Raw genomic sequence first — 57671 nt, forward strand, 5'->3', positions numbered from 1 at the left:
TAAAATCGAGATGTTTAAAAACATCGTACCACAACAATATATAATTACACTTCCTGAAGTTGTAATTGGAAAACAAAACCCAATAGTTTTAGATGAAGTATTCATTGAGGGAACTAATCAAATCTCAAGCTTTTCATGGTCTTGGATGTATCTGTTCTATCTAGGTTCTGCAATTGCTTTTGTAATTTTTGTTTATAAGCTGAAAAATATCATCCAATTGATTTTTAGCAATCAAAAACATCAAGAACAAAATCTAAAAATTATCACTTTAGAAGACAGTCGTGATGCCTTTTCATTTTTCAACTTCATATTTATTGGTAAGCAATTGGAAAATGAAGAAAGAGAAACCATTTTAAAACATGAGCTAGTACATGTAAAGCAAAAGCACACGTTCGATATGTTGTTTTTCGAAATTCTACGTGTCTTGTTTTGGTTCAATCCACTTATTTATATGTATCAAAACCGGATTTCTGTAGTACACGAATTTATTGCAGATGCCGAAGCTGTAAAGCACAATAAAACACAATATTATCAAAACCTGTTATCGCAAGTGTTTCATGCCAAGCAGGTATCATTTATCAATCCATTTTTTAAAGAATCATTAATCAAAAAACGAATCGTTATGTTACAAAAATCAAAATCAAAACAAATTCAATTAGTAAGGTATGCACTCTTAATTCCCATGGTAATTGGCATGTTAATTTATTCATCGTGTTCAGATGAAAATCAAAAACGAGAAGATCTAATGGAAGAAAATTCAATAAAAGAACTTTCAATATTAGAACAAATTGAAGCAATTAAAAAGGAAATTGAAATACAAGGAGAAGTTACACAAGAAGGAGAAAAAGGCTTGTTTTTATTATTAGGAAGAACAACTTTTAATATAAACCAAGATTTCCTCGATAAAGTAGATGAATATAATGAAGCAGAAAATAAGAATGAAATTCATAAAAAAATAACATACTTGTTTAAGTCACTTCCAACAGAAGGAAGTATAACAGATGAAGAGATTTTCGCAATAAAAAAACTAATAACAATAACACAAGGATCTTCATTAAATTCATCAGAGTATGAAGGAAAATCCGAAGTACCGTTTTCAGTAATTAGTCAAGTCCCTGTTTTTCCAGGTTGCAACTCACAGGCAGATGAAGCTGGAAAAAAAGTTTGTTTTAATGAGGGAATAAGTAATTTTGTTGCTAAAAACTTCAATGCAGATTTAGCTAAAACCTTAGATTTAAAAGGGTCTATTAAAATATCTGTTTTCTTTAAAATAGATAACCAAGGTAATATTATTGAAGCCAAAGCAAGAGCTCCAAAACCAGAACTGGAAGTAGAAGCTGTTCGCGTTGTCAATATGCTACCAAAAATGACACCAGGAATGCATGGAGGAAAGGCAGTAAACGTACCTTATTACTTGCCTATTAAATTTGAAATTAAAGAATAAGTGTTATAAAACATAAAAAAACCGAAGACTTAACTTCGGTTTTTTTTATGTTTAAATTGTTTCATTTATGTAGGATTATCAAAAAAATTGTACTTTTCCATTTCAAATCTGTGTATGAAACATTTGTACCTTTTATTTGGTTTATTGTTGCTGGTTTCTTGCAATTATTTTGATGTCAAGAAAACAACATCAGACGCCATTTTAAATGAAGAATTAAAAACATTTAATTGGAGTGAAGTAGACGAATATCCTTCTTTTGCATCTTGTAATGACGAAGTCTCCAAAGAGGAAAAAAAACGTTGTTTTCAAAATTCCTTAACAGCCATTATTGCCAATAAAATTCAAAGAGACACCATAGTAGTTTCACAAGATGTTAAGGATACCATTTATATTAAATTTCAAATTTCCGAAACTGGAACCTTGTCCTTGTTGGAAGCCAAAGTAGATTCTGTAACTCAAAATGAAATTCCAAATATCGATCAACTTATTGCAAGTAGTTTAGATTCGTTGCCAGAAATTTATCCAGCCATTAAACGAGGACAACAAGTAAAAACAGCTTTTACTTTACCTGTAATTATTCAAGTAAATTAAAGTTGTTACACGAAGCTTGAAGAAGTGTCTTGTTCAGTGCAGAATAAAATGATTAAAACCTAATGGCCATTTTCTTCATCAACCTTAATATTTCAACATACAACCATATAAGAGTAACTAAAAGTCCCCAAGTTGCCAACCATTCTTTGTCTTTTGGTGCTTTGTTTTTATGTTCTTCAATAAAATCGAAATCCAAAAGTAAAGCCAAGGAAGCAAAAACAGCTGCCAGCATATTAAAGATAATAGCAACCCAAGATGTTCCCCAAATAAAGGTTTTTATGCCAAAAAAACTTAAAATCCATGAAATTAAATAAACTAAAAAGATACTAGCACATACTATAATAATTACACTTCTAAGTTTTTTTGTAACTACAATTATTCGAGTCTGATAAAGCATTAACATGACAAAAAAAGTAATGATTGTAACTCCAATAGCTTGAAAAGGAAGATTAGGAAATTTAGCATGTGCATAACTACTTATGCCACCAAGAAAAAACCCTTTAGCTATTGCATAGAGTGGTACTAGATATTTTGCCCATTCTTTTCTAACTGAAATGACAATACTAATTACAATAGCAGAAACCATACCTCCTGTTACAAACCACTTTATATTTGTTCCTTTAGAATATAATTGCCAGACATAAACTGTTATAGAGGCAATAATTAAAATTGAAAAAAGTGATTTTAAAATAATTCCACGAACACTCAACTTTTCTGAAGTACTTTTATCGCTCTCCCAAAAATAATTGTTAAATGCAGGATTAGATGTTTTGTCTAAACGCATCTATTATAAGTTAAATTTAAAACCAACAGCAAAATCTATTGGAAAATTTCCTTGGTTTTCAATAAAAATGGCAAATAGATTATTATATGCAATTGTAATAAAACCGTTCTTAGTTACTTTTATATCGCTTCCTAAACCAAAAATAAATGGTGCTTCAAGGTTTGAGCCAGATTCATCTTCTGTAATATAAGTACCAGGATTTAGTGGGTCTTCAAAACTAATAGTTTCATTGAAAAAAGTATAAGTAACAAAAGTTAAATTGCCATAAATACTAAAGTTGCTTTTATTGATAAAACGAAATCTGTAACCTAAACCTAATTCTGTAGAGGCATATTGAAAATCATTAGATTCTAAAGCAGTCTTTAAACTAAAATATCCAGCATGACGTTTAAAACGTGTGTCACCATAAACTTCAAATTCTGCTCCAAAAAACGGAACAGATGTATTTTCTGGGTTATTAACAAAAGGTTGATTTGTAATGCCTCCAAAAACACCTAATCGTGATTTAAGTTTAGCTCGTGGCTCATAACTATAGTTTAAATCTGTGGTTGAATTATATGTATTTATATAATCTTTTAAACTAGCAAGAGTTAAATTTACTTTTTCGGCATTTAGGTTATATTCTTTTGTTAAATTGTTTAATGTAGTTTTGTATTGTTCTTGATATTTTTTTGTGTCTGGATTTTTAGTATTTACTAATTCTTGAATAGATCCATCTTCTGTTTTTACAAAATATCTGAATTGTCCATCAAACGTATTCCATAATAAATCTAAATTGCCTTCAACTTCAGTTTTTAATTGAAGTGTTTCACCATTTATAGTGTAAGTTTCTTGAGCTTTAAGAGATGAAAAACTTAAAAACAAACATAATAGAATAACTAACTTTTTCATTAGATTGAGGTTTTACAATTCTTGTAAATCTAGCAAAAATAAATGATTCTTGCACTATTTTCGATATCTCCTATTTTTCCATTTGTAGTTTGGAAAAAGTGAAATAATAACAATATAGACACTAAAAAAAGGATAAAATATTGAACTAATAAGATAGCTTTTTAATAAGTATTTCTGATTAAAAAATGAAGTGGTTTTAAATAGAAGCATATAGTCTATGATTATTTTTATAGTAAAAGTAATCAACAGATATTTGAAGCTAAAAGCGTTAAATAATGTAAGAAGAATAGAAGAAACTAAAGCAGTATTCATTAACAAAACAACAAATCCAGTTAGTTTTCCGAAGCTATTTTTATAGTGAGTTGTTTTTGAAGCCCAACGAACACGTTGTGATATTAGACTTTTAAAATTTGGTTGAGATTTTGTTAAAACAATGGCTTTTTTTGCTTTTAAAAATAATACTGATTTAGGATGTTTTTTTATGGCTTTTTGTAATAAAAAAACATCGTCTCCACTAGCAATATCATTATTTCCTTCAAAACCATTTAGTATTTTAAAAACATCTTTTTTGTACGCTAAATTGGCTCCATTGCAAATAAAAGGCTTTTTTAATCCGAAGCCTCCAACAGTAGCTCCAATTAAACTTAAAAAATCCAGAGTTTGAAATATGTCTAAAAAAGAATTGATATTATAATAAGTTACAGGAGCAGCAATGAGATTACAATTTGTTTTATGTATAAAATTGCTATAACAAGTAAGCCAATATTTTGGTAATAAACAATCGGCATCTGTAGTAATAATCCACTCGTAAGATGCAAGTTCAATTGCTCTAGAAATAGCATCTTTCTTCGGAGAATTTGAAATTCTTTTATTTTGAATGATTTTAAAATTAATATTAGTGTTTTCGAGTTTTTTTTTAATAATTTCTTCTGAAGGATCTTCAGATGCATCGTTTATAAATAAAATTTCGAAGTTTGCGACTGGATATCTAAGTTTTAAAATCGAATTCAATAAAACTGGAAGGTTTTCAGCTTCATTTCGAAAAGGTATTACAACCGAAAATTTGATTTTTTCGGTTTCTACTTGACAAATAAAGTTAGGAATTTTATTAAAACCATAGATAAAGCTTCCTATTAATAACAGATAACAAAATGTGATGCAAAAAATTAAAATCATCATAGTTGCACAGGTTTTGGAAGTTTAAACTTTAACACAAACACACTGCCAATAATACTTGGAAACACAAAATTTAACAGCCACATAAAAGTTACAATGCTTAAAGTGGTTAATTCGTTTACTCCTACTATGGAGAATAAATATACAGCCACACTACCTTTTATAATCACATCGAAAATGAATATTGATGGAATTATAGAAGCTAATAAATACATGGAACTAATAACTATCATGGCGTTTTTATAAGATACCTCTACACCAAATAATTGTAATAAAAAATAAAACTGAAATGAAAAAATAAAGTAACGTAAAACAGAAAAGTTGAAACAAAATAGATACTTTTTGAATGAAATGTTTTTAAAAAAATTCAATACTTTTTCTATGGAAATACTTTTAATAGTAACTTCCTTTTTCTTTAATCCCCAAAAAGTGAATGTTGATATTAAAACTAGAATAATTAAAAATCTAGCCGACTTATGATAATTAATATCTACTTGATATTTAGTAATAAAATAGTATAAACCAAAAACACCAAAACATATAGTAACTAGCATTTGCATCATATTACCAAGAAAATTTAAAAGCACAATTTTTTTTTGAAACCCTGAAACATAAAACATTGCTTTAGCTCCATATTCTCCAATTCGGTTTGGAGTAAATAAAGACACAGTTAAAGATCCTAAACTTTGTTGAAGTGTTTCTTTAAATGTTATTTTTTTAATAATGGATACTAAATTTTGCCATTTTGCAATTTCAAAAAACAAATTAAAACTGCTTAATATGAATAAAAAAGTGATGTTTTTTAATGAAAAAATCTTGTTTTTGGATAAAAATTCACTAAAAACCTTAAAATCCAATTGATGGTTTGTAGTCAGTTTGTTGTAAATAAAATAAAAAGCACCAACAACGATGCTAAATTTAAGTAGCACAAAAAAGAATTGTTTAGTTTTGTAAGGTAAGGCTCTATACATTTATAGTATGACTATTTTATTTGCCGCAAATTAAACAATATCCTTTATATGAACGCATATTATATAAACTTCAAACAAGCTTCGGTTTCTATTATTTTTTTGCTCATCACATTTTTAGGTTTTGGTCAAGCTGAAACTAGCAAATGGAAAGTGCAATTTGCAGTAGGAATTAATAGTCCAAGTTCCAGTGGTTTTGTTACGGGATTTGAAGCCAATTCTATTAACTTCCCAACAATTAATTTAGGAGTTCAACACATGTTTAAAAGACAGTTTGGAGCTAAATTGGATTTTGGATACAATAGATTCTCGAATGTAGATTCTTCACCAAATTTTAAAGTAAATTACACAAGAATAAATGCTCAATTTATATACGATCCAACACCAGTTATAACATTTTTACCAGTTGGAATGGGAGTAGTTGCTCATGCAGGACCTGGCCTTAGTATCATTAAACCTTTAGATATTTATACAGATAATAATACTTCTTTTTTAAATATTATGGCTGGTATTGAATTTCATTACAGTATAACTCAATTGTTAACCATTTATTTAGACACTTCTTATATCTATGGATTTAGTAGTGATTTCGACCCTGTTTCTGAAGGATATGGATCTTTTAATGGAAATTTATTAACTGCAACTATTGGTGTGTCTTACTCTCTTAGTGGTTGCTATTATTGCGATTAATGAGTAAAGAAAAAATAATTTTAGGTATTGATCCAGGAACAACCATTATGGGATTTGGTCTCATAAAAGTAGTTGGAAAAACCATGTTGTTTATGCAATTAAACGAATTGGATTTAAAAAAATACGATGATCATTATTTAAAACTAAAACTCATATTTGAACGTACAATAGAACTTATTGAAACGCATCATCCAGACGAAATTGCTATTGAAGCACCTTTCTTTGGTAAGAATGTACAAAGTATGCTAAAATTAGGAAGAGCTCAAGGAGTTGCAATGGCAGCAGGTTTAAGTAGAGAAATTCCAATAACAGAATATTCGCCTAAAAAAATTAAAATGGCTATAACTGGAAACGGAAATGCTAGTAAAGAACAAGTGGCTAAAATGCTTCAAAGTTTGTTAGGTATTAAAACACTTCCAAAAAACTTAGATTCCATGGATGGTTTGGCAGCTGCAGTTTGTCATTTTTATAATGAAGGAAGAATTGAAGTTGGTAAAAGTTATTCTGGTTGGGCAAGTTTTGTAAAACAGAATGAAGGACGAGTTAAAAAGTAATTCAAAAAATTAAAATCATCGCAGGAATTTACATTCACATACCGTTTTGCAAGCAAGCCTGTTATTATTGCGATTTTCATTTTTCAACTTCTTTGAAGAAAAAAGATGAATTGATTCAAGCATTAGTAAAAGAACTGGCTTTAAGAAAAGACGAATTCCGTAACCTAACAGTTGAAACCATATATTTTGGAGGAGGAACACCTTCATTATTGTCGAATGATGAATTGAGTTTGTTAATTGATGCAGTTTATAAAAACTATCATGTAATTGATAATCCAGAAATTACTCTAGAAGCCAATCCAGATGATTTAAATGAAAACCGAATAATAGAATTATCTAAAAGACCAATAAATAGATTAAGTATTGGTATTCAATCTTTTTTTGAAGACGATTTAAAATCCATGAATCGTGCTCATTCTTCCGAAGAAGCGAAAAATTGTTTGACTATAGCAACTCAATATTTCGATAATATAACAATTGATTTAATTTACGGAATACCAAACATGAGTTTGGAAAAATGGCATGAAAATTTACAGATAGCTTTCAGTTATGGAGTGAATCATATTTCTAGTTATGCTTTAACGGTAGAGCCTAAAACTGCTTTGGACACTTTTATAAAAAAAGGACAATATCCTCCAATGGATGACGAGTTGGCGCAGCTTCATTTTAATCATTTAATATCTGAAACTGAAAAACAAGGCTTTGTTCATTATGAGATTTCAAATTTTGGAAAACCTCATTACTTCTCAAAACACAATACGAGCTATTGGCAAGGGAAACCTTATTTAGGAATTGGACCTTCAGCACATTCATTTCATGGAAATATTAGAAGTTGGAATGTCTCTAATAATACCAAATACATAAAAAGTATTGAGGGAAATAGTTTGCCACAAACTCAAGAAATTTTAACAGTACAAGAGCAGTATAACGAATACGTTATGACAGGTTTAAGAACTATTTGGGGAGTTTCTATTGATAAAGTAGCGCAAGACTTTGGTGATAATTTTAGAACCTATCTTTTAGAACAGTCTGAAGAATTTATTAATCAGCAATTATTGTATATTGATGAAGGTAAATTGTTAGTAACTAAAAAAGGAAAATTTTTAAGCGATGGAATTGCTTCAGAAATTTTTATGATTTAATTATATTTGAGCATGATTGCTACTATAGAAACCAATTCGAAAAAATATAAAATAGATTTATCAAAACCTTTAGATATTTCAATTCCTTTAAAAGCCTCTAAAACTAATGTCAATGCATGGTATTTAGATGAGCCTAAAATTGAACCAGTAAAAGATGGCGAGTGGATTGCAAGTGTTGCAGAAGGAGCTGATGTTAATTTTAATAATATTTGGTTTAATCCGCATGCACATGGCACTCATACCGAATGTGTAGGACATATTACCAAAAAAGTACATTCTATCAATCAGAATTTAAAGCAGTTCTTCTTTTTAGCTGAAGTGATAACGGTTGCTCCAGAAAAGAAAGGAAAAGACTTTGTAATATCTAAAAAACAACTTCAGTTTGCTTTGGGCAATAAAAAAAGAGATGCTGTTGTTATTAAAACCATTCCTAATACAAACGAAAAATTATCCCAACAATATTCAAATACCAACCCTCCTTATTTATTATCTGAAGCTGCAATATATTTACGAGAAAAAGGTGTAAAACATTTGCTTATAGATTTACCAAGTATCGATAAAGAAAAAGATGATGGAGAATTATTAGCTCATAACGAATTTTGGAATACAGCAGGAAGAACAAGAATGGATGCAACTATTACTGAGTTTATTTTTGTGCCAAATTCTGTTTTAGATGGTACTTATTTTTTAAATCTGCAAATAGCTCCTTTTGAAAACGATGCTTCACCAAGTAAACCTGTTTTGTATGAAATTATTGAGTAGTTTTAAAATATGAACATAGAACAATTTCGCACATATTGTTTAAATAAAAAAGGCACTACAGAACATTTTCCATTTGATAATGATGTTTTGGTTTTTAAAGTGTTAGATAAAATGTTTGCATTAGCTTCATTGAAACAATGGGAAAGTGGTGATGGTTATATTAACTTAAAATGTAATCCAGATTACGCCATAGAATTAAGGGAGTCTTATGAAAGTATACAACCAGGATACCATATGCATAAACAGCAATGGAATAGTGTTTATATTCATCGAGGAGAGTTGCCACCTCAATTAATCTTTGAACTAATAGACCATTCTTATGATATGGTTGTAAAAGGTATGACCAAAAAAATGCTAGATTCTCTTCAATAAAATAGTATGTTTGCAGTTTAGAAATATTAATTCTGAAAATCAACAATTAAAAATCCAAAATAACATGAGCGTATTGCAAACATTACAAGAAAGAAGTAATAATACTTGCGAATTATGTACTACTATCGAAGATTTATCACAATACACTTTGCCTCCTTCATTAAATGAAAATGTAGATAATAGTGTATTGGTTTGTAAAACTTGTTTAGATCAAATAGAAGGAAATGTAGATATGGATGCAAATCATTGGCGTTGTTTAAATGATTGTATGTGGAACGAACATGTTGCAGTGCAAATTTTATCTTGGAGAATGTTACAAAGACTAAGAAATGAAGGCTGGCCAAAAGACTTGCTAGATATGATGTATTTAGACGATGAAGCTCTAGCATTAGCAAGAGCCACTGGCGAACATGAAGATGAAGCAAGTAAAATAATTCATAGAGATTCTAATGGTGTTATTTTAGAACATGGAGATTCTGTTGTGTTGATTAAAGATTTAAAAGTGAAAGGTTCTAGTATGGTAGCTAAACAAGGAACTGCAGTAAGAAATATTCGTTTAGACCATGAAAATGCTGAATATATTGAAGGTAAAGTAGAAGGGCAGAATATTGTTATTATAACTAAATTTGTTAAGAAAACGTAGAATTTAATATTCTTAATTTGCAGGATTTTAATTAATAATAGTTTCAAAATAAGTAGATTGTCGAATAATAAAACTTTAATTTTTCATTCAACTAATTCTTGGGGTTTTTATCGATTTTATTATTTGAAAATCACTAATCAGTATATATTTACTTCATCGAACCTGATTAATAGCATAACCAGATTTACAAATTTTAATTTATGTTATTATGAATCTTACAATTACTCATTACAACAACTTTTTTAAAGTTAAAGGTATTTTAAACAGACAATCTGTTGGAATATTCCAAAAAGAATTCCAAGATGTATTTGAAAAGCTAAATGCAATTACGATAAGCATTGAAGGTATAGAAAGTATAGATAGAGATGGTGTAAATGCTTTAGCAAAATTACATAACGAATCAATTATCCAAAAGAAACAATTGTCCATTATTGGTTTTGGATGTAAAGACTTATACGAGCATTTTAAATCTAATGATACTGCTTAATTAACAGGACATATCTGCTATGATTTTCCATTCACCTTTAATTTTTTTAAAGATAATTATAAAAACGCCATTGGCATTACCAACATCTCTAGTTAAATGGTATTCACCTATAACCCAATAACTTTCTCCTTCAATTTTAGAGATATCGTTAATTACAAATTTTAAAGTACCTGTTTCTGCTTTTGTTGGGTATCCTTTTTTATAGTTAGATAATGTGTTTTCCCATCCTAAAGTTAAACCATTTCCACCATAAAATTTTAAAGATTCACTTTTCCAGTTGCCTTGCATAAAACCTACTAGATTATGCTTATTCCATGCTTCTTCTTGCAATTTCATGACAGTTAATATAGCCTCTTTATCTTGATTCTCATTAGACTGAGCAACACAAATAGTTGAAGAAATTAAAAATAATAGTATATAAATAGTTTTCATATTCAAGTTTTATAGTCATATAAATATTCTTACTAAAATTGAAATGATTTATAAACTATAGATTATTTAAGAATTTTTTGTTGCTTTATAAAAAACGCATCTGTTTGCAATTGCATTAATTCTCTTGCTTTTTTACGTTTATAGTTATACAGTTCTTCTTCATTAGCAATATCATTATAAATTTTATTGTTAATAGAAATATCTGTTTCTAATAAGATGTTTCTCTCTTTTACATTTCGCTCAACCCGAGTATTCAATGCGCTTTCAGCATCTTCAAGTTTAAAATCGTATTCGCTTTTTGGAGACAAAATTTTTGCAAAAATTGGTGAAGTTTCAATTGCTAGGAATAATAAAAATATAAAAAGAGAAGGTAACCAAGGCAGTTTGTTTAAAGCATTTACTCTAGCCATTAGTCCATCGAATCCATCTATTATAGGTTGTGTTGTTTCAATTTCAGAATTTAAACTATTATTTAAATTTACAATTTGAGATTCGATACTTGCAATTTTCTCTTTGTTTTCAGCTTTTAGTTGATTTAATTCTGCTAAAGCAGCATCATGTTTATCTCTTTTCTCTTTGTAAACAGGTCCTTTACCTAATAGTTTGGTTCCAGCAGTACCTTCGGCTTCAGAAATATAGGAGTTGTATAAGGCATTTACTTCAGCTTCTTTTGTTGTAATTTGTTGTTGTAATGCAATAATATCATTATCTAAACTATTAATATTTGGATTAAATTGTTTTGCAATTTGTTCTTTATTGGCAAGAGTTAAATCGTTTTTTTGTTCTAACAAAACTTGATTAATTTCTTTTTCAAATATTTTTAGTTCTAATGGTTTTGAAATAACAATTGCTATAATAATTGCTAATATAATTCTTGGAAAAGCCTGAATAACTTCGTCTAAAAATTGATTGCGTTTTTTAATAGTAGATACAATAAATCGGTCTAGATTAAAAATTAGTAAACCCCAAATAAGTCCAAAGCCTATAGCTATAAATGGATTATCGAAAACAGTGTAAAGTGCATAGCTAGAAGCAATAAAAGCCATAATTGCAGTAAAAAAAACGGTAGCTCCAATACCAGCATATTTGTTTTGTTCGCCATTGGAACAGGTGTCTAAAATGTCTGAATCTGATCCAGAACAAAGGATGAAGAATTTCTTTAACATGATTTGATTGATTTTGATTGATAGACTATTAGAACGCAAATTATGGTTATTTGTTACAAAAAAAGCTTCAAAATTCGAAGCTTTTAAATTTTGAAACTAATTTGATTAATCTAATCGTCTATTGTAATTGGATCTTTACTTAGATAAACTTTTGGGTTTTTAGAAGACGAATTTTTAGAGGAAATATTCATAGATTTATTGTCTTTTAAAATACTTATAGCTTTATCTGAAGGTATTTTTTCTCCTTCAAAATAAAATGTAGCTCCTTTTTTTGCCATATCTATAACAAAATCTAATGGTGACTTTGGAGGTGGAGGTGGTGGAGGAATATTAGACACTTCACCTTTTTTTACTTTTGTATTATACCACTTATTGTATTCTTCAATTGTTTTTTGATATTTAACCTTTTCTTCTGGAGTTGCATCTGCTGGAATTGGTGGAGGAGGTGGAGGCAAATCGTGAGCCTTTTTCATTTCTGGTGCCTTTGGTGGAACTGGAGGAGGAGGAATATTAGATAAGTCTCCTTTTTTTAAAATAGGAGAATCTGAATAATTTTTATCGTTTTTATCTACTAATTGAATTAAAATAGGTAATGGTATATTTGAATTTGTAGTTTTAATATTAAAAATTTGGATGTTTTTATTTGGTTCGTTTTCGTTTACTAAGGCAATAGCCTCTTTATTTAGCCTGTTGCCAGTTATTTTAACAGTTGGTTTACCTATAAATTTAATGAGAAAACTGATAACCTCTTCGTCTGTATTGGTGCCTAAAATTAATTTTTCAGTTGCTTCTCTAGATATGTTTACTGTACAGCCTCCTTCACAAGGAATTCCATTAATGGTTGGGATAAGTTGTTGTGTATAATTAGGAAATGGTTGTGCATTTTCTTTTTGTTGAACTGTCATTTTATTAAAAATAGATTCTAGCTTTTTCAAATCATTTAAGGGAACAACACGTGTAGCTTCAGGTTTTAAATTATATTGTTTAATCAACTTGTTGTATTCTGCAAGTTCTTCTGGACTTACTTTTTGTTGTGTTTCATGAGATATTTCGCTTAAAATAGCAGTATCTTTTTCAATAACTTTCTTTGTGCTAAAGCTATAAATTAAAAGTGCTAACATTGGGAGTAGCACGATGCTTCTCAACCAAATTCCTGTTTTTGATGATGATGTTTTCATAACTGTAAATCGTTTTTTAATTGATGAATAATTTATGGCAGATGCTAATTGTGGTTCTAATACATTTGATGAGAATGCTAATAATATTTGTTGATAAGTAGAAAGAGATACTCCTTGATTAATAACTTCTCTATCTGCTAAAAATTCATGATTCAATTTCATGGATTTCTTGAGTATATAGATTAGTGGATTAAACCATAATACAATTTGACATATTTCTATAAATAAGATATCTAAAGAATGTTTTTGAACTGCATGTGCTTCTTCATGAATCAAGACTTCCTTAGGAATTTGTTGTGTTTCAAAATGTATTTTATTTAAAAAGATGTAGCTTAAAAATGTATGTGGAACAATCAATTCTTCCAACAGAACATTTATTGATTTCTTTGTTTTTAATTTCGAATTTTGTTTTATTTTAAGGAAGATTTTATTCAAATTGTAAATGAATTTCACAGCAAAAAACAGAACGCCTAAAAAGTATATAGACCATAAAATAAATGATAAATATTGAAATGGATCTTCAACAGAAATTATAGTTGCTGACGTAGAATTGTTAATTATTGCTTCACTAGAAGTTACTGGAACTTCAATAATCTGAGTAAAGGTTATATAAGGAACTCCAAATGAAACTAAAACAGATGCTAATAAATAAAAACGTTTAAAAACATGCATGTTTTCGTTTTCTAAAAATAATTTATAGAAGAGCATAAAAACAACAAGACACGTACTGGATTTAATAATATATTCTAACATAATTACTTATTTTTAATTTCGGTATCGATTAATTTTTTTAAGTCTTCTAGCTCCTCTATAGTCAGATTTGTTTCTTTAGTGAAGAAAGAAGCAAATTGAGATGCACTATCATTAAAAAAGTTCTTAATCAAACCATTTACATGTTTTGAGAAATAATCTTTCTTTTTAACTAATGGAAAATATTCTCTTGATTTTCCAAATAATTTATAGTCAATAAACCCTTTTTCAGTCATTCGTTTTAATAAAGTTGCAACAGTTGTAGTTGCTGGTTTAGGCTCTGGATAGGCATCTAATAAATCTTTCATAAAAGCTTTTTCTAACTTCCACAAGTAATTCATTAAGTCTTCTTCAGTTTTAGATAATGGTTGCATTGTTCTACAATATTAGAATTAACTCTACAAATGTAGAACAAATATTTTAATTCTACAAATGTAGAGTTAAAATAATGAAATTTTTTACATTGAATGATTACTAGTGAAAACTAAAAAGCCGTTCACAATTTGAACGGCTTTTATTAAATTACTTACTTAGTTCAGTAAAATATTTATAAAATAAAGGAATGGTTTCAATGCCTTTATAATAATTAAACAATCCAAAATGCTCATTAGGAGAATGTATTGCGTCACTATCTAAACCAAATCCCATAAGTATGGTTTTACTTTTTAATTCCTGTTCGAATAAAGATACAATAGGAATAGAACCTCCACTTCGTTGTGGAATTGGAGTTTTACCAAAAGAATCAAAATAAGCTTTACTTGCTGCCTGATAACCAATGCTATCGATTGGAGTTACGTAACCTTGACCTCCATGATGGGGTTTTACATTTACAGTAACACCTTTTGGTGCAATACTTTCAAAATGTTTTTTGAACAATTGAGTAATTTCTTCCCAATCTTGATGTGGTACTAATCTCATGGATATTTTCGCAAAAGCTTTGCTTGCAATTACTGTTTTTGCTCCTTCACCTGTATACCCACCCCAAATACCATTAACATCTAGTGTTGGACGAATAGAATTACGTTCATTAGTTGTATATCCTGCTTCTCCATATACAGCGTCAATGTCTAATGATTTTTTATAAGCTTCTAACGAAAAAGGCGCTTTAGCCATTTCAGCTCTTTCTTCTTTCGAAAGATTTTCTACTTTATCATAAAAACCTGGAATGGTAATATGATTGTTTTCATTATGTAATGAAGCAATCATTTTTGTTAAAATATTAATCGGATTTGCAACTGCTCCACCATATAAACCTGAGTGTAAATCTCTATTTGGACCTGTAACTTCAACTTCAACATAACTTAAACCACGTAAACCAGTAGTAATGGATGGCACATCCTTAGCTATCATTCCAGTATCTGAAATTAAAATGACGTCATTTTTTAGTTTCTTCTGATTCTCTTTAACATAAACAGCCAGATTAGAACTGCCTACTTCTTCTTCCCCTTCAATCATGAATTTCACATTACAAGGCAACTGATTCGTCTTGGTCATAAATTCCATTGCTTTTACATGCATGTACATTTGCCCTTTATCATCGCAAGCACCACGAGCAAAAATAGCTCCTTCAGGATGTAAATCTGTTTTTTTAATAACTGGTTCAAAAGGTGGTGAATTCCATAAAATTAAAGGGTCTGGTGGTTGCACGTCATAATGACCATAAACTAAAACCGTTGGTAAATTATTATCAATTATTTTCTCGCCATAAACAATTGGGTAACCATCTGTTTCGCATATTTCTACATGGTCGCAACCAGCTTCTTCAAGCCTAGTTTTAACAACTTGAGCAGTTTTAATAACATCATCTTTGTATGCTGAATCTGCACTTATAGAAGGAATCTTTAATAATTCGATAAGTTCGTTCAAGAAACGATCTTTATGTTGATTCACGTAAATTGATATGTTTTTCATATTTAAATTTTGAATTTCCTCAAAAATACAAAAACAAGTATAACTTTTTATGATAAGATGAGTTTGTATATTAAAACTAATTTTTATATTTGCACTCCTTATTGCGGGTGTGGTGGAATTGGTAGACACGCCAGACTTAGGATCTGGTGCCGCGAGGTGTGGGAGTTCGAGTCTCCCCACCCGCACAATAATAAGTAAAAAGCTTCAACAAATGTTGAAGCTTTTTTTTCTTAAAAAAAAATGTTTAGCGAAAAAAAATGTTTAGCGTTTTATTAATTTTATTGTGTTTTTTTGTCCTTCTAAATTTTTAACTGTTACAAAATAGATGCTATTAGTTAAGTTAGAAACATCAAAAACATGTGTTTTGTCAAAATTGCCTACAAATTCTTTTAAAAGTTTTCCAGTAATATCAAATATTTGTAAATGATTTATTGATTTATTTATTGAGAATGATGTTCTTGTAGGATTAGGATAAAGTTTCAGATAGTCTAAATTATTTTCATTAGGTTCTAAATTTAGAGTACTGTCTAAATCACCTTCTAAGAAAATATTAAATGAAGAACTATTATTGTAAGTAACTGTTACTATCCCGTTGTTTTCAGGAAGTGTTGTATTATTTAAAGTAACTTCAATGATTAAATCTGAATTAGCGCCTAGAAAAATATTATTAAAAGTTTGAGAAAAACTGTAATCGTTTCCAATTATTTCAATGGAGTCTATAAAAGTGCCAGTTGTTCCAAAACTGTTTGTTAGTACTAATTGTAATGTTACTGTTCCATCTTCTTCAGAATAAACGAAAGATTTTATATACTCATCAGCAGAAAATGTGCTTTCAATATTAGGACTTCCAACAGGATTATCTTCGTTATAATATTCCATGTCTTTTAAAGGAAATCCACTTTTACCTGCTGTAATAAATATACCATTTCCTGAAACAATTGCTTGAGTGCCATCTCTATACTTTCTTGTTGGATTTTTTATAGTCCAAGTATTAGTGACTGGATCTAAAGCTTCTACATCGTTAAAAGTCCCTTCTACTTCTCCTGCTATTACATAAATTTCGTCTTCATATACTGCTACAGCAGATGCAGATCTTGGAGTAGGAAGATTTTTAGAAGCATCTAATGTAGACCATGTTTGAGTAGTAAAATTATAAACATCAATTTCAGGAATTAATGGATATCTTGATCCACCTGGTCCTCCGGACTGTCTACCTCCTAAAAGATATAATTTATCACTATAGACTGCAGCTTGAAAATGATCTCTTTGGTGTGGAGCATCTGTTAATTGAGTCCAAATTCCTGTTTGAGGGTTATATTCATCGAACCAAGACTGATAATTTCCGTTATGGCCTCCAATGTTTCCTCCTACAAAATAAAATTTATTGTTATAAACAACTAAACCACCTGCACCACGTCTTCTATTAGAAGGTATTTCTAATCCTTGTATCCATTGATTACTAGCAGAATTATACATGTAAATATATTCTGCTGGTGCCTCATGTGGATCATTATTATCTATTAAAGCTCCAATTACCCATACTAATCCTTCATATTCAATAGCTTGAAAATGATGCAGTAGAATTGGGGAAGAAGCGCCTTGAGTCCAAGTATTATTTGAGTAGTCATATATATCAACTACTTGTGTTTCACGACCACCAATAAGTAAGAATTTGTCACCTACTTGAACAAAACCACATTCATGTCTTGCTATATAGTTTTCGTCTTCATCCTTAAGTGTCCACGTTTGACTATATAATGAATTTACTATAGTGAAAAAGAATAAAGGGATATAGAGATGTAAAGTGAGTTTCTTTTTAAAAAGACCCTTAAGATGTTTCATAAAATGGTATGAATAAGTATAATAGATTAATAGCTAACTGAAAAGATACTAATTTTTTATTTTTTATTTTAATATGATTAATTAATTCGATAAAGGTGCTTTTTTATTCGATAATCAATAATAAAATTTTTACATTAGAATTGTAATGAAGGAAGTTATTTGGCTACTATAATTATGTTTAAAATTTTAAGAGTATTAATTAAAAAAACTTTATTATGCTAACTTGGAAAGACGTTATAAATTTTTCAGTAAATGGAAATCCTACACCTGATAAACGTGTAAATAAACCAGATGCATATTGGCAAGCTCAATTAACTCCTGAACAATTTAGGATTACTAGACAAAAAGGAACAGAGCGTCCACATAGTGGATCACTTTGTAGTACATATGATTCAGGAAAATATAATTGTGTTTGTTGTAATACACTATTATTTGATTCTATAATAAAATTTGATTCGAGTTCGGGTTGGCCAAGTTTTACTCAACCAATAAAACTAAACGCAATTAAGTATGAAAAAGATTCTTCAAATGGAATGATAAGAGTTGAAGTTTTATGCAATACTTGTGATGCACATTTAGGGCATGTTTTTCCAGATGGACCAGAACCCAGTGGATTAAGGTATTGTGTAAATTCAGAATCCATTCAATTAAAAAGAGAAGATTATGACTAATAATATGAAACAAGCCACTTTTGGAGGAGGCTGTTTTTGGTGTACCGAAGCTGTTTTTCAAGAAATAAAAGGAGTTAAAAAAGTAGTTTCGGGTTATTCTGGTGGAACTGTTCCAGGAAAACCTACTTATAGAGAAATATGTTCTGGATTAACAGGACATGCTGAAGTAATTCAGATTACTTTTGATGCAAATATTATTTCTTATAAAGATCTTTTAATTATTTTCATGACAACACACGACCCAACTACACTAAATCGTCAAGGAGCAGATATTGGGACTCAATATAGATCTATAATTTTTTACCATAATTTAGAGCAGAAAGAAATTGCTAACAAAGTTCTTTTAGAAATAGCGCTTTATTTTGAGGATACTATTGTAACAGAGGTAATTAAATTTAAAATTTTTTATGAAGCTGAAAAAGAACATCAAAATTATTACAAGAATAATCAAAAACAAGGTTATTGCAGTTTTGTAATTTTGCCAAAATTAGCAAAGCTTAGAAAACTTTATGCTGATAAATTGAAAGCTTACTAATTAAGGTCGAAAGTGTAAATGTTTCCCCCAACAAAACCAATTCGTTCGTCGGTTATATATAGAGTATGATTATTTTTAAAACAAACACCTTCTTTTTGAGTAAGATGATTAAATTCTAAAGATTTAATATCACCTTTAAAAAAATTATCTTTTGTAAAGTTAGATAACTTCCATAACTTATCTTTTACAAGTAGAATTATGGTTTTGCCATCGTCACTAATATCTGCAGATGTAATTTTGTTTTTGTTATTATCCAGTTGAAATTCTGCAACGAGTTTTGCTTCGTGTTCTCCAATTTTATTTGGGACTTTAAACATTCTCCCTTTCTTATTCTCTTTATTAAAAATGTAAAAATGTTGGTTAAAAACAAAAAATGCTTCAAAATTTTCTTGTTTCAATTTAGCTGGAAGGGTGAATGTTATTTTTTCTGCAGTTACATTAAGTGAATCTTTATTAGGCTTTTTTACTTTATAGATAATATATAAAACTCGGTCTTTTTTGTTATTTCCAAAATCACCAATATAGATATTACCTAAAGAGTCGCTTGTTAAGTCTTCCCAATCAATATTTATCGCATCTGTTATATAAAGTTCTCTAATAACTTCACCTTTTTCATTTAAACCAAAAAGAGTGTTTTGATTTCTAGAATCTTCAATAACCCAAATCAAATTTGAAAAAGGTGTTTTCTCAGCAGCAGAAACTTCTTTTAATGAAACAGGGAAACTAGAAATTTTATTTAAATTATCAGACTTACAGGACGTTAATAATATACTTAGCACTAATAAACTAATAGTAAATAGCTTTATATTTATGTTTAAATAAGGCATATTTCAAAACTAATTATAAAAAATATACAAACCCAAAAATGAATTTAATAGTTTTGATAAATTAAAGAATTGAACTCTATTTTATGACATCAGTAAATGATTTACTTGACCTTTTAGTTTTAGAAAAGATAAAAGAAACTGAATTTAATGGCATTAGTAAAACAGTTGGAAGTCCAAATGTGTTTGGAGGACAAGTTTTAGCTCAAGCTATTAATGCCGCTTGCAGAACCATTACAAATGGAAGAGTTCTGCACTCAATGCATTCTTATTTTCTAGAAGCTGGAAATCTAGATTTGCCTATAACATACAATGTAAATATTGTTAGAGATGGTGGAAGTTTTTCAGTACGAAGAGTTACTGCACATCAAAAAGAAACTACTATTTTTATATTATCAGCTTCTTTTCATAAAAGCGAAACTGGATATAATCACCAGATGAAAATAAATGAGGATGTTAAACAACCTGAAGAGCTTTTAAGTTGGTCAGACATGTATAATCAATTTGGAGATTTTTTGCCTAAGCATGTTAAATCTTTTTTAGAGATAGACCGTCCTGTAGAATTCAAGCCAACTGAATTTGTAAATCCTTTAGATAGAAAAGATTTGCCTCCTTATAGTGATGTTTGGTTTAAAGTAAAAGGAGACGTAAGTGAACTTGATTTAGCTACAAAGCAACAAATTTTAACCTATATCTCAGATTATAACATTTTAGTTTCTGCTTTAAATCCTCATGCAAGTGTGGCACATTGGGGAAACACTCAAACGGCAAGTTTAGATCATTCTATGTGGTATTTTAGAGATTTTGTACTTGATGATTGGTTGTTGTTTTCAATGGAATCTCCAAATGCTTCAAATGCTAGAGGTTTTGCAAGAGGAAATATTTATACAAGGGAAGGAATATTAGTTGCTTCAGTAGCACAAGAAGGGTTAATGAGACCAAAAAATTAATGAGAACATGTTTAAAAATAGGACACAGAGGAGCAAAAGGATATGTTGCAGAAAACACCATTGAATCTGTTCAAAAAGCACTTGATTTTGGTGTAGATGGTATTGAAATAGATGTTCATGTTTGTGCTTCTGGAGAATTGATGGTATTTCACGATTTCACTATAGATAGAATGACCAATGGAACAGGTGAAATTGGAAAACTATCACTTTCAGAGTTAAAACAATTAAAAGTAAATGGTCAATTTATTATTCCAACTCTAGAAGAAGTTTTAAATGTTATTGATAAAAAATGCTTTTTAAATATTGAATTAAAAGGTAGAAATACGGCTCTAAAAGCTTGTGAAGTTGTCCAGAAATATATTGCTGAAAAAGATTGGAGTTATACAGATTTTATTGTGTCTAGTTTTCAGCATCACGAATTGGAAGCGACCTTTAAAATAGATAAAAATATACCCTTAGGAGTTCTAACTAAAGCCAATGTCGATGAAGCTATTGAGTTTGCCGAAACCATAAAAGCTGTTGCCATTAATCCTAACTTCGCCCTATTGACTACAGAAAACGTCAAGAGAGCACAATCAAAAGGCTATAAAATCAATACTTGGACAGTGAATGATGTTAAAACTATTCAACGCATGAAAACTTATGGAGTTGATGGAATTATCTCTGATGTGCCAGATAGATTATGAATAAAAAAGACATCATCATTGTTGGAGGAGGAGCAGCTGGATTTTTTGCAGCCATTAATATTGCAGAACGAAACCCAAACCTGAAAGTTGCCATTCTGGAGCGAGGGAAAGAAGGTTTACAGAAGGTGAGAATTTCTGGTGGTGGACGCTGTAATGTTACACATGCTGAATTTATTCCATCAGAATTAGTGTTGAATTATCCTCGAGGTGAAAAAGAGCTACTTGGACCTTTTCATCAATTTATGACAGGAGATACTATTAAATGGTTTGAAAAAAGAGGTGTAGAACTCAAAATTGAAGATGATGGCAGGATGTTTCCAGTAAGTGATTCTTCAAAAACTATTATCGATTGTTTTTTAAATGAAGCACAAAAGCATAAGGTTGAGGTGCTGTATAACCAAGTGGTAACACATTTGTCACCTCAAGCAGAGTCGAATGGTTTTCAAATAACGACTAAATCTGATGAATTTACTTGTGAAAAGTTAGTAATTGCAACAGGAAGCAATCCTAAAATTTGGAAGCTACTTGAAAATTTAGGTCATACCATTTCACAGCCAGTTCCATCACTTTTTACATTTGATATTAAGGATGAAAGAATCAAAGATATTCCTGGAGTTGTAGCCTTAAACGTTGAGGTTAGGGTTTTAGAAACCAATTTGTGGAGTGAAGGGCCACTTTTGATAACTCATGTTGGAATGAGTGCACCTTCCATATTAAAACTGTCTGCTTTTGGTGCTTTAGAACTCGCAAAACGTGATTATAAGTTTGAAATTGAAATCAATTTTATTAAACAGTCGTTTGAAGATTGTTTGGAAATTTTAAAAGAACTCAAACAGGAATTAGGAAAGAAAACAGTTTATAAATCTACACAATTTGAGTTACCAAAACGACTTTGGCATAAACTGGTTTTGGCTTCAGATTTGGATATTGAAAAACGTTGGGCAGATTTAAATAAACAGCAACTGGAAAATTTATCATCCCAATTAACACAGGCCGTTTTTAAGGTGGATGGTAAAAGTGCCTTTAAAGAAGAGTTTGTCACTGCTGGAGGTATCGATTTAAAAGAAATCAATTTTAAAACCTTTGAAAGCAAGTTGCATAACAATTTGTATTTTGCTGGAGAAGTCATTAATGTGGATGCAGTAACAGGAGGATTTAATTTTCAAAATGCCTGGACAGGAGCTTACATTGTGGCCAAATCAATTAGCGAATGATTACATATATTGCACTTTTAAAAGGCATTAATGTTGGAGGTCATAAGAAAGTACCAATGGCAGAACTGCGTGATTTGCTCGGTAAATCTGGTTTTGAAAAAGTGCAAACCTATATTCAAAGTGGCAATGTAATTCTCCAATCTTCAGAAAAGAATAGGTTAAAGATAGAAGCATCTGTCAAAAGTGCCATAGTAGATTATTTCGGTTTTGAGGTATCCGTACTCGTATTAACTAGAAAAGATTTAAAACGAATTGTTGATAATTCACCTTTTAATGTAGAAAAAAAGAAGGCTAGTTATTTTATGATGCTACACGATATTCCTGACGATGATTTGGTAAAAATTGCATCAGAAAAAATATATGAAAATGAAGCATATAAAATTATAGAAGATTGTATTTATTATTATAGCGCAAAAGGATTTGCAAAGACCAAATTCAATGCGAATTTTTTTGAGCGAAAATTAAAAACATTTGTAACAGCAAGAAATTATAACACCATGGTAAAATTATTAGCAATGTCTTTAGCTATTGAAAAAGGTCAATAGATATTTCATATTTTTGCAAAATATAAATTAACAAATTAAAAATCTGTCTTTAGACAGTTTTTGTCAACTGATTGAATTTAAAAATGACAGAACAAGATTTTATTCCTGAAAAATATTCTAATTTAATAGAAAGCGGAAGTGTCACTTGGGAATCGCCAAGTAATATAGCTTTAGTAAAATATTGGGGAAAAAAGAAACATCAAATTCCTGAAAACCCTTCAATCAGTTTTACGTTAAATGAATGTAAAACGATAACAACATTAACGTATTCCAAAAAAGAAAGCAATGATTATTTTTCCTTTGAGGTATTTCTTGAGGGAAAAAAGAAAGACGATTTCAAACCAAAAATTCAAACTTTTTTTGAACGTGTAGAACCGTATTTGCCTTTTTTAAGAGATTATCATTTTAAAATTGAAACAAAAAACACCTTTCCACATAGTTCAGGAATTGCATCATCTGCATCAGGAATGAGCGCTTTGGCTTTATGTTTAATGAGTGTTGAAAAACTATATAACACAGGAAATACTGAAGAATTTTCCAATCAAAAAGCATCTTTTTTAGCACGATTAGGTTCGGGTTCTGCATGCAGAAGTATCGAAGGCGATTTAATTGTTTGGGGAAAAACGGATTCAATTGAAAACAGTTCAGATTTATTTGGAGTAAAATACCCATATAAAGTCCATGAAAATTTTAAAAACTATCAGGATACTATTCTTTTAGTTGATAAAGGCGAAAAACAAGTAAGCAGTACAGTTGGTCATAATTTAATGCACAACCATCCTTTTGCTGAACAACGCTTTGCTCAAGCACATAATAATTTAAATACCTTAAAACCAATTCTTGAAACTGGAGATTTAAAGAATTTCATAGCTTTGGTTGAAAGTGAAGCTTTGACATTACATGCTATGATGATGACTAGTATGCCTTATTTTATTTTAATGAAACCTAATACACTTGAAATAATAAATAAAATATGGCGTTTTAGACAAGAGACAGGTTTGCATATTAGTTTCACTCTAGATGCAGGAGCTAATGTGCATGTGTTATATCCAAAAAAAGAAACAAGACAAATTTTAGAATTCATTAAGAATGAATTAGTTGTATATTGTCAAAACGAACAATATATTTGTGATCAAATTGGTTTTGGCGCAAACCAGATAAATGAATAATACGTATATTTGATACGTAAATTGCTCTAAATACATGAAAGGACCACTGTTTTACTCAAAAATATTACTCTTTGGAGAGTACGGAATCATAAAAGATTCTAAAGGTTTATCTATACCTTATAATTTTTATAATGGTGCCTTAAAAATGGCAGATAATTCATCTGAAACTGTCTTAAAATCTAATGAAAGCTTAAAGTGTTTTGTAGCTTATTTAAAAGGCTTAGACGCTAATTTAGTGACTTTTGATATTGAAAAATTACAACAAGATGTCGATGCAGGAATGTATTTCGATTCTTCAATTCCTCAAGGTTATGGAGTTGGAAGTAGTGGAGCTTTAGTAGCTGCTATTTATGACAAATATGCTTTTGATAAGATAACTGTTTTAGAGAATTTAACTAGAGAGAAGTTATTGACACTAAAAGCCATTTTCTCTGAAATGGAATCTTTTTTCCATGGAAAATCGTCAGGTCTTGACCCATTAAATAGTTATTTAAGTATTCCAATTCTTATTAATTCCAAAGATAATATTGAAGCTACAGGAATTCCTTCGCAAAACACAGATGGTAAAAATGCTGTATTTTTATTAGATAGTGGAATTATTGGAGAAACAGCTCCAATGGTTCATATTTTTATGGAAAATATGAAACAGGAAGGGTTTAGAAAAATGCTTAAAACCCAATTTATTAAACATACAGATGCTTGTGTGGACGACTTTCTAAAAGGAGATATTAAATCTTTATTCGGAAACACAAAAAAACTTTCTAAAGTGGTTTTAAATCACTTCAAACCTATGATTCCTCAACAATTTCATGAACTTTGGAAAAAAGGAATTGAAACAAATGAATATTATCTGAAACTTTGTGGTTCTGGTGGTGGAGGTTACATCCTTGGCTTTACTGAAGATATAGATAAAGCAAAACAATCTCTTAAAGATTACAAATTAGAAGTTGTTTATAACTTCTAAATTTTTCAAAGATGCTTTCGCATAAACACAAACTCATTTTACTAAAGTTCTTTAGTATGTTTTCTGTGGTTCGTGGTTATAATATTTTAATTATTGTTATAGCTCAATATTTAGCTTCCATTTACATTTTAGCACACAATAAATCTTTAAAAGAGGTAGTTTTAGATCTCAATTTATTCATGTTAGTAATGGCATCTTCTGCAGTTATTGCTGGAGGTTATATTATCAATAATTTCTATGATTCTGAAAAAGATTTAATTAATCGTCCTCAAAAATCAATGTTGGATAGATTAGTCAGCCAAAACACCAAACTGTCTTTTTATTTCGTTTTAAATTTTATTGCTGTTGTTTTGTCAAGCTACGTGTCTTTTAGGGCTGTTATTTTCTTCTCTATTTATATTTTTGCCATTTGGTTTTATTCACATAAATTAAAAAAATTACCATTTATTGGCAATCTAACTTCGGACATTTTAACTATCACACCATTTTTCATTGTTTTTATTTATTATAAAAATTTTGAAACTGTCGTTTTTGTTCATGCCATGTTTTTATTTTTAATTATTTCGATGCGAGAATTAACTAAAGACTTAGAAAACATGAAAGGCGATTTGGCACAAAATTATTTGACCATTCCTATTGTATATGGTGAAAATGTATCTAAGATAATGCTAACCGTTTTAATTCTATTAACGCTTATTCCAATCTACTTATTGGTAAATTATTTTAATGTTGGGTATATGAGCTATTATTTTTATTTTAGTTTATTACTCTTAATTTTATTCCTTGTTTTGTTGTGGAAATCTAAATCAAAAACTCATTATCTTATTTTACATAATATATTAAAACTTATAATTGTTGCAGGAGTATTTAGTTTATCTCTTATAGATGTAGATTTACTTTTAAATAGAATTTAAGATTTATTATTATGTTGCATGATTGCAAAGGGTCTTTCTGTATCTTTGCACAAAATTAGTATTCATGAGCAGACATCAAGGTAGCAGTAATAAAGGTAAATCTTCAGGAAGAGGACAACAAAAGGGAGGAGCAAACCAATCATCTGCTCGTGGTGGAAACACATCTCATAACAAAAGTTATTCTAGAGGAAATTCACCTATAAAAAAACAAAAATCTCCTACTTCTAAACCTCAAACTGAGAAAAAAGAGCCAGTAAAAAAGTCGGATCCAGATGAGATAAGATTAAACAAGTATATTGCTAATTCTGGTATTTGTTCTCGCAGAGAAGCAGATGCACACATTGCTATTGGCTTAGTAACTGTTAATGGTAAAACAGTAACAGAAATGGGTTACAAAGTGAAATTAGAAGATGAGGTTCGATACGATGGTAGACGCATAAACCCAGAAAAGAAAGCATATGTATTACTTAATAAGCCAAAAGGTTTTGCTACAACTACTGCTGAAGGGAAAGGCAGAACGGTTATGGATTTGGTTGCTAATGCAACGAGTTCTCGTGTTAAACCAATTGGACGTTTAGGAAGAAATTCTAAAGGACTTTTGTTATTTACTAATGATGAAACTATTGTTAAAAAATTCACTAATTCTAAAAATGGTGTTGCTCGGTTATTTCAAATTGAATTAGATAAGAATTTAAAGATTGAAGATCTTAAAAAAATTAGAGAAGGATTTAAAGTAGATGGGAAACTAATAGCAGTTGAAGAAATTAGCTATATAGATGGAGCCTCTAAGAAAGAAATTGGTCTTAAAATTAAGAACACAGGAAATACCATTATAAGAACTATTTTCGATGAGTTGAAATATGATATTATAAGCTTGGATTGTGTGGCTATAGGACATCTTACAAAAAAAGATATTCCTCGTGGACATTGGAAACATCTTACAGAGCAGGAAGTGAATACTTTGAAGATGTTGTAGTTTCAATTAATTCTTGACCTTTACTGTATATGTGGAAATTAAATCATCCCCAAAATATAGATGCACATCATAAAAACCAATTGAATTAAACTGGTAATCTATAGTTAAAGATAAGTCTTCAATTAAAGTATTAGTAGGGTTGGTTTTTTTAATATGATGGCCATTATCAATTAAAAAACTAATATCTTTTTGTTCAATAGGTTTTTGAAGAACAAATTCAAAGGTTACCTTATCATGTTTAGTAATTGAATGATGCATCTTTTTTGGAGCAGTGTGAGCTAATAAGTATTTATAAGCTTTACCATAAATTATAGGTGATTCTAAAAAAGTTTCAAATGTATTTGTGTTACCTTCAAGAAAAATCCATTTATTTTCAACTAGAAAGTGATTTACCGCAAATAATTCAGGTTCAGATAAAAAGAATCCATCGTTATATTGAAAAGTAAACTCTAATGTCTCAGCATTTTGGAAACCACTTGCCCATGTTGGATCACATAAATACCACTTTCCATTTAACTCAACAGCATTCCATGAATGGTTTGGAGATTTTAATTTTTCAATATTTGTAGTACTCGTTCTGCCATAACCATGAACAATCTCACATTTTATATTGGCTAAATCAGAGAGTTTTTTTACTAAATAAGCATAACCAGTACAAATTGTTTTTTTTTCCTCTAATAGCTTATGGAATATTATTTTATTAAATCGAGTATTCCAAGCGTTAAGTTTTAGACTGTCATTATAAAATTTATTTCTTTTTCGTTCATTCTTTAAATACAAATTATAATCATTCGAAATATTAGTGCAAACCCACATATAAATAGCTCTAAAGCGTTCAACTTCTGTAGGTAATCCAGAAGTTAGTTTATAAACTAGTTTTGGTAACTTATTTAGTTTTTCATCCTTGCATGCTAATGCATTACTATCAGCTTTGCTAAAATCAATATGACTGAAATCAGATTGTTGAGCAAAAGTCTGGCATACAAAAATGAATGCTATTATATACCAGAGGTTTTTCATCTGGAGAATTTAGACTATTTTTTGCGTTTGGATTTATAAGGCTTATCTACTTCTAGAGCACCTGCCATTTCAACTATTTCAGTTCCCATTGAAATTTCTAGAAAACTACTTTTTTCATCAATTGTTCTTTCTATCGTGTTAAATCCTAAATGTGTAAAAATTAAAACATCGTTCTTTTTTAATTCCTTTGGAAATGTAAATGTCCCATCTTTATCAGAAAATGTTCCTACATTGGCACCTTTTAAAGTAATATTAGCCTCTAGAGGTTGGCCAAATTCATCAGTCACTATACCTTTAACAGTTATATCTGTTTGTGCGTTGATAGGAACTGAAGCTAGTAAGGTAAAGATAAAAATACCAATCAAGCCCATAGCTTTTTTTAGTTTTAAGCTATTTCTGTTTTGCGTTAATGTCATGTGCGTTTTCATAATATTATAGTTTTATTAATTTTTCTTTTACAATTTACCATGATTGTTTATTGGAATAAACGCTTCATAAAAAGTTAAGTTATTAATTCTATTTAAGATAGTGAAAAATCTTTAAAAAAAATCAAAAAAGTTTTGTGTGTCAAAAAATAAATTACATTTGCAGCGCTTTTTGAAACTTATTACACAAAGACAAAACTTTTAGCTGAACACATTGAACCATGTTTTTATGTTCGGGCTTTTGAAAATTAGGAAGTCATACTCAAAAGCTGCTTACAGATTAAGCTACCGAATTTTAAAGCTAATTTCCGTTATACCAATTTATGCTAGTCAGCATAACTATGGCTTTGTCCCTACAACACAAAGTCAGATACAAATTTGATTTGTACTCATTATTGTTTACTTTTAAACTTTTAGTTCCAAAAAATTAGAATAATTACATTTTTAAAAACATAGAATGAATACAAAATATATTGATTTAATCAATCAAACTTTTTATTTCCCACAAGAAGAATTTAAACTTGAAGACAGACATCTTCAATTCCACGATATAGATTTAATGGGTTTAGTAGAAGAATATGGCACTCCATTAAAATTCACATATTTACCACAAATTTCAAATAATATAGGTCGTGCAAAACAATGGTTTGCAAAAGCTATTAAAAAACATAAATATAAAGGTAAATACCATTATTGTTATTGTACAAAAAGTTCACATTTTAAGCATGTTTTAAACGAAGCTTTAAAAAACGATATTCACATAGAAACCTCTTCTGCATTCGATATTGATATTGTTGAAAACCTAAAGGCAGAAGGTAAAATTACAAATAAAACTTATGTGATTAGCAATGGTTTTAAACGTGCTCAATATGTTACTAATATTGCCAGACTAATTAATAATGGACAAAAGAATTGCATCCCAATTATTGATAATTACGAAGAAATAGACCTGCTTTCACAAGAAATAAAAGGAAAATTTAATATTGGAATTCGAATAGCATCAGAAGAAGAACCAAAATTTGAGTTCTACACCTCTCGTTTAGGTATTGGTTACAAAAACATTGTGCCTTTTTATAAAAATCAAATCAAGGATAATAAAAAAGTGAAACTTAAAATGTTGCACTTTTTTATAAATACTGGAATTCGTGACAATGCCTATTACTGGAACGAACTTTCTAAATGTTTAAAGGTTTACACAAGTTTAAAACAAATTTGTCCATCTTTAGACAGTTTAAATATTGGAGGAGGATTTCCTATTAAAAACTCTTTGGCATTTGATTTTGATTACGAATATATGGTTGATGAAATTATCAATCAAATAAAATTATTTTGCGAACAAGAAGAAGTGCCTGTACCGAATATATTCACAGAATTTGGTAGTTTTACAGTAGGAGAAAGTGGAGGAGCTATTTATGAAGTGCTTTACCAAAAACAACAAAACGATCGTGAAAAATGGAACATGATTAATTCATCTTTCATTACAACCTTACCAGATACATGGGCTATTAATAAACGTTTTATTATGCTGCCTATTAATAGATGGAACGATAGTTACGAACGAGTTTTGTTAGGAGGTTTAACTTGCGATAGCGACGATTATTACAATAGCGAACAGCATATGAATGCTATTTATCTGCCAAAATATAATAAAGAAAAACCATTGTATCTTGGGTTCTTTAATACAGGAGCCTATCAAGAAACCATAGGTGGATTTGGAGGACTTCAACACTGTTTAATTCCTTCGCCGAAACATATATTAATAGACAAAGATGACGATGGAAACATCTCAACAAAATTATTTAGTGAACAACAAAAAAGTGAAGACTTACTTAAAATTTTAGGTTACCATGGATAATAAAACGTATGCTGGAATAGCAGAAGAATATTCAAAATTAGACAGTTCAAAAATAGTATTAATACCTGTGCCTTATGATGGGACTAGTACTTGGCAAAAAGGAGCAGATAAAGGTCCAGAAGCCTTTTTAAATGCTTCTGAAAACATGGAGCTTTATGATATAGAAACAGGAACAGAAGTATATCAACAAGGAGTTTTCTTAGCTGATGCTGTTACTGAAAATTCTTCGCCAGAAGCTATGGTTGAAGCTGTTCATCAAATAACCAAAAAGTATATTAAAAGAAATAAATTTGTAACCGCTTTTGGTGGTGAGCATTCTATTTCTATTGGAACCATAAGAGCTTTTAATGAATGTTTCGACAATCTAACTGTTGTACAATTAGATGCACATGCAGATTTAAGAAAAGAATATCATGGTTCAAAATGTAATCATGCTTGTGCTTTATATGAAGCGAGTCAAACTACAAACTTAATTCAAATAGGTATTCGTTCTATGGACGTGATGGAAACTACGGTTATGGATACAGATAAAACGTATTTTGCTCATGAAATGGCTGAAGATGATACTTGGGTAGATAGTGCTATTGACCAAATGACAGACAATGTGTTTATTACCATAGATTTGGATGCTTTCGATCCTTCTATCATGCCAAGTACAGGAACTCCAGAACCAGGAGGCTTGTTATGGTACGAAACTATGGATTTTTTAAAGCAGGTATTTGCAGAAAAAAACGTGGTTGGTTTTGATATTGTGGAGTTATGTCCAAACAAAATAGATAAGTCTTCAGATTTCTTAGCAGCAAAATTGTATTATAAAATGTTGAGCTATAAATTTCAAAATGAAAGTGTGGACGATGAGTATGACAACTCTTTTGATAATTCATACGTAAATAAAAATAATAATTCAAAATTCAATGAAGACGATGAGTACTAAAGGAGCGATTTCAAATTTTATAGAAAAATATTATTTACACTTTAATGCAGCTGCTTTAGTAGATGCAGCTAAAGGATATGAAGACCAATTAAATTCTGGTGCTAAAATGCTAGTGTCTCTAGCAGGAGCTATGAGTACTGCCGAATTAGGTAAAATATTTGCTGAAATGATTCGTAAAGATAAAGTGCAAATAATCTCTTGTACAGGAGCAAACTTAGAAGAAGATATTATGAATTTGGTGGCTCATTCTCATTACGAAAGAGTACCAAATTATAGAGATCTAACACCTCAAGAAGAGTGGGATTTATTGGAAAGAGGACTTAATAGAGTAACAGATACTTGTATTCCTGAAGAAGAAGCTTTTAGACGTTTGCAAAAACATATCGTGAAAATCTGGAAAGATGCCGAAGCAAACGGAGAACGCTATTTTCCACACGAATTTATGTATAAATTATTGCTTTCTGGAGTTTTAGAAGAGTATTACGAAATTGATATAAAAGACTCTTGGATGTATGCAGCTGCAGAGAAAAATTTACCAATTATTTGTCCAGGATGGGAAGATAGTACTATGGGTAATATTTTTGCTAGCTATGTGCTTAAAGGAGAGTTAAAAGCAAGTACCATGAAATCTGGAATTGAATACATGACATTCTTAGCAGATTGGTACACTAATAATTCTGAGAAAGGGATTGGTTTCTTTCAAATAGGAGGAGGAATTGCTGGCGATTTCCCAATTTGTGTAGTCCCTATGTTGTATCAAGACATGGAACGTACAGACACACCTTTCTGGAGTTATTTCTGCCAAATTAGCGATTCTACAACCAGTTATGGATCTTACTCTGGAGCTGTTCCAAACGAAAAAATAACTTGGGGAAAATTAGATATTAACACGCCAAAGTTTATCATTGAAAGTGACGCAACCATCGTTGCACCATTAATATTTGCTTATTTATTAGACATGTAACCTATAAAAAATGAAACGAGTAATAGTAGATTATCAAAAACTAAACGAAGATATATTAGATCTTCTAGTTGAAAAATTCCCTGATGGTTATGATGATGAAGATATCATTTCCTTCAGAAATATTAAAAATGAAATTGTTGAAGCCGTAGAAGTAAGAACAGAAGACACCATTTACCTAGTTAAAGTTGGTGTTAGATTAGTTCAAGCTATGGAAGATTATTCAGATGATGATAATGATACTGACGATGATGATGTTGTTGGAGATGAGGAAGTTGTAAAAGATCTGGAATTTGATGATGCAGACGACGATGTGGACGATGTAGATGATGTTGAAGACGTAGTAGATGTAGATGATGATGAAGATTAATGTAATGAAGTGATGAGAGAAGCTGAATTTTTATCTTATAAAGATGGTTACTTTACCTTCTTATTTGAAAATGGAGAAGAACTAGTTTTCGATGAAGTTCATCCTAGAGTTTTAAAACAATTCGATTTAAAGAACGATAAAAGTTTAATTAACAAGTCTTTTAAAATAACTTTTATTGAAGTTTATGAAGATAATGACGAAGATTTCGTAATTTACAGAGTAGAAAGTTTAAAACCACTCTAATCTGTAAATTTATGAATACGTCTTTTCACATGTCAATACCATGTTTAAGTGTAAAAGAAACAAAAAATTTTTACACTAACAGTATTGGCGCAACTTCAGGCAGACATGCCCAAAATTGGGTTGATATAAATTTATTTGGTCACCAACTAACATTTATAAAAGCCGAAAAATTTAACTTTAATAGTCCAAATTATGTTTTCGAAGGTAAAATTTTACCCTCGTTTCATTTTGGAATTATAGTAGACGAAAAAACTTGGCAAGACATCTATTCTAAATTAAATAAACAAAATTTAGAAATTGTTGAGAAAACCACGTTTTTAAGTAACAAAGCAGGAGAGCATGCTTCTTTTTTTATAAAAGATCCAAACGATTATATGTTGGAATTTAAATGCTTTAAAGATTCTAAAAACATATTTAAATCCTAATTACACAGTTGTTGCTTATCAAGTAGCAAACACTATCCAAATTAAAATAAGTAAGCAGCAATTGTCATGGCAATTGCTGTTTCAAGATAGTGATGAACTTTTTTATAAAAGAGCTCAAGACAAATTCATTTACATTTTTCATTACGGGACTGGTTTGTTTTTTTAACATGACGTCTACCGAAATTGAAAAAGCTTTACAAGACATAAAGCCATTTTGTGATACTTTTTTAGTTAAGCCCAATCAGAACAAATGCCTATTTACATTGAGCCTGATTCAATTTGATCATGTTATTTTGCCTGAATTAAATCACGAGATGATTCGTTGGTAATGTTAAACACTTCCCAATCTGTCACTCTTAATAGCTATTCTGAAATTACCGAAGAACTATTAATTGAACCAACAAACACACCAAATACCTTGAAAATAAAGGAAAACTAGATATTTCTGGAAACAAATTGAAACGATTTATTGGAAAGATATTAAACATAAAAAATCGTATTTTAGAAAACCTATATATTTTTGATTCTCCTGTCATTACTTGGGAAAATGAGCAGCTTAACAAGTTGAATACAGATTTAAAACAAACGTTCGATTTAAATGATAGGTATATATAAATTCATGACAGAATTGAGATTATTAAAGAAAATTTGGAGCTCTTTAAAGACATTATGGACCACAAAGAAAGCAGTAGGCTGGAATGGGTTATAATAATCCTTATAGTTATAGAAGTGGTAGATATGTTTATTGCCAAATTACTTTTATAAGTAAAAATTAGCTATCTTCATTAGAATTTAATTCTATAGTTATGAATACAAAAGCCATAATTGCAATCATCCTTATCTTGTTAATTGTAACTTTTACCATGCAAAATACCGAAGTGGTAACCATCAAGCTACTGACATTCGATATCTCCATGTCCTTAGTTCTGGTTATTCTTGGTTGTTTTTTATTGGGTTTGCTCTCTGGTGTTTTGTTGTCTTATAGAAAACGAAGCAAAAACAAGATTGAAAAAGTTTAAAGTACTTTTTTTAAATCCTCGTAATACTGCTTGGTAATATGTAATCCGTTGTGTCCAGCATCTGTAATGGGAAAAAGTTTTATATTACTTGGTTGCAAAGCTTCAAGTTTTTTAGCATTGGTATCTGGATGAATTAAAAAATCTCGAGTGCCATAGAATATTTTTATTGGACATCTTACTTGCTTTACAAATTGATACGAAGGAATATCGTATTTAATAATAAATTCTGGAATTGGAGGTGCAATTTCTTCAGAAATTAAAGTCTTCCAAGAATAGTAAGGAGCATTTAAAATAAGCATTTTCGGATTGTTTTTTGAAGCTAAATAACTGGCTAATCCAGATCCTAAAGAAAAGCCAAGTACCACAATTTCTGATTCTTTATAACGGGTTTTTGTGAAATTGTAAACCTTTTGCATGTCGCTAAACAGATCTTCAGGGTTACAGTATTCACTATCGCTTTTTCCATATCCTCTATAATCTACAAACAAAATATCGTAATTATTTTCTAAATATAAAGGCGCTCTTTTTCCCCAATCATGAATGGCTCCAGCATTACCATGTAAATATAAAATAACACCTTTAGAATTTTCTGCTTTAAATAAAACAGCATTCAAATTTATGTTATTAGCAACCGGAATATTTAACTCTTCAAAAGTCTCTTTGAACTCAAACTGATAATCTTTTGCTAATATTTTGGGGTTGAAAAAGAAACGCTCTTGTTTAAAATAAACAAAAACTAACGAAAGCAAATACAATGCAAAAAGCGTTGCAATAATTCTGGCAATACGTCTAAAGATTTTCGGATAATTTAGATTCAACAGATTTCTTACTTAAAATATCGTACAAAAATACAGCATAAACTATTATATATTCCAAACCAATAACCCATAAATTTTCTGTATTGTTGGAATTAGTATAAGCTAAGTAGCTTAAAATTATAACCAAACTCCAAACCAATGGAAATTTGTATTTAGTAAATACGGATAAAATTAAAAGAGTTGCCAAATACCAAGGATGCACTGTTGTGGCTGTAAAATAATAAAAGGATAAAGCCAGTAACATGGCAGAAATGAGCTGAACCATGGAAGTGTTCTTTCTCAATAAAGCCAAACCAATAACGAATAATATAACAAAAATTGCCATATATTTTCCTATAATGGCTATCTGATTATAACCTGTATACACATAGCCAATTTCCCTAGCAACATAATAGAGGCTGGCATTAAACTCAAAGTTTTGAAACCATAAACCAACGGTTTCAGCATAATTTATAATAAATTGTTGAGAGTAAAAAGGAATAAAAAGCAGTGCAACAACCAACCCGACAATAACATAAAATCCTATTAATTTTGCCATGCTTAGCGTAGTAGAAGCATCTTTTTTATTGTGTAAAAACCACTGCCAAAATAATGGTAAAAATAATAAAGGGATAAGCTTTACAGAAACAGAACAAGCAAATACAAGCGCAGCAAGCATCCATTTATTACAATACAATAAATACAGACTCCACACCAAAAAGAAAATCATGACACCTTCAAAGTGTAAATTACCAGTAAATTCTATAATTATAAACGGATTCAAGACATACCAAAATATATTATAACTAGGTAATTTTAATTTTTTTAGTAGTTTTTTGCCAAAGTAAAGTGTTCCAAAATCGGCTGCTATAATAATCAATCGTAGTCCAATAACTGAACTTAAAACACTCTTTCCTGGAAATAGATTAGCAAGAGCAAAACATAACTGATTTAATGGAGGATAATTTGTGTAATGGTTGGCACTCAAACTTCCCATGTCTTCATGTAATTCTTTAGCTTGCCAAATTGGGAAATCATTTATGGATATAAAGAAATCTGGAGTATAAAGATAAGGGTTGAAGCCTTCGAGAATCATTCGTCCATCCCAAATAAAACGATAAAAATCTTGTGAGAGATTTGGAATCGCCAAAATAAAAACTGCTCGAAATAGAAAAGCTAAAACGGTTAAAAACTTGAAGTTGCTTTTATTTATTTGAACTAGTTTATAGAATAAAAAGAACAATGCAACATATAAGGATATAAGCTTTATAGAATCTGCTCTTTGTAAACTATAAGCAAAGCTAAAATAGAATAGCAAGCTTGAAATGACAAAAGCTATAGGGATTTTATGAAGTTTTAAAAAGGAAGGGTTTAAAAGCATCCATCAAATATAAATAAAATAGGCAATTCGTTTAATAAAATACTTTTTTGATGCTATCTTACAAACTGTTTTTTAAAATCCCATTCTATCATGAAAACTTGGAAAAAAATTGGTTTAGTACTCTTATTTATACTCATTGTTTGTTGTATTTGGCTTTACCCAAAATATAAAATGGTAAACTTAACGATGCATCTTTTTGATGAAGATAAAATTGTAACTAATTTTAGATCTTTCGATTCTATTTGGCCAGTTTCTGTCTTGGAAGCACCTTCTAATAAACATATTTATTCAGAAGGAACACCTTTAAATTTACCTGAAAGTTTTCAATTTGAAGGTAAAGATTACAATATTCAAAACTTTATCGAAGATTCATGGACAACTGGATTGCTAGTGATTCAGAATGACAGCATTGTATATGAAAACTATTATTTGGGCAATACAGAATCTACTAGAAATATTTCTTGGTCTATGGCAAAATCTTTCATTTCTGCTTTAACGGGAATTGCTATTGAAGAAGGACATATTAATAGTATTGAAGAATATGTAGAAGTCTATGTGCCAGAATTAAAAGGAACAGCTTATGAAGGAGTTAGAATAAAAGATGTGTTACAAATGTCTACTGGAGTTAAATTTAATGAAGATTATGCCGATTTTTTCAGCGATATCAATCGTTGGGGAAGAGGTTTTGCTATGGGAAATTCTCAAGATAAATTTGCAGCCACTTTAGAACGTGAGGTTGAACCTGGAACTGTTTGTCATTATGTGAGTATTAACACCCATGTTTTGGGTATGATTCTTAAAAGAGCTACAGGAAAAACCATTACAGAATATATGCAAGATAAGTTATACAATCCTTTAGGAATGGAGTATGATGGATATTGGTTGCTTGATGGTACAAATATGGAAATGGTTCTTGGAGGTTTAAATTTAACGTTGAGAGATTATGCAAAAGCTGGCTCTTTATTTTTACATCATGGGTTTTTAAATGGGAAACAAATTGTGTCAGAAGACTGGGTAAAAGCTTCAACAACACCAGATGCTCCACATGTGCAACCAGGAAATGAATTTGGTTATGGGTATCAATGGTGGATTCCTAAAAGCGAACAAGGCGAGTATATGGCTATGGGAGTTTATGGACAGTATATATATATCAATCCAACAACCAAAACGGTTATTGTTAAATTATCTGCCAACCCAAAATATAATGAAAGCTCTTATGTTCCAAGTAGCGATTTTTCAACTTTAGAATTTTTTAGAGCCATTGCTTTACCTTTTCAAGAAAATGAAAAAGATGAAGATTTAATTTCTATTGTTGAATAATAAATAAAAACTTATTAGATAAATATATGATTATAGATGTCCACACACACATTAACAATTACCACGAAGATCGAGTAGCCTCTTTAGAAGATTGTTTAAATCTTCTTACAGAAACCATGATAGAAAACAAAGTAGATTATTCTTTAGTGCTGTCTTCTTATAAGGTGAATGAGCATAGACCTAGTACAAAACAAGTAGTCGAAGCTATTAAAGGCAGAAACAATCTAGGTGTAGTTTCAGGGATAAGCTATCTTAATTATAATCATAGAGATATTAGAGAAATAGGTGAATATCTTGAGAGGGGTTTAATTAAAGGCTTGAAATTTTATCCAGGTTATGAGCCATTTTATCCAAACGATACCAGATTGAAAGTTTGGTATGAAATGGCTATTGAATATGATGTTCCTGTCATGTTTCATTCAGGTGATACGTATGCTCCAACAGGAAAAGTAAAATATTCTCATCCACTTCATATAGACGATTTAGCAGTAGATTATCCCGATTTAAAAATAGTTATTTGTCACGTAGGTAACCCTTGGATTAGAGACTGTATGGAAGTCGTTTATAAAAACCAAAATGTCTATGCTGATATTTCAGGATTGGTTCTTGGCGATTTTTCCGAAAAGTTTGAACGCTTCATGAAAAAAGAAATTGAAGAAATGATTACTTATGCTGGCGATCCGAATTACTTGCTATATGGAACAGATTGGCCTATTTCTAATATGAAATCTTATTTAAAATTTATGGATCAATTAGAACTTTCAGACGACAAGAAAGATAGAATTCTTTGGAAAAATGCTGCAGAGCTATTTAAAATTGATGTTACAAAACTTTAAACTCTAGAAGTTATAGATTTAAAAAATACAAATCCAAACCCCAAAAAAAGCATCAGGTGAAAAGGAAATAACCCAAAATCACCACCTTGATCTCCAACAACAAAAGCAGAATACATTCCAAACGCAAAATAGATGGTTAGCAAACCTTCAAAAAGAACATTTAAGGATATATTATTCTTTAAGTACTTATTGTCTTTAATGGCGTGAATGTTGAATTTTGGTGTTCTAATAAAATCACTTCGTTTTCCTAAATGACCTTCAATAACTGCCATGGAATTATGTAACGAAAATCCCATAGCTATTGAGAAAAAAGTGAAAAACATCATGATGTATTGCACGAAATTCTTTAAACCACTTCCATATATTTTTTTGTACATAAACCAATAACAAACAAAGAATATGAGTGAGCTTATTACAAAGAAACTCATCATATAGAAGTATGGTTTTAAATGCGCATATTCGTTTTTAATATACAACATAGGAATGCTTAAAACAGCCACAATAAGCACATTTAAAAACATGGTAGAATTTAATAAATGCAATAAACCATGAGCTTTTGTTTTTGCTGAAATATTTTTACTTTTAATAACCTTCCAAGCCATTTTTCGAAAGTTTTCTGCACCACCTTTATTCCATCTAAATTGTTGCGATCTCGCTGCACTAATAACTATTGGAAGTTCTGCAGGAGTTTCTACTTCTTCCAGATATTTGAATTCCCAATTTTTTAATTGAGCTCTATAACTTAAATCCAAATCTTCTGTTAACGTGTCTCCTTCCCAATTGCCTGCTTCAATGATGCAGGTTTTTCGCCAAACTCCAGCTGTTCCGTTAAAATTAATAAAATGCCCTTTACTATTTCGACCAACTTGTTCTAGGGTAAAATGTGCATCCAGAGCAAAAGCTTGTATTTTTGTTAAAACAGAAAAATCTCTATTTAAATGACTCCAACGTGTTTGAACCACTCCAAGTTGTTCATTTTTAAAGTATGGGATGGTTTCTTTTAACCAGTTAGATTTTGGAAGGAAATCTGCATCAAATATGGCGATGAATTCTCCATTGGCAGTTTTTAAGCCTTCTTTTAGGGCTCCAGCTTTAAAACCTTTTCTGTTTTTTCTATGAACATGTGAGATGTTTATTCCTTTGTTTTGAAGGGAAGCAATTTGAGTAGCTGTAGTTTCAAAAGATTCATCTGTTGAATCATCTAAAACCTGAATTTCAAATTTATCTTTTGGATAATCTATTTGAGATATGTTATTGAGTAACCGTTCCATAACATACATTTCGTTATATACAGGAAGTTGAATGGTAACGAAGGGTATGTCATCTGGATTTGAGAAATCAAATTTAGGTTCTTTCGACTTGTTTTTTTGTGCTGCAAGATAATTTGAAAGTAAGTTAAGTTGTGCTAATGCATATAGAAATATAAGCAATAAAGCCATGGTGTAAATAACAATGATAAGACTTATCAAATAGATCATTTAAAACTGTATTTAAAAATCCATCCTAAAATTTTAATGCCTGCCATTGTAGCACCTTGTATGGTTCCTGAAACTTTAGAAACACCAATTCTGTTTCTGTAATTCACAGGAATTTCAAAATAAGTCATTTTATGTTTTAAAACTTTCAATTGCATTTCAACAGTCCATCCATAGGTTTTGTCATCCATGTTTAAAGCCAATAATTTATCATATTTAATAGCTCTAAAAGGACCTAAATCGGTAAATTTTGAGTTGAATAAGATTTGCATTAATTGTGTAGCAAGCCAGTTTCCAAAAATTTGTGGTTTGGTCATAGAGCCTTTTTCACGGAGTTGTTTTACACGTGCTCCAATTACAAAATCGATGTTATCTTCAATAATTGGTTGAATAATTTTGGTTAATTCCTCTGGATAATCACTATAATCACCATCTAAAAATACAATTATATCTGGTTTTGTTTCCTGATTTGAAATATAGTCTATGCCTTTTAAACAAGCATAGCCATACCCTTTGTTTGTTTCAGTTAAAACGGTTGCTCCAGCTTTTTTAGCGTTGAATTCAGTATTATCTGAAGAATTGTTATTAATCACAATAATTTCATCAACTACTTTAGGAATATCATTTATTACGTTAGCAATAGAATCAGCTTCATTATAAGCAGGAATGATGACTTTTATGATTGACATTGGGAATTCTTTTCAAAAACAAAAATACAATTTAGTTCTCGTTATTTTCTAATTCCATCTGTTTGTATTCTTCCTGCTGAGCTGGGACAATATGTTCATCAAAATACCATGAAGACCATTTTTCTAAAGATAAAAAGATGCCTAATCCTAAAATAGCTGTAATAATAATCATTAAAATCAAGTTCTTCTTTTTACGTTTTGGTTCTATTGAACACTGATTTTGTTTTTTTCTATATAGATAAATGCCGTAAAGCCCTATGATGATTGCAAAACCTCTTAGAATCCAGGAACCTAATCCAACCGAGCCATCTTCGGCATAAAAGAAATCTGCAAAGGAGATAGCATAAACACCTCCCATGAGTCCAAACATGAATAACACAGCTGGAGCTACACAGCATAAAATTCCAGCTATTCCAGCAGTAGCAGCATATTTAAATGCCCATTTAAAAAAATTTGGTTCTTCTTGTTTTTCCACATTTTCAGAATTCATAGAGATTATTTTGCTGATTTGTCCATAAAAATAAGAAGTCCTTTCAGTTATTGGTGTTAATTTTATTCTAAACTAATCACTAAATCTTCTGAATTTACCATTACTCCAGCTTTTAACACCAATTGTTTTACTGTGGCTGCTTCGTTTGCAGTAATGGTAGTTTCCATTTTCATAGCTTCAATAATAAAAAGTGGCTGATTTTTAGTGACTGTTTCACCTTTCTTAACTAACATCGTTGAAAGCAAGCCTTGTAAAGGAGCGCCTATTTCTTTTGGATTTGATTTGTCTGCTTTTACATGTTCCACTTTATCAACTTTAATAGATTCGTCTTTTATTTGAACCGATCTGCCTTGTCCATTTACCTTAAAATAAACCGTAACCATGCCATCTGTATTAGGTTTTCCAACAGAATCTAATGTGATAAGAAGTGTTTTTCCTTTGTCTAATTCTACAATTATTTCTTCACCTCTTTCCATTCCATAAAAGAAATTTTTGGTAGGTAAATTCATCAGGTTATCATATTTAAGATGCTTATTATAAGAATCTGTAAATACTTTTGGATAGAGTTTATAGGATAAGAAATCCATGATTGTTAAAGGTCTGCTTAAATCTTTTTCAAATATTTTTCTAAAAGCTTTATACTCTTCTTCAAAATCTATTGGTTCTAGATGCGCATTTGGCCTATCTGTATAAGGTTTTTCATCTTTTAAAATCAATTTCTGAAGATCTTTTGGAAAGCCTCCAACAGGTTGGCCTAAATCGCCTTTAAAGAAACTCACCACAGATTGAGGGAAAGAAATAGTATCGCCACGTTCTAAAACATCTTGAACGGTTAGGTTATTGCTTACTAAATATTGAGCCATATCTCCAACTACTTTCGAGCTAGGAGTTACTTTAACAATATCACCAAAAAGTAGATTCACATCTCCATACATTTTAGTTATTTCATGAAATCTGTCTTCCAAACCTAATGCTTGCGCTTGAGGCTTTAAATTTGAATATTGACCTCCAGGAATCTCGTGTTTAAAGACTTCTCCAGAACCTGCTTTTAAACCAGATTCAAAGGGATAATAGTATTCTCTTACAGTTTCCCAATAGTTGGAGTATTCGTTTAAAGAATCGATGTTAAGGTTGCTTTTTCTATCATGGAATTTCAACATTTCCACAACCGAATTAAAGTTTGGTTGTGATGTTAATCCAGATAACCCACCAAGAGCCACATCTACCACATCTACACCAGCGTCAATAGCTTTTAAATAAGTTGCCGATTGAATAGATGAGGTGTCATGTGTGTGTAAATGAATTGGAATATTGATTTCTTGTTTTAAGGCAGAAACCAACTCGAATGCTGCATAAGGCTTTAGTAAGCCAGCCATATCTTTAATGGCTAAAATATGAGCTCCTGCATTTTCTATGTCTTTTGCAAGCGTTGTATAATATTTTAGATTGTATTTGGTGTTTTTAGGATTTAGAATATCACCTGTATAGCAAATAGAACCTTCAGCCAAACCTTGTGTTTTATTTCGAACGTGTTCAATGCAAGGAGCAATAGATTTCATCCAGTTTAAAGAGTCGAAAATTCTGAAAATATCCACGCCATTTTCCCAAGATTGCTCCACAAATTTCTCAATTAAATTGTCTGGATATGCAGTATAACCAACACCATTAGAGCCTCTAATTAGCATTTGAAGCAATATATTTGGCATGGCTTTGCGTAATAACTGCAGGCGTTCCCAAGGGTTTTCCTGTAGAAAACGAAAACAGACATCAAACGTGGCTCCACCCCAAACTTCCATACTAAATATATCTGGATTGTTTTTAGCATAACCTTCAGCTACTTTAAGCATGTCGTACGTTCGCATTCTGGTAGCTAATAAACTTTGATGCGCATCACGCATGGTGGTGTCTGTAAAATGAATTTTCTTTTCAGCTTTTAACCATTGCGAGAATTTGTCTGGGCCTAACTTTGTCAATAAATCTTTGGTTCCTTGTGGATAAGAACCATTAGGAGCATATTTTGGCACAATTGGTTTTACAAAGGTTTTAGTTGGATCCATTTTTTTGACATCTGGATTGCCATTCACAATAACATCTCCTAAATAAGTGACTAGTTTTGTAGCTCTGTTTCGAGGAGCTTTAAAGACAAATAAATCAGGATTTTGCTTGATGAAATTTACTGTGACGTTTCCTTTTCTAAAGGTTTCGTGTTTTAAGATATTATCTAAAAAAGGCATGTTTGTTTTAACACCTCTAATTCTAAATTCTGCTAAAGCACGACGCATTTTTCTACAAGCTCCATCTAAAGTTCTGCTGTTGGCAGTTACTTTTACAAGCATGGAATCGAAGAAAGGAGATACTATTGCTCCTTGGTAAACAGATCCAGCATCTAAACGAATTCCAAAACCTGAAGCACTTCTATAGGTAGTTATTTCTCCATAATCTGGTTTGAAATCGTTTTGTGGATCTTCAGTAGTAACTCTACATTGTAAAGCGTACCCATTAACTTTTACAGCTTCCTGATTTGGAATTTTTATTTGTTGGTCTGATAATTTATAGCCTCCAGCAATAAACAATTGCGTTTTAACTAAGTCGATATTTGTTACTACTTCAGTAACTGTATGTTCTACTTGAATTCTAGGGTTTACTTCAATAAAATAGATAGAACCATCATCATCTACTAAAAATTCAACGGTTCCAATATTATTATAATCAACAGCTTTACAGATTTTAATAGCATATTGGTAAAGTGCCTGTTTTGTTTCTTGTTTTAAATCGTATGAGGGAGCAAACTCAATCACTTTCTGGTAGCGACGTTGAACTGAACAATCGCGTTCAAATAAATGAACCGTATTTCCATAATTATCTGCTACAATTTGAATTTCTATATGCTTAGGGTTTTCAACAAATTTTTCTAGGAAAACCGTATCGTCTCCAAAAGCATTTAGGGCTTCACGTTTACTTTCGTTAAAAGCACCAGTCAATTCTTCGGCATTTCTAATAACTCGCATGCCACGACCACCACCACCAGAAGCTGCTTTTAACATAACTGGGAAGCCAATTATATTGGCTTCACTCAAGGCGATTTCAATATTTTTTAAAGGTTTTTCATTGCTACGAATAATTGGAATATTATTAGCAACTGCCACTTCTTTAGCAGTAATTTTATCGCCAAGAGATTTAAGAACAGAGACTTTTGGGCCGACGAAAATAATGCCGTTTTCTTCACATTTTTTTGCGAATTGGGCATTTTCAGATAAGAATCCATAACCAGGATGGATGGCATCTGCACCACATTCTAGAGCAACTTTAATAATTTCATCAATATTTAAATAAGGCTTTAAAGGCTCGTTGTCTTCTCCTATTTGATAAGATTCATCTGCTTTGTATCTATGTAGAGAATATCTATCTTCAAAAGTGTAAACACCAACTGTTTTGACGTTAATTTCTGTACAGGCTCTAAAAATTCTAATAGCAATTTCTCCTCTGTTGGCAACAAGTACTTTTTTGATTTTCATAGTTAGTTGTGTGTTTTTTGAAGAATATTAATGAACATTCGTTACAAATTTAAGAAGCGAAACTGTATAATCAATGATAATATGAATCAGAATATTACAGATTATTAACAAGTTTTAAGCAATATGTTTTTTATAATAATTATATAGATCCTCAGATGAAGCACCAAACCATTTTTTTACATAAATAGCCCAAAAATGAAACTGTAGTTTCCAGATTCCGTGGGTTTGATAGCGTCTAGCTGAAGTAATTATCCATTCTTGAATAACAACAAATTGCTTTCTGGCATATAGTTTATTGATGAGGTCGTTGTCTTCATAAATGGTGAATTGTTCATCGAATTTGCCTATTTCGTTGAATAATACTTTAGTTATAAACTGACTTTGGTCTCCACCTCTACAAGCTCTCCAAGAAAATTGAGTTAGCCAACCAGCTAATTTTAACCACCAATGTGTGCTGTCAAATTTCATTTTAAAACAACCAGCAAGATGTTCATTTTCTACTTCATTGATAATTAATTGATCGAAGTTTTTTGGAGGAAAAGAATCTGCATGAAGAAAGTATAGGATGTTGCCTTTGGCAAATTCAGCACCTGAATTCATTTGTTTGGCTCTGCCTTTTGCAGATTCTATAAGACAGAATTTTTTATCTAATGAGTTGTTGTAATGTTTTTTAAAGAATGACTTTAGTATTTCCTGAGAACCATCTGTACTTCCTCCATCTACTACAATAATTTCTGAAATATTTTCTGGATTTGAATTTAGAGCAAGATGTTGGAGCAGGTTTTGAATATTTTCTGCTTCATTTAAAATAGGTATGATGATGGAAATTTTATTCATTTAAATCCCAATTGTAATCCAAGAAACTCCTATTAGCCTTAGGAGATATTTCAATTTTCGAATACTGATTTAAAAAATCGATTAGACTTCCATTTTGTGTGAAATCTTCTGAAAACCATTTAAAAATTTTTGAGAGTTTGATGTTATCTTCAGACACATTGTTTTTAGTATTATCTGATAGGAACTCTTCAGTAGCAATAGTTAATTGATGATCTAATTTTGAAGGAGTGTAAGCTTCATTTAATAATTTTGGACAAGATTTTGAAGCACAAACTATAGCAAAATGAATTCTGGGTTCATCCAATTTACGCAATATATTGTGTTCAATTTCATTTAGTGACATAAGTTGTTTTTCAATTGGTATAAATTTTTCCTCCCAAGGTTTTTTTATGTCTTTAATACTTTTAATAGGATACTTATCGATAATTAGTTTGATAGTAAAGGCATTATAAGCATTTATCCAATAGGCTAATTTTTCTTCTTTAGACCAAGAATTATTAGGTTGATTTTTTGAAAAATCGTTTAAACTGTTTAATAATAAGCGTTGATTTTTAATTATTGATTTATAATTAACATCGCCAGAATTATTTACATGTTTTTGAAGAAATTCATTCCAAGAATTAAATTGAAGTGCTTGTGCATTGGTTGATTGAAATACACCTAAACAAATAAAAAAAATGAATAAGGAATAGATTTTAAATGTCATCCTTTTTTTTGAATTTGATTGGATACATTTCCTGATGGATAAAATCTTTAGGAAATGTTTCGTCTCCAGAAAAGCCTAATTCAATATCACGACCATCATAAGGGATGTAATTGGTTTTAAATATATAGTCCCAGACACTTAAGGTTAAGCCATAATTTACACCATACCTTGCATGTTTTGGAAGATCTTTGACATGATGCCAAATATGCATTTTTGGATTGTTGAAGATGTATTTTAATTTACCATAATCCCAACCCAAATTAGCATGATTTAAATGACCGATTGTTATGTTGAAAAAGTGGACAATAGCGACATCTTGAGCATCAAATCCTCCAATAATTGCTAAAGGAATATATAAGATAGATTTGTATACTACAGGTTCCATCCAATGGTAACGTAAATGAGCAGCAAATCCCATTTCTTTTACAGAATGATGCACTTTATGGAAATTCCAAAGCAAAGGCACACAATGTAAGAGTCTGTGTGTGTTCCATTGTACAAAATCTGCAACTATAAAAAAGATAAATAGACCTAATACTTTTGGTAGATTATCAACATCAAATAGTTGAAAACTGGAAATAGACAATCCAAAAACTCCTAAAAAATCATTAAAAAATTCGGCAACGGTATTTGATAATGCAATTAGAACTATGAGATTTAGTAGAAAGAAATTAAAAAACATGTAAAAAGTATCTAGCCAAAAATCTTTTCTAAAAATAGATTGATTTTCTCTCCAAGGAAATGCAATTTCAAGAATCCAAACTAGTATTGAAATAATAATAAGCCCATAAAAATAATTGTCCCAATGGTTTACATAAATAATCTCGTTTTTAAGATAATTAAAATAGCCAGAATAGGAGTTTTTTATTATTTCAAGATATTTTTCCATGATAATAATTAATTAAAGTGTTTTAATTAATTCTTTAAACAAGATAATCATTTTTGGTTCTGCTTTACCAGCCATTTCTATTATTTCTTTAATATTTACAGGTTTTAAATTATCAGGATCACATTCATCTGTTAAGACAGACACTGCTGCTGCTTTTAAATTTAAATGATTGGCTACAATAATTTCAGGAACTGTACTCATTCCAACTGCATCTGCTCCAATAATTTTTAACATTCTGTATTCAGCTCTGGTTTCTAATTGAGGTCCTGCTACACTAGCATATACACCTTCGTGTAACTTAATGTTATTTGCTTTTGAAATTTGTTTAAAAACTTGGTTTAATTTTTTGTTGTAAGGTTCGCTCATGTCTGTAAAACGTTCGCCTAAAAATTCGACACCTTTAAATGCCAAAGGAGAGCTGCCTTGAAGATTGATATGATCGTCAATTAACATCAGTTCTCCTTTTTTGAAATTTTTGTTGATGGCTCCAGAAGCATTAGAAACTAAAAGTGTTTTTATGCCTAGTTTTTCCATAACACGAACTGGATATGTTACATCGCGAAGCGAGTAGCCTTCGTAAATATGAAAACGACCTTGCATAACTACTACTTTTTTACCCTCTAAATTTCCGTAGATGAGTTTTCCTTTATGAAATTCGACTGTAGCTGTTGGAAAGTTTGGAATGTGGTTATAGCTAACTTCTGCAAGGATGTCTATCTCGTCAATTAATTTTTCTAAACCAGTACCTAGAATGATGCCTATTTCTGGTTTAATAAATCCTTTTTCTTGTAAATATTCGGCAGTTTCTGTAATATATTTAATCATTTGTAATTAGCTCTTTAAGTAGTTTGTAATTGTTAAGATCTTCAAAAGTATCAATATCATTTAACTCTTCTAAAAGGTAAACGTCTAGAAGTTGTAAATCTTTTAAAGTATCTTCTAAAACTGTTGCTGTTCCCCAAGATTTATTATTAAATATATGTGGCTGAAGTTGTTTCATGCCTAATAAATAATATCCTCCATCTAGTGCAGGTCCAATAACGACATCATGAGACTCTAATTTAAGAAAAGTTTCTGAAATATGATCTGGTTTTAAATCTAATATATCGCTTCCAACAATGATTATTTTTTCATATTTATTATCAAAAGCATATTTAAAAGCATGTAACATTCTAGATCCTAAATCTTCTCCAATTTGTTGATGTTTCTGATAACTATTTGCGTTCCAAATATCATTTTCATTAACTTTTTCTGAATAAAAGATAGCTTTATCACAATCAAGTTCCCTAAGTGTTTGTTCAGTATGATTTAAAAGGTGTTTATAAATGTTTAAGGCAGATTGATTGCCTATTGTTTTAGCTAATCTGGTTTTTACTTTACCTATTTCTGGGTTTCGAATAAAAACAATTATTAAATTATTAGTCATATATTTTTTCTCCTTTAAGTAACCATTTGCTCCATTCTGGGGAAAATCCATGAATTTTTTCGGTTTTAGTTTCAGTGTCATCAAACACATCAAAACCTTTGTTTTTCCATTCAAAAATACCTCCATACAGGTTAAATACATTTGTGTATCCAGCTTTTGATAGTTTTTCGGCTATATCCTCTGAACGTATACCTAATGAACAGTATATAACAATTTGTTGTTGTTTGTTACCAACTAGTTGTTTGGTGTTTTCTAAGTCAAATTCGCTAAACCCAACAAAAATGGCATCTTTTATATGGCTGACCTGGTATTCTTTAGGTTCGCGAGCATCTAAAATAACGGCTTGATTTTTTGGCATTGCTAATTCTTCAACAGAAATATAAGGGACATTGTTGGTATTGTATTTATTTAATAATTGAGAAAGGGAATCTTGAGAAAAACTTATTTGAATACCTGATAAAAAGGCTAGTATGAATGTGATTTGTTTTTTCATATTTTAGAGATTAGCTTAGCTGAACCTATAGGTTTCCTGCCTACTCAGGAATTAGGTTTCCTTGACAGCTACTTCCTGCTCCAGCTGTACAGCCATAGCAATGTTGAGACGTTATGATGTTTCTATTTTGAAGTAATTCTTCATTGTATTCGCTAATATGTTTCACTTCGCTGTTTACTTTTAATTCTAGCATTTGGTTAAAATCACAATCGTATAGAAATCCATCCCAACTAACAGAAATGGTATTGGTACACATTAGGCTTTTAACAGCTTCAGGATTGTAAGCCTCTACTAAAGCATACATATAATCTTCATAATTATCGGTAGCAATTAAATAGTCTAGATATCTACTTATTGGTAGATTGGTTATTGCAAATAAGTTATTAAAATGGATGCCAAAATCATCCATTAAAGATTTTTTAAAATCTTTTTCCATAGCTGCCTGATTTCCTGGTAAAAAAGCTCCAGAAGGGTTATAAACCAAATCTAATTTTAAATTGCTATTTGGCACTCCAAATCCTATAGCATTTAATTCTTGTAACGCAGTAATAGAATTATCGAATACACCAGAACCTCTTTGTTTATCTGTTTTTCCTTTTGTCCAATGAGGCATGGATGAAATGATATGGATGTTGTGATTTTTAAAGAATTCGGGTAAGTCGTAATATTTTTTATTGGCTCTTAATATTGTTAGGTTAGAGCGTACAATAACATCCTTAATACCAACTTTGGTAGCTTCTTCTACAAACCATCTAAAGCTTGGGTTCATTTCTGGAGCTCCACCAGTTAAATCTAAGGTATGTGCATGCGTGGATTTAATAACCTCTAAACATTGAAGCATGGTTTCTTTGGTCATAATCTCTTTTCTGTCTGGACCTGCATCAACGTGGCAATGTTCGCATACCTGATTACACATATAACCCAAATTGATTTGAAGTATTTCCAGTTTATTGGGACGAAGTGGGAACTGATTTGATTCAGTTAATTTATTTTTAAAAGTAACAAGCTCACCATTTTTAAAAATACCATTAGATAGTATTTCTATCTGTCTAGAGCTATTTGCTAAGTCACTTTCTCGTTTATGTAAAGATTTTGTTTTCAATTTCTAGAATACAACTACAATTAACCGTCTAACTTATTTACTTTATTCATCATCTGAACACCATGAACTAAAGATGCTCCACCACGAATAGCAGCTGCTACATGTAAAGCTTCCATCATTTCTTCTTTAGTAATGCCTCTTTGTAAACCATCTCCAGTATAAGCATCAATACAATAAGGACATTGAATGGTATGTGCTACAGCTAAAGCTATTAGAGACTTTTCTCTTTCGGAAAGCGAACCTTCTTTAAAGACGGAATTATAATATTCAAAAAATTTAGAGCCTAACTCTTCGTTCCAATCAGATATTTTTCCAAATTTCTTAAGATCGGATGGATCATAATAGGTTTTTTGCATAGCGTTTATTTTTGAGGATGAAATTACAGATTAAAGTCGGAGTTGTATATTAAAGTTTACATAAAATCTAAAGAAAATATGGAAGTAGGACTAAAAGATATTATTATTGTAAGGAATATAACTGTAGTTAGACCAACAATAAAACCTTGAACCATGACCAAAAAAATATTTTTTGTATTTACAATTTTTACTTTCACACTCGTATCTCATATTCAATCGCAAGTACCGGAAAAAGCTGAAGATATTAGTCCCCTTTTAATAGGGGAAAAAATTCCTGAAGCCAAGCTTACAGATGCAGATGGGAATGAAGTTGAATTAAACCAAATTATCAAAGAGAAGCCAACAGTTCTTGTGTTTTATAGAGGAGGTTGGTGTTTTTATTGTAATAATCAATTATCTGGTTTGGCGGAAATAGAATCTGAAATTATTGCCTTAGGGTATCAGATAGTTGCTATTAGTCCTGATAATTACCAGAATATTAAGCCAACTATGGAAGCTGACAAAGTAGCTTACCAGGTTTTATCAGATTCAAAAGGGCAACTAATTAAAGATATGGGGATCGGATTTAAAACACCAGAAAAAGTGCATAAGTATATATTTGAAAACACAAATAAAGAGGCGACAGATGTTATTCCAGTACCAACAGTATTAGTTGTTGACACTTCAGGTGGTATTTTGTTTGAGTATATTAATCCAAATTATGACGTACGATTGAGTCCTAAATTATTGCTGGCAAACTTGGAGGTATTGAAGCTCGAGTTTTAAGAACAACCATTTGTTTTAAAGGTATTTATCAAACCTAGACGAAAGTCTGGGTTTTTTTATGCTTCATATTAGGCTGTTTAAGCTATAAGAGCTTAGAATCTATCATATAAATATTATGCTATAAACATGTATTAAAGTTGTAATAACTATGTTATAAGCACGCTATAACCCATATGAAAATATTTTGTATATTAGTTGAAGTTGAAATTAAAATTGAAATCGAAGTTGAAGTTAAGACTTAGTAGCAGTTGCAGTTGTGGTTTTGTAATAGCATAGGTTTTGGGATTGGAAGTGACGTATTTAATTATTCATTTAAAAAATCATATTATGGCAAAATTTAAAGGTCTGTTTCCTGTAGTTGGAACAATAGGAGGTGTTAATTTTTATTATTTAAACGGAGAACTAGTTGCCAGAAAGGCTGGTGGTGGATTTAATGGCAAGGCTATAAAATCTAAGAAATCGATGCAACGTGTTCGGGAGAATGGTCATGAATTTGGACAAAGCTCTCGAGTAAATAAGGCTTTTAGAATGGCTTTACGGCCTTTTTATAAAGGATATAGGTTTCCTTTTTTTCACAGTAGGTTGATGAGCTTGTTTACAAGATTGAAAGATTTAGATGCTGTTAATCCTAGAGGAAAGCGTGTTGTTGGAGAAGGTGTTACTGATGTTAATGGACTGGCTCTGTTGAAAACGTTCATTTACACACCTGATTGTGACCTAGCCCGTGTTTTACCATTTAATTATGATGTTGCTGCGATTAGCTATGCTTTGACTATTTCTGGATTTGATATTAAGCAGGTTGGGTTTATATCTGGTGCCACACATGTTGAATTGACATATGGGGTTTTGGATTTTGATTTTACTGGGTTAAATTCTGAGTTGTATTTGGCAACACCAGTGATGCTTTCTAAAGGGTTTACAGGGCATTCGGTTGTGCTTAGTCCTTTTGTGACACCAACTATTACTGGAACCCGATTAAGTGTCATGGGTGTGCGTTTTTATCAGGAAGTTGATGGGGTTATGTATGTGCTAAATGCTAAAGAAGGGGTTGGGATTTCTGTTTTGTATGTTGAGAGTTGACATAAGTTCCAAATTCGAAGCATTAAATTTTGTAAGAGGCGCTTTTGAAAGTTAAAGATTAAAAATGAATCATGAAGCATGGATAATTGAGTTGGGTAAAATAAGTATTAAAACAGTAGGAGGTTTTAAATACACTTAAAGTATTGTACTTAGGAGTATGGATGTATTTTACATTGTAAAATAATATATATTTGTGCACCCAATTTATATATCATGAAATTTATTCGTTTTGCTTCACTTTTTATACTTTTTTGTTTTGTTAGTTCCTGCGAAAAAGATGATGCACCTTTTAATTCCGGTGACAGTTTATACAGTGGAATTGATACTTCAGCTTCGCCTTCACAGTTAACGGGAATATGGTCTATTTACAATATTAGTTATGAAGGTAATATTTTGAACGTGCCAGTAGTATATTATGAATGTGGTAGGGATTTTTTGGTGTTTTCAGAAAATGGACGCTATACGGAATATTTATTTCAAAATAGTGGTTGTACTTATGATATTAATGATTTGAATTGGGAATTAGATGGTGGAATTATCACATTATCCAATCAATTTAATCAATCTGAAGAGTGGGTGATTACCAAGTTAGATGATAATCAGCTTATTTTTAAATATAGATTTGATATTGACGAAGATGGCTTATTGGATATTGTAACTTTATACCTGCAACATTACACTCCTATAGAAATAGATATGGTTACAAGTACATTTTGGGAAAACCCAGACGAGGCTTATGATGAACTAATAAGTTTTACTTGGCAAGCCTATGAAGGATTTAATGCGTTTGATAAGTATGAGATTTACCGAAGTCTTGGTGACAATTGCAGTTTGTCCAGTGCTGAACTTATAGCCACTATACCTGATGTAAACGTTACAGAGTTTACAGATTTGAATCCACCTGGAGAACCTTTTTTATGCTATTACCTTAAAGTTTATACAGACCAAGGTCTATTAGGGGAGAGCTATGCCCAAACTATTTGGACAGAGACGTTGTATCCAAGTCCAGTAGCTTTAAGTCAGCCAACAGTTGTAGGGAATACGATTCAGTTTGATTGGCAAGCTAGTACAGATCCTTATTTTTCCCATTATGAGTTGGCATTCTCTAATTATTCAGGAGGGACTGGGTCTGGGAAACAAGAGTATACAGTGGCTACCATAAATGATATTCATGCAACTAGTTTTGTAGATGAAATGCCACCCTATTTAGAGAACCCTTACTACGTTTTATATGTTCATAATATTTTTGGAGGGAGAACAAGTTTCGTTAGTTCTCAAGTTACAAGTTATTGGGAGGTTGACTATAAAAGAGAAGACATTATTGATTTCCAAAAAATAGAATCTTATGCTATAGATATTGATAATCCTGTTGTCTTTTTTTACGGAAGAGAGAGTGGTTCTGGAAACACCATGAATATTCATCGATTTAATTATCAAACCAAGCAAACAGAAGCCATATCGAATCTTGCACCTCAATACGGAACAAATGTTACCATAAAGTGTTTGGATACTGGTTATGGCAAGGAAATAATTGTTGAACAAGCATCGGATTTGTTTGTTTATGATGCCATTACTTTAGATTACAAATATACTATAGATACTGGTATTTCAGGATTGGATGATTTTACATACTCTAATTTGGGCTACTGGATTTTAGTTGATAGTGATGAGGTATTTACATTTACCCGAGACCATGCTAATTTTGATTTAGTGGATTCTAAGCCACATTTTCCTAATCATCAAAGTAGTTTTAATTATCAGGTATTTGCACTTAATGGTGATAAGGTATTGGTTGGGCATCAAAATGAAAGTACAAGTTATGTATATGCTTTAAGTTCTGGAGGTGTTCTTGTTCAAGAACAGATAGTGCCAATTTCTATTAAATCTGGTTGGGATTATAAAACCCAGTACAATGCAGGAGGTAATTATCTTATAAATTTATTGGAAAATAGGTTGTACTCAACAACAACTTTTTCAATTTTAGAGTCTTTTGGAGCGCCTTATTTTCCATCTGGAACCAGTTTAAATGGCAATCTAATATTAGGGTCCAACAATGACCCTAGTTGGCAAATTACATCTACTAGCATCCATGCCAAAGAGGCTGTTATTTATAATAGAAATACAGGTCAAGTAAATACGGTTTCTACAATAGGCTATCCGCAAGTTATTTTTGAAACTGCTTTTGGTGACATAATGTCGATTTCGAGTGGGTTGAAAAAGAACGATATCCATGATAATATTAATAATAAAGCCGATTTATTTTTAGAGATTATTGAGGTGCCATAATTTCATATTTAAAGAGAGGGGTTGTATAGGTCACGAAAAATATATAAAGGGTAGATTTAGACTATTTTGTTTGAAGTAAGGCTTGTTAGTTATTAAGTAATGGTTTTTTTTTTCAATACGTTTTTGGGCATAGCCATTTGCATCACTCATTTTTGAGGCACCCGTTATTCCATCCAATTCCTCCATTTTCAGGTTTCCATAAAAAGAGGTGCTAAAGCTGACTATGTTTTCTAGGCAGTTATGATGCTTCTGTACAAATTCTTCCACTTCAGGAGGAGGATTCCAGGTGTGCCAAGAATAGAGGAGGACTATGGCGTGATACTCTTTGGGTTCTATTTGAGATAAGGCACTTAAGGGGACGCTTTCAATCTTTAGGGGTTTGGAACGGTAATGTGCTATCAAGACATGGACTATGGAATCTTTGAAATGGCTTCCTTCACTGGCTATCAAAAGTTGGTACTTGTTGTTGGGATTGGGTTTTTTGTGGCTGTAATTGCAGGGGTTGTAAGCCTACAGCATATAAAGCAACAGGGCCAACAAACCGAAGACCGAAATTAGGACCCCTTTTTTTACAACAGACATAAGCAAGGTTTTTCATACCCAAACGGTTGTTTTTACAAATACATAAAAACTTTATTGAGATGGTGCCATAAAGGTAGGCGAAGACTTTATCGATTAAAATGATGCATGTCATCTATGGGATGTTTGTTTTGGAAGAAAAAGGTTTCTGGATTTGAATGTTAAGTCCAGTTTGCCATTCATTTTGTTTGGTATTTGGGCCAATTGAATTTTTTGGTAAGGGAAGACCTTACTTTTAGTAAGGTTCAGCCTTAACTAAGTTTGGGTCTGTCTATTCAAAAAATGCATCACTTTAAAACTTTGGTAATTTTTTCCATAAGAAAGACAGAAATTAAGCTTTAAATTTTAACTTTAGTCATTCAATAAATTCATTCAATTTAATGGCATTATTTCAAACTTCTGTTTTAAAACAGCATCTTAAGTTACAAGACACAGCTACGGTTGATAAAGCCTATAAAAAATACACCAAATATTTTCACAACCCTACCATTCAAGAAAACATTAAAAATTCTAAAGAAGAGCAATATCAAGCGAAGTTTTTAGACGAACTTTTTGTTAATTTTCTGGACTATACGCTAAACCCAAAACCAAACTTCAATATTACCACAGAGCATAAAAACCAACAAGGAGCAGGGAAGGCAGATGGCGCTATTTTAAAAGGAGAAACTGCTATTGGTGTTATTGAGTTGAAAGGGACCAATACCAAAGATTTAGACAACAAGAAAAAAGCCCAAACTTTACAAAGCCAAATCACCCAAACCGAAAAGGAGATAGACCAGATGGTGTATGAATTGTATGGGTTGACCGAGGAGGAAATTAAAATTGTTGAGTGCAGTTAAAGCCTTGTTTATACTTTAAACTTCTGTTAAACTAAAACAAAAAGTTGTTAAAAATTCGTAACTTCGTAATTGCATGAAACAGATATTCCATAAAATAATGTCTTTAGCCATGGCTTTTGTCGTGTTATGCTCTACAATGTCATTTACTATGAATATGCATTATTGTGGCGATACTTTAGTAGAAACGGCTATTTTCCATAAAGCCAAAGGTTGCGGTATGGACATGGAAAAACCTTCTACTGAAGGATGTTCTATTACCAAGAAAAATTGTTGCGATGATAAACAATTAGCAATTGAAGGTCAAGACGAACTACAACTGCAAGTTGACAAAATTACGTTTGGGCAACAGGTATTCATTGCATCATTTGTATATGCTTATAGTAATCTTTTTGAAGGATTAGACAACAACGTATCTTTATACGAAGCATACGAACCACCCCTCGTTATAAGGCGTATCTACAAGATTGACGAGACCTATTTAATTTGATTTTAAACTTTAGACTGTATTACCCTATGACTGCAATGTTGTAAGGATAATTCGCTGTATTCAGTGTTGTCAAAACACCAATGTCTAACTGTTTAATAATCAAAGCCAATGCTAAACAAAAGCATCAAATTTTTAATAGAGAATAAACTCGTTGCCGTACTACTACTCGTCCTTTTTGTAGGATGGGGAACAGTCAATGCACCTTTTAATTGGGGCACAGGATTTTTGCCAAGCAATCCTGTGGCTGTAGATGCCATTCCAGATATTGGAGAAAACCAACAAATTGTATTTACCAAATGGGATGGTCGTTCACCACAAGATATAGAAGACCAAATTACCTATCCGCTAACAACTACACTACTCGGTATTCCAGGCGTAAAAACCATTCGTAGTTCGTCTATGTTCGGCTTTTCGAGTATCTATATCATTTTTGAAGAAGATATAGAGTTCTATTGGAGCAGAAGTCGCATATTAGAAAAACTAAACTCATTACCAAGTGGTTTATTACCTGAAGGTGTCAATCCTGCTTTGGGTCCAGATGCCACAGGATTAGGTCAAATTTTTTGGTACACACTTGAAGGACGTGATGAAAACGGAAACGTAACTGGTGGTTGGGATTTACAAGAGTTACGCAGTATTCAAGATTACTATGTAAAATATGCACTATCCTCTGCAAGTGGCGTCTCAGAAGTTGCATCCATTGGTGGTTATGTTCAAGAGTACCAAGTGGATGTAAATCCAGAATTGATGCGTCAATATAATATTGGATTGAACCAAGTGGTAAAAGCAGTTAAGGAAAGCAACAAAGACATTGGAGCACAAACATTAGAGATTAATCAA

62 protein-coding genes and 1 tRNA gene (2 of these 63 cut by a window edge) are annotated in these 57671 nt (G+C 30.9%); 36 read left to right on the plus strand and 27 right to left on the minus strand.

The features are described 5' to 3' along the window. Positions 1-1444, plus strand: partial view of a M56 family metallopeptidase gene (locus tag FVF61_RS10395; RefSeq protein ID WP_148456067.1) — the 3' portion only. 146 nt of this gene lie to the left of the window's left edge; only the last 1444 of its 1590 coding nucleotides appear in the window; its start codon lies off the left edge, out of view; it ends in the stop codon at positions 1442-1444. A 114-nt stretch (positions 1445-1558) separates the two neighbouring features. After that, positions 1559-2035, plus strand: coding sequence for a hypothetical protein (locus FVF61_RS10400; RefSeq protein ID WP_148456070.1), 477 nt, complete (start codon positions 1559-1561; stop codon positions 2033-2035). Positions 2036-2087: 52 nt separating this feature from the next. On the opposite strand, the gene FVF61_RS10405 is transcribed toward FVF61_RS10400, so the two are convergent. The 4 genes from FVF61_RS10405 to FVF61_RS10420 are packed head-to-tail and all read right to left on the minus strand — an operon-like array spanning position 2088 to position 5857. Continuing rightward, positions 2088-2819, minus strand: a complete 732-nt coding sequence (locus tag FVF61_RS10405; RefSeq protein ID WP_148456072.1) for a Bax inhibitor-1/YccA family protein — start codon at positions 2817-2819, stop codon at positions 2088-2090. A 3-nt stretch (positions 2820-2822) separates the two neighbouring features. After that, entirely contained in the window at positions 2823-3710 is an 888-nt protein-coding gene (locus FVF61_RS10410; RefSeq protein WP_148456075.1) for a hypothetical protein, read from the minus strand. A 54-nt stretch (positions 3711-3764) separates the two neighbouring features. Next, on the minus strand, positions 3765-4889 hold the full coding sequence (locus tag FVF61_RS10415) for a glycosyltransferase family 2 protein (protein WP_148456079.1): 1125 nt from the start codon (positions 4887-4889) through the stop codon (positions 3765-3767). Continuing rightward, on the minus strand, positions 4886-5857 hold the full coding sequence (locus FVF61_RS10420) for a lysylphosphatidylglycerol synthase domain-containing protein (protein ID WP_199757297.1): 972 nt from the start codon (positions 5855-5857) through the stop codon (positions 4886-4888). Before FVF61_RS10420 ends, FVF61_RS10415 begins: the two co-directional genes overlap by 4 nt. 48 nt (positions 5858-5905) lie before the next feature. On the opposite strand from FVF61_RS10420, the gene FVF61_RS10425 reads away from it, so the two are divergent. The 7 genes from FVF61_RS10425 (at position 5906) to FVF61_RS10455 (ending at position 10504) form a co-directional block, all read left to right on the plus strand. Further along, on the plus strand, positions 5906-6544 hold the full coding sequence (locus FVF61_RS10425; RefSeq protein WP_148456082.1) for a cell envelope biogenesis protein OmpA: 639 nt from the start codon (positions 5906-5908) through the stop codon (positions 6542-6544). Further along, positions 6544-7098, plus strand: a complete 555-nt coding sequence (gene ruvC / locus FVF61_RS10430; RefSeq protein WP_148456085.1) for a crossover junction endodeoxyribonuclease RuvC — start codon at positions 6544-6546, stop codon at positions 7096-7098. Before FVF61_RS10425 ends, ruvC begins: the two co-directional genes overlap by 1 nt. Positions 7099-7115: 17 nt before the next feature. Next, a complete protein-coding gene (hemW, locus tag FVF61_RS10435) occupies positions 7116-8240 on the plus strand; it encodes a radical SAM family heme chaperone HemW (RefSeq protein ID WP_148456088.1) in 1125 nt (374 codons plus the stop codon). Between the two features lie 12 nt (positions 8241-8252). Further along, on the plus strand, positions 8253-9002 hold the full coding sequence (locus tag FVF61_RS10440; RefSeq protein WP_148456091.1) for a cyclase family protein: 750 nt from the start codon (positions 8253-8255) through the stop codon (positions 9000-9002). A 9-nt stretch (positions 9003-9011) separates the two neighbouring features. After that, positions 9012-9374 (plus strand): MmcQ/YjbR family DNA-binding protein, encoded by a 363-nt coding sequence (locus FVF61_RS10445; protein WP_148456094.1) that lies wholly within the window; start codon positions 9012-9014, stop codon positions 9372-9374. Between the two features lie 64 nt (positions 9375-9438). After that, on the plus strand, positions 9439-10017 hold the full coding sequence (locus FVF61_RS10450; protein WP_148456096.1) for a PhnA domain-containing protein: 579 nt from the start codon (positions 9439-9441) through the stop codon (positions 10015-10017). Positions 10018-10225: 208 nt separating this feature from the next. Then, positions 10226-10504, plus strand: coding sequence for a hypothetical protein (locus FVF61_RS10455; protein WP_148456099.1), 279 nt, complete (start codon positions 10226-10228; stop codon positions 10502-10504). Here FVF61_RS10455 and FVF61_RS10460 read toward each other — a convergent pair whose 3' ends face one another. The 5 genes from FVF61_RS10460 to FVF61_RS10480 form a co-directional block, all read right to left on the minus strand. Continuing rightward, the gene (locus FVF61_RS10460) at positions 10505-10936 is read right to left on the minus strand and encodes a YybH family protein (protein ID WP_148456102.1); all 432 of its coding nucleotides are present in this window, start codon (positions 10934-10936) and stop codon (positions 10505-10507) included. It lies immediately after the preceding gene. 62 nt (positions 10937-10998) lie between these two features. Next, positions 10999-12102, minus strand: a complete 1104-nt coding sequence (locus FVF61_RS10465) for a DUF4407 domain-containing protein (protein WP_148456106.1) — start codon at positions 12100-12102, stop codon at positions 10999-11001. A gap of 110 nt (positions 12103-12212) precedes the next feature. Next, on the minus strand, positions 12213-14033 hold the full coding sequence (locus FVF61_RS10470; RefSeq protein ID WP_148456109.1) for a M56 family metallopeptidase: 1821 nt from the start codon (positions 14031-14033) through the stop codon (positions 12213-12215). A gap of 2 nt (positions 14034-14035) precedes the next feature. Further along, positions 14036-14404, minus strand: coding sequence for a BlaI/MecI/CopY family transcriptional regulator (locus FVF61_RS10475; RefSeq protein ID WP_148456112.1), 369 nt, complete (start codon positions 14402-14404; stop codon positions 14036-14038). Positions 14405-14552: 148 nt separating this feature from the next. Further along, positions 14553-15941 carry a dipeptidase gene (locus FVF61_RS10480; protein ID WP_148456116.1) on the minus strand — a complete coding sequence of 463 codons (1389 nt, stop codon included), beginning with the start codon at positions 15939-15941 and terminating at the stop codon, positions 14553-14555. Between the two features lie 103 nt (positions 15942-16044). On the opposite strand from FVF61_RS10480, the gene FVF61_RS10485 reads away from it, so the two are divergent. Further along, a tRNA-Leu gene (locus FVF61_RS10485) sits at positions 16045-16126 on the plus strand. A gap of 76 nt (positions 16127-16202) precedes the next feature. Here FVF61_RS10485 and FVF61_RS10490 read toward each other — a convergent pair. After that, the gene (locus FVF61_RS10490) at positions 16203-17783 is read right to left on the minus strand and encodes a Kelch repeat-containing protein (protein WP_148456118.1); all 1581 of its coding nucleotides are present in this window, start codon (positions 17781-17783) and stop codon (positions 16203-16205) included. Between the two features lie 215 nt (positions 17784-17998). Between FVF61_RS10490 and msrB the strand changes: the two genes are divergently transcribed. Further along, positions 17999-18454 (plus strand): peptide-methionine (R)-S-oxide reductase MsrB, encoded by a 456-nt coding sequence (gene msrB / locus FVF61_RS10495; RefSeq protein ID WP_148456120.1) that lies wholly within the window; start codon positions 17999-18001, stop codon positions 18452-18454. Then, positions 18447-18989 carry a peptide-methionine (S)-S-oxide reductase MsrA gene (gene msrA / locus FVF61_RS10500; RefSeq protein ID WP_148456124.1) on the plus strand — a complete coding sequence of 181 codons (543 nt, stop codon included), beginning with the start codon at positions 18447-18449 and terminating at the stop codon, positions 18987-18989. The genes msrB and msrA overlap by 8 nt, the downstream gene beginning before the upstream one ends. Here msrA and FVF61_RS10505 read toward each other — a convergent pair. Beyond that, the gene (locus FVF61_RS10505) at positions 18986-19816 is read right to left on the minus strand and encodes an SdiA-regulated/phytase-like domain-containing protein (RefSeq protein ID WP_148456127.1); all 831 of its coding nucleotides are present in this window, start codon (positions 19814-19816) and stop codon (positions 18986-18988) included. The genes msrA and FVF61_RS10505 overlap by 4 nt on opposite strands. An 83-nt stretch (positions 19817-19899) precedes the next feature. Here FVF61_RS10505 and FVF61_RS10510 point away from each other — a divergent pair, with 83 nt between their 5' ends. The 8 genes from FVF61_RS10510 (at position 19900) to FVF61_RS10545 (ending at position 27231) form a co-directional block, all read left to right on the plus strand. Then, on the plus strand, positions 19900-20763 hold the full coding sequence (locus FVF61_RS10510; protein ID WP_148456130.1) for an acyl-CoA thioesterase: 864 nt from the start codon (positions 19900-19902) through the stop codon (positions 20761-20763). After that, complete coding sequence (locus FVF61_RS10515; RefSeq protein ID WP_148456133.1) at positions 20763-21449, plus strand: glycerophosphodiester phosphodiesterase; 687 nt, start codon at positions 20763-20765, stop codon at positions 21447-21449. The genes FVF61_RS10510 and FVF61_RS10515 overlap by 1 nt, the downstream gene beginning before the upstream one ends. Beyond that, a complete protein-coding gene (locus FVF61_RS10520; protein ID WP_148456135.1) occupies positions 21446-22663 on the plus strand; it encodes a BaiN/RdsA family NAD(P)/FAD-dependent oxidoreductase in 1218 nt (405 codons plus the stop codon). Before FVF61_RS10515 ends, FVF61_RS10520 begins: the two co-directional genes overlap by 4 nt. Continuing rightward, positions 22660-23208: a DUF1697 domain-containing protein gene (locus FVF61_RS10525; RefSeq protein WP_148456138.1), complete on the plus strand. Its 549-nt coding sequence runs from the start codon at positions 22660-22662 to the stop codon at positions 23206-23208. Before FVF61_RS10520 ends, FVF61_RS10525 begins: the two co-directional genes overlap by 4 nt. 83 nt (positions 23209-23291) lie before the next feature. Beyond that, a complete protein-coding gene (mvaD, locus tag FVF61_RS10530; protein ID WP_148456141.1) occupies positions 23292-24377 on the plus strand; it encodes a diphosphomevalonate decarboxylase in 1086 nt (361 codons plus the stop codon). Between the two features lie 34 nt (positions 24378-24411). Then, a complete protein-coding gene (locus tag FVF61_RS10535; protein ID WP_148456145.1) occupies positions 24412-25341 on the plus strand; it encodes a mevalonate kinase family protein in 930 nt (309 codons plus the stop codon). Positions 25342-25352: 11 nt separating this feature from the next. Then, positions 25353-26255 carry a geranylgeranylglycerol-phosphate geranylgeranyltransferase gene (locus FVF61_RS10540; protein ID WP_148456148.1) on the plus strand — a complete coding sequence of 301 codons (903 nt, stop codon included), beginning with the start codon at positions 25353-25355 and terminating at the stop codon, positions 26253-26255. Positions 26256-26319: 64 nt separating this feature from the next. Further along, positions 26320-27231 (plus strand): pseudouridine synthase, encoded by a 912-nt coding sequence (locus FVF61_RS10545; RefSeq protein ID WP_148456151.1) that lies wholly within the window; start codon positions 26320-26322, stop codon positions 27229-27231. Positions 27232-27237: 6 nt separating this feature from the next. Here the strand turns inward: FVF61_RS10545 and FVF61_RS10550 are convergent, their stop codons facing one another. Continuing rightward, complete coding sequence (locus tag FVF61_RS10550; protein ID WP_148456154.1) at positions 27238-28251, minus strand: transglutaminase domain-containing protein; 1014 nt, start codon at positions 28249-28251, stop codon at positions 27238-27240. 14 nt (positions 28252-28265) lie between these two features. Continuing rightward, entirely contained in the window at positions 28266-28679 is a 414-nt protein-coding gene (locus FVF61_RS10555) for a carboxypeptidase-like regulatory domain-containing protein (RefSeq protein ID WP_148456158.1), read from the minus strand. A 454-nt stretch (positions 28680-29133) separates the two neighbouring features. Between FVF61_RS10555 and FVF61_RS10560 the strand changes: the two genes are divergently transcribed. The 8 genes from FVF61_RS10560 to FVF61_RS10595 all read left to right on the plus strand — a co-directional run bounded on the left by FVF61_RS10560 (position 29134) and on the right by FVF61_RS10595 (position 34483). Then, positions 29134-30531: a type III PLP-dependent enzyme domain-containing protein gene (locus tag FVF61_RS10560; RefSeq protein WP_148456161.1), complete on the plus strand. Its 1398-nt coding sequence runs from the start codon at positions 29134-29136 to the stop codon at positions 30529-30531. Continuing rightward, complete coding sequence (gene speB, locus FVF61_RS10565) at positions 30524-31465, plus strand: agmatinase (RefSeq protein ID WP_148456164.1); 942 nt, start codon at positions 30524-30526, stop codon at positions 31463-31465. Before FVF61_RS10560 ends, speB begins: the two co-directional genes overlap by 8 nt. Next, positions 31455-32429, plus strand: a complete 975-nt coding sequence (locus FVF61_RS10570) for a deoxyhypusine synthase family protein (protein WP_148456167.1) — start codon at positions 31455-31457, stop codon at positions 32427-32429. Before speB ends, FVF61_RS10570 begins: the two co-directional genes overlap by 11 nt. 10 nt (positions 32430-32439) lie before the next feature. Further along, positions 32440-32796 carry a hypothetical protein gene (locus tag FVF61_RS10575; RefSeq protein WP_148456170.1) on the plus strand — a complete coding sequence of 119 codons (357 nt, stop codon included), beginning with the start codon at positions 32440-32442 and terminating at the stop codon, positions 32794-32796. 12 nt (positions 32797-32808) lie between these two features. Next, complete coding sequence (locus tag FVF61_RS10580) at positions 32809-33039, plus strand: hypothetical protein (protein WP_007648922.1); 231 nt, start codon at positions 32809-32811, stop codon at positions 33037-33039. An 11-nt stretch (positions 33040-33050) separates the two neighbouring features. Then, positions 33051-33464: a VOC family protein gene (locus tag FVF61_RS10585; RefSeq protein ID WP_148456172.1), complete on the plus strand. Its 414-nt coding sequence runs from the start codon at positions 33051-33053 to the stop codon at positions 33462-33464. 456 nt (positions 33465-33920) lie between these two features. Next, complete coding sequence (locus FVF61_RS14365; RefSeq protein ID WP_233586796.1) at positions 33921-34079, plus strand: RMD1 family protein; 159 nt, start codon at positions 33921-33923, stop codon at positions 34077-34079. A 191-nt stretch (positions 34080-34270) separates the two neighbouring features. Further along, positions 34271-34483, plus strand: a complete 213-nt coding sequence (locus FVF61_RS10595; RefSeq protein WP_148456175.1) for a lipopolysaccharide assembly protein LapA domain-containing protein — start codon at positions 34271-34273, stop codon at positions 34481-34483. On the opposite strand, the gene FVF61_RS10600 is transcribed toward FVF61_RS10595, so the two are convergent. Both FVF61_RS10600 and FVF61_RS10605 read right to left on the minus strand, forming a co-directional pair. Continuing rightward, positions 34480-35301 carry an alpha/beta hydrolase gene (locus tag FVF61_RS10600; RefSeq protein ID WP_148456178.1) on the minus strand — a complete coding sequence of 274 codons (822 nt, stop codon included), beginning with the start codon at positions 35299-35301 and terminating at the stop codon, positions 34480-34482. The genes FVF61_RS10595 and FVF61_RS10600 overlap by 4 nt on opposite strands. Next, positions 35273-36661 (minus strand): mannosyltransferase, encoded by a 1389-nt coding sequence (locus tag FVF61_RS10605; protein WP_148456181.1) that lies wholly within the window; start codon positions 36659-36661, stop codon positions 35273-35275. Before FVF61_RS10605 ends, FVF61_RS10600 begins: the two co-directional genes overlap by 29 nt. A gap of 90 nt (positions 36662-36751) precedes the next feature. On the opposite strand from FVF61_RS10605, the gene FVF61_RS10610 reads away from it, so the two are divergent. Next, complete coding sequence (locus FVF61_RS10610; RefSeq protein WP_148456184.1) at positions 36752-37981, plus strand: serine hydrolase domain-containing protein; 1230 nt, start codon at positions 36752-36754, stop codon at positions 37979-37981. Between the two features lie 26 nt (positions 37982-38007). Next, a complete protein-coding gene (locus tag FVF61_RS10615) occupies positions 38008-38817 on the plus strand; it encodes an amidohydrolase family protein (RefSeq protein ID WP_148456187.1) in 810 nt (269 codons plus the stop codon). On the opposite strand, the gene FVF61_RS10620 is transcribed toward FVF61_RS10615, so the two are convergent. From FVF61_RS10620 to FVF61_RS10675, 12 genes are all read right to left on the minus strand, one after another. Further along, complete coding sequence (locus tag FVF61_RS10620; protein ID WP_199757298.1) at positions 38814-40295, minus strand: cellulose synthase family protein; 1482 nt, start codon at positions 40293-40295, stop codon at positions 38814-38816. The two genes, FVF61_RS10615 and FVF61_RS10620, sit on opposite strands and share 4 nt — an antisense overlap. Then, the gene (locus FVF61_RS10625) at positions 40292-40981 is read right to left on the minus strand and encodes a glycosyltransferase family 2 protein (RefSeq protein WP_148456190.1); all 690 of its coding nucleotides are present in this window, start codon (positions 40979-40981) and stop codon (positions 40292-40294) included. The genes FVF61_RS10620 and FVF61_RS10625 overlap by 4 nt, the downstream gene beginning before the upstream one ends. Before the next feature lie 31 nt (positions 40982-41012). After that, entirely contained in the window at positions 41013-41471 is a 459-nt protein-coding gene (locus tag FVF61_RS10630; protein WP_148456192.1) for a hypothetical protein, read from the minus strand. Between the two features lie 62 nt (positions 41472-41533). Beyond that, the gene (locus FVF61_RS10635) at positions 41534-44986 is read right to left on the minus strand and encodes a pyruvate carboxylase (RefSeq protein ID WP_148456195.1); all 3453 of its coding nucleotides are present in this window, start codon (positions 44984-44986) and stop codon (positions 41534-41536) included. A 114-nt stretch (positions 44987-45100) separates the two neighbouring features. Further along, on the minus strand, positions 45101-45823 hold the full coding sequence (locus tag FVF61_RS10640; RefSeq protein WP_148456198.1) for a TIGR04283 family arsenosugar biosynthesis glycosyltransferase: 723 nt from the start codon (positions 45821-45823) through the stop codon (positions 45101-45103). After that, on the minus strand, positions 45816-46529 hold the full coding sequence (locus FVF61_RS10645) for a DUF547 domain-containing protein (protein WP_148456201.1): 714 nt from the start codon (positions 46527-46529) through the stop codon (positions 45816-45818). Before FVF61_RS10645 ends, FVF61_RS10640 begins: the two co-directional genes overlap by 8 nt. Further along, positions 46519-47418, minus strand: coding sequence for a sterol desaturase family protein (locus FVF61_RS10650; RefSeq protein WP_148456204.1), 900 nt, complete (start codon positions 47416-47418; stop codon positions 46519-46521). The genes FVF61_RS10645 and FVF61_RS10650 overlap by 11 nt, the downstream gene beginning before the upstream one ends. A gap of 12 nt (positions 47419-47430) precedes the next feature. After that, complete coding sequence (locus FVF61_RS10655) at positions 47431-48243, minus strand: purine-nucleoside phosphorylase (RefSeq protein ID WP_148456207.1); 813 nt, start codon at positions 48241-48243, stop codon at positions 47431-47433. Further along, on the minus strand, positions 48236-48895 hold the full coding sequence (locus tag FVF61_RS10660) for a TIGR04282 family arsenosugar biosynthesis glycosyltransferase (protein WP_317131667.1): 660 nt from the start codon (positions 48893-48895) through the stop codon (positions 48236-48238). The genes FVF61_RS10655 and FVF61_RS10660 overlap by 8 nt, the downstream gene beginning before the upstream one ends. Beyond that, complete coding sequence (locus tag FVF61_RS10665) at positions 48837-49337, minus strand: rhodanese-like domain-containing protein (protein WP_148456213.1); 501 nt, start codon at positions 49335-49337, stop codon at positions 48837-48839. Before FVF61_RS10665 ends, FVF61_RS10660 begins: the two co-directional genes overlap by 59 nt. Positions 49338-49377: 40 nt before the next feature. Further along, positions 49378-50439 (minus strand): arsenosugar biosynthesis radical SAM (seleno)protein ArsS, encoded by a 1062-nt coding sequence (gene arsS, locus FVF61_RS10670; protein WP_148456215.1) that lies wholly within the window; start codon positions 50437-50439, stop codon positions 49378-49380. Between the two features lie 20 nt (positions 50440-50459). Beyond that, entirely contained in the window at positions 50460-50795 is a 336-nt protein-coding gene (locus FVF61_RS10675) for an arsenosugar biosynthesis-associated peroxidase-like protein (protein WP_148456218.1), read from the minus strand. Between the two features lie 153 nt (positions 50796-50948). Between FVF61_RS10675 and FVF61_RS10680 the strand changes: the two genes are divergently transcribed. From FVF61_RS10680 to FVF61_RS10705, 6 genes are all read left to right on the plus strand, one after another. Further along, complete coding sequence (locus FVF61_RS10680; protein ID WP_148456221.1) at positions 50949-51560, plus strand: peroxiredoxin-like family protein; 612 nt, start codon at positions 50949-50951, stop codon at positions 51558-51560. A gap of 327 nt (positions 51561-51887) precedes the next feature. Continuing rightward, entirely contained in the window at positions 51888-52640 is a 753-nt protein-coding gene (locus tag FVF61_RS10685) for a hypothetical protein (RefSeq protein ID WP_148456224.1), read from the plus strand. 213 nt (positions 52641-52853) lie between these two features. Further along, positions 52854-54926 carry a lipocalin-like domain-containing protein gene (locus FVF61_RS10690; RefSeq protein WP_148456226.1) on the plus strand — a complete coding sequence of 691 codons (2073 nt, stop codon included), beginning with the start codon at positions 52854-52856 and terminating at the stop codon, positions 54924-54926. A 959-nt stretch (positions 54927-55885) separates the two neighbouring features. Then, positions 55886-56344: a hypothetical protein gene (locus FVF61_RS10695; RefSeq protein WP_148456229.1), complete on the plus strand. Its 459-nt coding sequence runs from the start codon at positions 55886-55888 to the stop codon at positions 56342-56344. Between the two features lie 73 nt (positions 56345-56417). Continuing rightward, on the plus strand, positions 56418-56831 hold the full coding sequence (locus FVF61_RS10700) for an HYC_CC_PP family protein (protein WP_233586800.1): 414 nt from the start codon (positions 56418-56420) through the stop codon (positions 56829-56831). A gap of 108 nt (positions 56832-56939) precedes the next feature. Then, positions 56940-57671 carry the 5' end (the start) of an efflux RND transporter permease subunit gene (locus FVF61_RS10705; RefSeq protein ID WP_148456232.1) on the plus strand. It continues 3141 nt past the right edge of the window, so the window shows 732 of its 3873 coding nt (coding positions 1-732); the start codon lies at positions 56940-56942; the stop codon falls past the right edge of the window.

Origin of the sequence: Xanthomarina maritima, assembly GCF_008084905.1 — a bacterium.
Lineage (GTDB): Bacteria > Bacteroidota > Bacteroidia > Flavobacteriales > Flavobacteriaceae > Xanthomarina > Xanthomarina maritima.

Bases quoted from the DNA above. Each gene is read 5' to 3' on its own strand.
- FVF61_RS10685 (WP_148456224.1), top strand. From the start codon at position 51,888: ATGGCAAAATTTAAAGGTCTGTTTCCTGTAGTTGGAACAATAGGAGGT.
- FVF61_RS10440 (WP_148456091.1), top strand. From the start codon at position 8,253: ATGATTGCTACTATAGAAACCAATTCGAAAAAATATAAAATAGATTTA.
- FVF61_RS10630 (WP_148456192.1), bottom strand. From the start codon at position 41,471: ATGAATTCTGAAAATGTGGAAAAACAAGAAGAACCAAATTTTTTTAAA.
- FVF61_RS10580 (WP_007648922.1), top strand. From the start codon at position 32,809: ATGAGAGAAGCTGAATTTTTATCTTATAAAGATGGTTACTTTACCTTC.
- FVF61_RS10620 (WP_199757298.1), bottom strand. From the start codon at position 40,295: ATGATCTATTTGATAAGTCTTATCATTGTTATTTACACCATGGCTTTA.
- FVF61_RS10695 (WP_148456229.1), top strand. From the start codon at position 55,886: ATGGCATTATTTCAAACTTCTGTTTTAAAACAGCATCTTAAGTTACAA.
- FVF61_RS10400 (WP_148456070.1), top strand. From the start codon at position 1,559: ATGAAACATTTGTACCTTTTATTTGGTTTATTGTTGCTGGTTTCTTGC.
- FVF61_RS10660 (WP_317131667.1), bottom strand. From the start codon at position 48,895: ATGGATTTTCCCCAGAATGGAGCAAATGGTTACTTAAAGGAGAAAAAA.
- mvaD (WP_148456141.1), top strand. From the start codon at position 23,292: ATGACAGAACAAGATTTTATTCCTGAAAAATATTCTAATTTAATAGAA.
- FVF61_RS10450 (WP_148456096.1), top strand. From the start codon at position 9,439: ATGAGCGTATTGCAAACATTACAAGAAAGAAGTAATAATACTTGCGAA.
- msrA (WP_148456124.1), top strand. From the start codon at position 18,447: ATGACTAATAATATGAAACAAGCCACTTTTGGAGGAGGCTGTTTTTGG.
- FVF61_RS10680 (WP_148456221.1), top strand. From the start codon at position 50,949: ATGACCAAAAAAATATTTTTTGTATTTACAATTTTTACTTTCACACTC.
- FVF61_RS10645 (WP_148456201.1), bottom strand. From the start codon at position 46,529: ATGACATTTAAAATCTATTCCTTATTCATTTTTTTTATTTGTTTAGGT.
- FVF61_RS10610 (WP_148456184.1), top strand. From the start codon at position 36,752: ATGAAAACTTGGAAAAAAATTGGTTTAGTACTCTTATTTATACTCATT.
- FVF61_RS10510 (WP_148456130.1), top strand. From the start codon at position 19,900: ATGACATCAGTAAATGATTTACTTGACCTTTTAGTTTTAGAAAAGATA.
- FVF61_RS10540 (WP_148456148.1), top strand. From the start codon at position 25,353: ATGCTTTCGCATAAACACAAACTCATTTTACTAAAGTTCTTTAGTATG.
- FVF61_RS10550 (WP_148456154.1), bottom strand. From the start codon at position 28,251: ATGAAAAACCTCTGGTATATAATAGCATTCATTTTTGTATGCCAGACT.
- FVF61_RS10535 (WP_148456145.1), top strand. From the start codon at position 24,412: ATGAAAGGACCACTGTTTTACTCAAAAATATTACTCTTTGGAGAGTAC.
- FVF61_RS10525 (WP_148456138.1), top strand. From the start codon at position 22,660: ATGATTACATATATTGCACTTTTAAAAGGCATTAATGTTGGAGGTCAT.
- FVF61_RS10520 (WP_148456135.1), top strand. From the start codon at position 21,446: ATGAATAAAAAAGACATCATCATTGTTGGAGGAGGAGCAGCTGGATTT.
- FVF61_RS10615 (WP_148456187.1), top strand. From the start codon at position 38,008: ATGATTATAGATGTCCACACACACATTAACAATTACCACGAAGATCGA.
- FVF61_RS10445 (WP_148456094.1), top strand. From the start codon at position 9,012: ATGAACATAGAACAATTTCGCACATATTGTTTAAATAAAAAAGGCACT.
- FVF61_RS10490 (WP_148456118.1), bottom strand. From the start codon at position 17,783: ATGAAACATCTTAAGGGTCTTTTTAAAAAGAAACTCACTTTACATCTC.
- speB (WP_148456164.1), top strand. From the start codon at position 30,524: ATGGATAATAAAACGTATGCTGGAATAGCAGAAGAATATTCAAAATTA.
- FVF61_RS10575 (WP_148456170.1), top strand. From the start codon at position 32,440: ATGAAACGAGTAATAGTAGATTATCAAAAACTAAACGAAGATATATTA.
- FVF61_RS10555 (WP_148456158.1), bottom strand. From the start codon at position 28,679: ATGAAAACGCACATGACATTAACGCAAAACAGAAATAGCTTAAAACTA.
- FVF61_RS10635 (WP_148456195.1), bottom strand. From the start codon at position 44,986: ATGAAAATCAAAAAAGTACTTGTTGCCAACAGAGGAGAAATTGCTATT.
- FVF61_RS10515 (WP_148456133.1), top strand. From the start codon at position 20,763: ATGAGAACATGTTTAAAAATAGGACACAGAGGAGCAAAAGGATATGTT.
- FVF61_RS10460 (WP_148456102.1), bottom strand. From the start codon at position 10,936: ATGAAAACTATTTATATACTATTATTTTTAATTTCTTCAACTATTTGT.
- FVF61_RS10545 (WP_148456151.1), top strand. From the start codon at position 26,320: ATGAGCAGACATCAAGGTAGCAGTAATAAAGGTAAATCTTCAGGAAGA.
- FVF61_RS10665 (WP_148456213.1), bottom strand. From the start codon at position 49,337: ATGAAAAAACAAATCACATTCATACTAGCCTTTTTATCAGGTATTCAA.
- FVF61_RS10425 (WP_148456082.1), top strand. From the start codon at position 5,906: ATGAACGCATATTATATAAACTTCAAACAAGCTTCGGTTTCTATTATT.
- FVF61_RS10560 (WP_148456161.1), top strand. From the start codon at position 29,134: ATGAATACAAAATATATTGATTTAATCAATCAAACTTTTTATTTCCCA.
- FVF61_RS10505 (WP_148456127.1), bottom strand. From the start codon at position 19,816: ATGCCTTATTTAAACATAAATATAAAGCTATTTACTATTAGTTTATTA.
- FVF61_RS10675 (WP_148456218.1), bottom strand. From the start codon at position 50,795: ATGCAAAAAACCTATTATGATCCATCCGATCTTAAGAAATTTGGAAAA.
- FVF61_RS10455 (WP_148456099.1), top strand. From the start codon at position 10,226: ATGAATCTTACAATTACTCATTACAACAACTTTTTTAAAGTTAAAGGT.
- FVF61_RS10475 (WP_148456112.1), bottom strand. From the start codon at position 14,404: ATGCAACCATTATCTAAAACTGAAGAAGACTTAATGAATTACTTGTGG.
- FVF61_RS10465 (WP_148456106.1), bottom strand. From the start codon at position 12,102: ATGTTAAAGAAATTCTTCATCCTTTGTTCTGGATCAGATTCAGACATT.
- FVF61_RS10690 (WP_148456226.1), top strand. From the start codon at position 52,854: ATGAAATTTATTCGTTTTGCTTCACTTTTTATACTTTTTTGTTTTGTT.
- FVF61_RS10420 (WP_199757297.1), bottom strand. From the start codon at position 5,857: ATGTATAGAGCCTTACCTTACAAAACTAAACAATTCTTTTTTGTGCTA.
- FVF61_RS10595 (WP_148456175.1), top strand. From the start codon at position 34,271: ATGAATACAAAAGCCATAATTGCAATCATCCTTATCTTGTTAATTGTA.
- FVF61_RS10650 (WP_148456204.1), bottom strand. From the start codon at position 47,418: ATGGAAAAATATCTTGAAATAATAAAAAACTCCTATTCTGGCTATTTT.
- msrB (WP_148456120.1), top strand. From the start codon at position 17,999: ATGCTAACTTGGAAAGACGTTATAAATTTTTCAGTAAATGGAAATCCT.
- FVF61_RS10625 (WP_148456190.1), bottom strand. From the start codon at position 40,981: ATGTCAATCATAAAAGTCATCATTCCTGCTTATAATGAAGCTGATTCT.
- FVF61_RS10570 (WP_148456167.1), top strand. From the start codon at position 31,455: ATGAGTACTAAAGGAGCGATTTCAAATTTTATAGAAAAATATTATTTA.
- FVF61_RS10470 (WP_148456109.1), bottom strand. From the start codon at position 14,033: ATGTTAGAATATATTATTAAATCCAGTACGTGTCTTGTTGTTTTTATG.
- FVF61_RS10605 (WP_148456181.1), bottom strand. From the start codon at position 36,661: ATGCTTTTAAACCCTTCCTTTTTAAAACTTCATAAAATCCCTATAGCT.
- FVF61_RS10700 (WP_233586800.1), top strand. From the start codon at position 56,418: ATGAAACAGATATTCCATAAAATAATGTCTTTAGCCATGGCTTTTGTC.
- ruvC (WP_148456085.1), top strand. From the start codon at position 6,544: ATGAGTAAAGAAAAAATAATTTTAGGTATTGATCCAGGAACAACCATT.
- FVF61_RS10415 (WP_148456079.1), bottom strand. From the start codon at position 4,889: ATGATGATTTTAATTTTTTGCATCACATTTTGTTATCTGTTATTAATA.
- FVF61_RS10410 (WP_148456075.1), bottom strand. From the start codon at position 3,710: ATGAAAAAGTTAGTTATTCTATTATGTTTGTTTTTAAGTTTTTCATCT.
- FVF61_RS10640 (WP_148456198.1), bottom strand. From the start codon at position 45,823: ATGAATAAAATTTCCATCATCATACCTATTTTAAATGAAGCAGAAAAT.
- FVF61_RS10405 (WP_148456072.1), bottom strand. From the start codon at position 2,819: ATGCGTTTAGACAAAACATCTAATCCTGCATTTAACAATTATTTTTGG.
- FVF61_RS10655 (WP_148456207.1), bottom strand. From the start codon at position 48,243: ATGATTAAATATATTACAGAAACTGCCGAATATTTACAAGAAAAAGGA.
- FVF61_RS10480 (WP_148456116.1), bottom strand. From the start codon at position 15,941: ATGAAAAACATATCAATTTACGTGAATCAACATAAAGATCGTTTCTTG.
- FVF61_RS10585 (WP_148456172.1), top strand. From the start codon at position 33,051: ATGAATACGTCTTTTCACATGTCAATACCATGTTTAAGTGTAAAAGAA.